The sequence below is a fragment of the Streptomyces sp. NPDC111516 genome (assembly GCF_055635345.1).
Map to the genome: position 1 here is coordinate 1 of NZ_JBVKBV010000028.1, position 56,777 is coordinate 56,777.

Genomic DNA, 56,777 nt, shown 5'->3' on the forward strand with positions numbered 1-56,777 from the left:
TCAGACTCTTTCGTGTCCGATTCCCGGTCGAAACGGGGTCGCTTTCCAGTTCTTCGCTTTCGCGTTTCCCTTTCCGGCGAGTCCGACTCTATCAGGCCTTTCCTTTTCCTTTGACCAGCCTCCTGCAGACATGCAGGTGCCGATCCAGGTTAGAATCAGGGCTTAAAAGTCGCCGCCGACCCCCGACTCGAAGTCGTGCTGGGGCCAGGCAGGAATACGACAGTACAGGTAGCCGGGAGACGAGGCAAATCGTTTCCGGTGCCCTCCTAAGGCCGCGAACCGCCAGGACTCGCCCGGAACCGGCACTTCTTATGACTTACCCTGCTGAACAGCACGCCGTCGTCTGCAAGCCGTGACGGCGCCATTCGAGCTCCACCCCTGGGAGGTTCCCCATGACCACTGTGACGTCCCCTCTTGCCGGGCGGGCCATCGGGCTCGCCGCGGTACCGGACCCGGTCTTCTCCGGCGCGATGGTGGGCCCTGGAACCGCCATTGATCCCGAGCGCGAGCCATCCGAAGCCGTAGCGCCGGTCGACGGCATCCTTGTCTCCCTGCACCCGCACGCGTTCGTCGTCGTGGACGAGCACGGGCACGGTGTGCTCGTCCATCTCGGCATCGACACCGTTCAGCTCAATGGCGAGGGCTTCGAACTGCTCGTGAACAAGGGGGACACGGTCACCCGAGGTCAGGCAATCGTGCGGTGGGACCCTGCGGGCGTCGAGGCCGCCGGCAAGTCCCCCGTGTGCCCGATCGTCGCACTGGAAGCCACCGCTGACTCCCTCTCCGATGTCCGCGAGGACGGCGACGTGAAAATGGGCGACACGTTGTTCGGTTGGCAGTGACGGACCCGACTCGATGACAGCCGACTGGATATCCACCGCGGAGGCATGGACCGCCGCACAACCGGAGACGGGTGCAATGGAGACAACGCTGCGAGGCGTCGGTGTGAGCCACGGAGTGGCGATCGGCGAGGTTCGTCATATGGGTACGGCGGTGCTCGAACCGCCGGCCAAGCAGATTCCTGCCGAGGAGGCGGAGCGCGAACAGGGGCGCGCTCGCCAGGCGGTGGAAGCGGTGGCGGCCGATCTGATCGCGCGCGGCAATCTTGCCGGTGGCGAGGCTCAGCATGTGCTCGAGGCCCAGGCCATGATGGCGCAGGACCCCGAGCTGATTGCTGATGTGGAGCGGCGTATTGCCGTCGGCAGCACCGCCGAACGCGGCGTCTACGACGCGTTCGCCGCCTATCGGGCGCTGCTCGCCAACGCCGGCGAGTACCTGGCGGGGCGGGTCGCCGACCTCGACGATGTGCGTAACCGGATCGTGGCTCGCCTGCTCGGCGTGCCGATGCCCGGTGTGCCGGACAGCGACGAGCCGTATGTCCTGATCGCCAGGGACCTGGCGCCCGCCGACACGGCTCTGCTCGACCCTGCACTGGTGCTCGGCTTCGTGACCGAGGAGGGCGGGCCGACCAGTCACAGCGCGATTCTGGCGCGTGCGCTCGGTGTGCCTGCCGTGGTGGCGCTCCCCGGGGCCGGTGAGCTGGCAGAGGGCACGGTTGTCGCGGTGGACGGCAGCACCGGTGAGATCTTCGTCGAGCCCAGCGCCGAGAAGCGTGCGGAGATGGAGCGAGCCGCTGCGACGCGCAAGGCCGCGCTGTCCGCTTCGACCGGTCCGGGTGCGACCTCCGACGGTCACAAGGTCCCGCTGCTCGCCAATGTGGGCGGGCCAGGCGATGTGCCGGCTGCCGTCGAGGCCGGTGCGGAGGGCGTGGGGCTGTTCCGTACCGAGTTCCTGTTCCTGGACGACAGCAAGCAGGCGCCGTCCGAGGAGAAGCAGGTCGCGGCGTACCGGGCGGTGCTCGATGCGTTCCCGGAGGGGCGTGTCGTGGTGCGGGTGCTGGATGCCGGTGCCGACAAGCCGCTCGACTTCCTGACGCCGGCGGACGAGCCCAACCCGGCACTGGGCGTGCGTGGGCTGCGGAGCCTGCTGGATCACCCCGAGGTGTTGCGGACCCAGCTGACCGCGCTCGCGAAGGCGGCCGAAGGTCTGCCCGTCCACCTCGAGGTAATGGCTCCGATGGTGGCGGACCGTGCGGACGCGAAGGCCTTTGCCGATGCCTGCCGTGCGGCCGGGCTGGCGGCGAAGTTCGGCGCGATGGTGGAGATTCCGTCCGCCGCCCTGCGGGCGCGCTCGATCCTGCGGGAGGTTGAGTTCCTTTCGCTGGGCACGAATGACCTCGCGCAGTACACCTTCGCCGCCGACCGTCAGGTGGGTGCGGTGTCGCGGCTGCAGGATCCTTGGCAGCCTGCGCTGCTCGACCTCGTGGCGATGTCGGCGGAGGCGGCCAGGGCCGAGGGCAAGAGCTGTGGTGTCTGTGGTGAAGCCGCCTCCGATCCGCTCCTTGCCTGTGTCCTCACGGGGCTGGGTGTGACGTCGTTGTCGATGGGTGCCGCGTCCATTCCTTATGTCCGCGCCACGCTGGCGAAGTACACGCTCGCGCAATGCGAGCGTGCCGCTTCCGCCGCGCGTGCGGCTGACTCCGCCGAAGAGGCGCGGGTAGCGGCTCAGGCGGTGCTGTCGGGCGAGTAGCCCCGGCGTCTGTGGTGAAGGGGCTCTCTGCCGATGGTGGCAGGGAGCCCCTTCGGCCTGTCAGTGGTGCGACTCCGGTTCGTCCGCGCCGAGGTCGAAGCCCGCGCAGTACTCCACGTGCGACTCCGGGGAGACGGGTTCGCCGGTGTCGGCATCGGTGCAGTAGGCGCTGAAGACCTCGCCGGCGGTGAGCGGGACCAGGCTGCCGCGGGCCAGCCGCCAGCCGTGGACCCGGTCCTGGGTGCCGGGGCTGCTCGTTCGCAGTACGACTCCCCCGGGCTTTTCGAGGGCAATGCCGACGGCGAGCACCGTGACGAACTCGGCTCCTTCCGCCGATTCGAGGCGAGCGGGCCCCGTGGTGTCGCGCTCGGTGTGCAGGACGGCGAGCAGGTGCTCGTTCTCGGTGGGGGTGCTGCAGACCAGGTGGTGGGTGCCCGGGCCGGCCGTCTCCAGCATGCGCAGCAGGAGGTGCGAGGCCCGGTCGAAGGCGGCGCGGCCGATGTCCTGACCGCAGTCCGCGCAGGCTCCGAGGTCGGCCAGGGTCATCGTGGCGTACTCCCAGGTGGCCTGGCGGACGGCTCGGCTGACCAGGAGCGGGATCAGGGTGTCGATGGGTTGGCCGGTGTACGCGACGGTGGCACCGGCCGAGGCGATTTCGGCGGTGAAGCGGCTACGGCTGGCGGGGGCATCGGGAGCGATTCCGGACTCGGTGCAGAACTCCGCGTACTCCTCGGGGTCGAAGAGGGCGACCGTGGCGTGCATGCCCTGTGCGGCGAGGGCCTTCAGCAGGCCCTCCACCTGCTGGAGATAGATGGTGTGGTCATCGAAGGTGAAGGTGCGGTAGCGCCGCATCGCCGCGAAGTCCTGCTCGTCGGCCAGGAGGCCGATGGTGCTGGGTGCTTCGCGGCGCAGCGTGCGTCGCATGGATGTGCCGGACCGGAGGTACCCCTTGGTCCTGCTGGTCTTGTCGTGCTTGGTGTTCCTGGTCTGCGCCATGACTCCCCCAGTGCGCTGTCGATCATTACTCACTCAGAGTAATCAAAGGCACTGACAACGCGGCCGGTCAGCGACGCTTGCGGGCGAGGTCCTCGTAGAAGTGGAGGAGTTCGAGGTTGTCGATCGAGCCGGGATTGACCGCCTTGGCCAGGGCTGTGCCTTGCAGGAGGCGCTTGACCGGAACCTCGATGCGCTTGCCGGTGAGCGTGTGCGGAATGCCCGGGACCTCGATGATCTCGTCCGGGACATGGCGCGGGGAAAGGTTCTCCCGGATGGTCCGCTTGATGCTGTCGCGCAGGTCGTCGTCGAGTGCGGCGCCGTCGGCGAGGTGGACGAAGAGCGGCATCCAGTAGCCGCCGTCGGGTTCTTCGATGCCGATGACGAGGGACTCGCGGATTTCGGGGAGCCTTTCGACGGCTTCGTAGATGTCGGCGGAGCCCATCCGTACACCCTGGCGGTTGAGGGTGGAGTCGGAGCGGCCGTGGATGATGACCGAGCCGTGTTCGGTGATCGTGATCCAGTCACCGTGGCGCCAGACGCCGGGGTACATGTCGAAGTAGCTGTCGTGGTAGCGGCTGCCGTCGGGGTCGTTCCAGAAGCGTATGGGCATGGAGGGCAGCGGTGCGGCGACGACGAGTTCGCCGACCTCGCCGATGAGCGGCTTGCCTGCGGAGTCCCAGGACTGGAGGTCCGTGCCGAGGCACGGCGCCTGGAGCTCGCCGATGTGTACGGGGAGGGTGGGGACCGCGCCGGCGAAGCAGCTGCAGACGTCGGTGCCGCCGCTGACCGAGGCGATCCACAGGTTGTCGTCCACCTCGTCGTGGAGCCAGCGGAATCCGTCGGGCGGGAGCGGGGAGCCGGTGGTGGCGACGCATTGGACGCGGGACAGGTCGAAGTCGCGGCCCGGGTGGACGTCGGCCTTGCGGCAGGCCATGACGTAGGCGGCAGAGGTACCGAAGAGGGTCGCTCCGGTCTGTTCGGCGACGCGCCACTGGGCGCTGACGTCGGGGTAGCCGGGGCTTCCGTCGTACAGCACGAGTGTGGTCCCGGTGAGCAGGCCGGAGACGAGGAAGTTCCACATCATCCAGCCGGTGGAGGTGTACCAGAAGAACCGGTCGTCGGGGCCGAGGTCGCAGTGCAGGCCGATCTGCTTGAAGTGTTCGAGCAGGATGCCGCCCTGGGACTGGACGATCGCCTTGGGAAGTCCGGTGGTGCCGGAGGAGTAGAGCACCCACAGCGGATGGTCGAAGGGGACCTGTTCGAAGAGGGGCTCGGTGTCGGCGGACGTGAGGGCGGACCAGTCGAGGGTGCCCTCCGGGGCCTCGGTACCCAGCAGCGGGATGTGGACGACGGCGCGCAGGGTGGGGAGTTCGCGGCGCAGCTCGGCGACCGTGTCGGCGCGGTCGTGTTCCTTGCCGCCGTAGCTGTAGCCGTCGATGGTGAAGAGGACGACGGGTTCGACCTGTTGGAAGCGGTCAAGGACGCTGCGGGCGCCGAAGTCGGGGGCGCAGGAGGTCCAGACGCCGCCGACGGCCGCGGTGGCGAGGAAAGCGATGACGGCCTGGGGGATGTTGGGGACGTAGGCGCTGACGCGGTCGCCCGGTGTGACGCCGAGCGCGCGGAGTTCGGCGGCGAGCGATCCGACCCGGCGGCGGAGTTCGGACCAGGAGATGGGGACCTGGGTGTGGGTCTCGTCGACGTGGATCAGGGCGGGGGCGTCCGCGCGCAGGGGGTCCTCGGCGGTGCGCAGGGCGTGTTCGGCGTAGTTGAGGCTGGCGCCGGGGAACCACCGGGCGCCGGGCATGGTGCGGTCGCCGATGACGGATTCGTACGGGGTGGAGAACCGTACGTCGAACCAGTCGGCGACGGCCTGCCAGAAGGTGTCGAGCTCGTCGACCGACCAGCGGTGCAGCGCCGGGTAGCCGCCTTCGGCCGGTGCTCCGTACCGCTCTGCCGCCCAGTTCTGGAAGCGGGTGACGGCGGCGGCCGCGATGCGGTCGGGGCCGGGCTGCCAGAGGGGGGCTTCGTTGGCTGCTGCGGTCATGGCGGCTCCCTGACTGTACGGGTACGCGGGGTGTGCGTGGGACGCGCGCACACGTGCTGGGGTGTGCGCGTGAGGCGGCATTTAGGGACGATGCCATGTGATCGTCTCTCGCACCAGGGTTCACCACCCATGGTCGCGCGTCCGGACATGTGGTCCGGCCACGGGTGAACGGAAGTTGAACGCCGCCCGCGCCCGCCCTGTCGGGTGGCAGGGTGAGCTGCATGAACGGTCGTGACCTGATGCGCTCGGTGAAGATGGTCGGTTCGGTGCGGGGGCTGCGCACGGTGCGCTCCTCCTGGTGGCGCCGGAATACGGATGCGCGGGCGCTGCCCCGGCGCGGTGCGGAGCGGGCGAGGGTGCCGGGCCTTGTGGTGGGGGCGGAGCCGGGGCCGGGCGGGGGTGTGGTGCGGTTCGCGCGTTCGGAGTTGCGGGTCCGGGTGGCGGTGGGCGGGGCGGTGTTCTGGGGCTGGGACGGGGCGGAGCCGTTGCCGTCGTACGCGCTGGCAGGTGCGGGGCCCGAGCCGGATCCGCGGGCCGAGCTGGAGCCGGACAAGGAGGGCGGCTGGCAGGTCGTCTCGGAGCGGCTGACCGTTGCGGTGTCTCGGCACGGGGCCGTGGAACTGCGTACTCCGGGCGGGGTGGTGCTCCGGCGCGAGTTGCCGCCGCGGTGGTGGGAGCCGGTCGCGGGTGGTGCCGCTCGGTGGGTGCAGCGGTCCGAGGTGCCGGCGGATGCCCGGTTCTTCGGGCTCGGCGGGCGGGCGTCCGGGCCGCGGCTGAGGGACGGTGTGTACCAGCTGTGGAACACCGACCCTGGTGGGAGCTTCGGGCCGGGTGACGATCCGCTGTATCTGACGATGCCGGTGCAGTTGGTGGTCTCCGATGCGGGGACGCATCTGGTGTTCCACGACAACTCCTGGTCGGGGCGGGTGACGCTGCGCGAGGGCGAGGAGGGCGCGGGATCCGGCCATGACCGTCCGGGAATGTGCGAGGTGCGGATGGACGGCGGGCCGCTGCGCTGCTGGGTGATGGCCGGCACGCCGGCGCGCGTACTGCAGAGCTGGACGGCGCTGACGGGTGCGCCCGCGCTCCCGCCGTCCTGGGCGCTGGGTCCGCAGCATGCCCGCTGGGGTTTCGGGAGCGACCGGGAGGTGCGGCGCGTGGTCGCCGGGTACCGGGAGCGGGGGCTGCCGCTGTCCGTACTGCATCTGGACATCGACCACTACGACGCGCATCGGGTGTTCACCGTCGACCGCGAGCGCTTTCCCGATCTGCCGGGACTGGCGAAGGAACTGCGGGAGGACGGGGTGCGACTGGTGTCGATCGTCGATCCCGCGGTGAAGGCGGAGCCGGGGAACGCGGTGTTCGACTCGGGCAGGACGGTCGGGGGCGACGGGGCGTTCGTCCGGGACGCAACGGGGCAGGTGGTGCGCGGGGAGGTGTGGCCGGGTGAGTGCGTGTATCCGGACTTCACCGATCCGCAGGTACGGGAGTGGTGGGGCGGGCTGTACGAGGAGCGGCTTGGACAGGGGTTCTCCGGCGTGTGGCACGACATGAACGAGCCGGTGTCGTTCGCGGCGTTCGGGGAGCCGACGTTGCCGCGGTCGGCGCGGCACTGTCTGGAGGGCCGCGGGGGTGATCACCGCGAAGCCCACAATGTGTACGGGCTCGCCATGGCGCGCGCCGGGTACGAAGGGCTGCGTCGGCTACGGCCGGAGGAACGTCCGTTTCTGTTCTCGCGTTCCGGTTGGGCGGGGATGCAGCGGTACGGGGGTACCTGGTCCGGTGATGTGGAGACCAGCTGGCCCGGGCTGCGGGCCTCCCTGGCACTGGTGCTCGGACTGGGGCTGTGCGGGGTTCCGTATTCGGGCCCGGATGTGGGCGGGTTCGGCGGGTCGCCGTCGCCTGAGCTCTATCTGCGGTGGTTCCAGCTGGGTGCGTATCTGCCGTTGTTCCGTACCCATGCGGCGATCGACGCGGGGCGGCGGGAGCCGTGGGAGTTCGGGCCGCGGGTGCTCGAGCATGCGCGGGCCGCGTTGGAGGAGCGGGAGCGGCTTCGCCCGTACTTCGTGACCCTGGCGCAGCTGGCCCGGCTGACGGGTGCGCCGTATGTGCGACCGCTCTGGTGGGGTGCGCCCGGTGAGCGGGCGTTGCGGGACTGCGAGGACGCGTTCCTGCTGGGTGACGCCTTGCTGGTCGCACCGGTGCTGGAGCGTGGTGCGGACCGCCGGGCGGTGCGGTTGCCGCGGGGGCGTTGGTACGACACGGCGACGGGTGAGGTGTACGAGGGGCCGGGTCAGGTGTTGCTCGACGCTCCGTTGTCGCGGGTCCCGGTGCTGGCGCGGGCGGGTTCGGTGCTGCCCGTGCGGGGCGCGGACGGGGGTGTGGAGCTGGAGGTGTGGGCTCCGGCGCCAGGGCGCAGTGGCGGCGGTCTGGTGGTCCCGGACGCGGGTGGCGGCTGGGAGCGGGCGGAGGTCGAGCGGTATACGTCGCGCCTGGTGGACGGGACGGTTGTGGTCGAGCGGGAGGGTGAGGAGGGGCCGGTGAACGGCCCGGTGCGCGTGCGGGGGTTGTAGGACGCGGCGCACCGGCGGGATCAGTGGTAGCCGCCCTCGAACCACGTGTGCACGGCCCGGGTGTGCAGGGGGAAGGCGAGCTCGGTGGGTGCCCGGAGCAGATGGAAGCCGGATGTCTCGTCGGTGGGCGCGGAGGGCGGGAGCTCGCCGACGGGGCGTTCGGGGAGCAGGCCGAAGAGGAGCAGATGGCCGTCCGGGGCGCTGAGGGCGTCGGCGAGGCGGACGTCCCCTTCGTCGGCTTCGATGCCGGTCTCCTCGCGCAGTTCACGTACGACGGCGTGTTTCCAGTCCTCGTCGTGGTCGATGAAGCCGCCGGGGAGAGCGCGGCAGCCGCGGTGGGGCCGGATGGTGCGGGTGATGACGACGAGTCCGGTGCCGTCCGGTTCGGTGACGGGGAGCAGGGCCACGGCGACCGGCAGCGGGTTGCGGAAGGCCTTGTCGCCGCAGACGGCACAGGTGCGGGGGCGGGCGGCGGGGGACGCCGACGCGGCGTACGGTGCTCCGCAGCTGCCGCAGTGGGAGTCCTTGGCCGGCTTCTCGGGGTTGCTCGTGGGTGCGGACACGCGCGGACTGTACCCGATCGCCTGCCGGGCTCCCCGCAGTACTGGATTATGTGCTCATGACAGGTCTCGCTTCCGCTTTCCGTGTCCTGGCCGCTGCTGCCGCCACCCTGCTCGCCGTCACCGCCACCGCCCCCGTGGCACAGGCGAGGCCCGAGCCGAAGGCTCCCGAGGAGTTCGTCGCGCTGCGCTCGGTGGATCCGACGATCATTCAGGAAATGCGCTACCCCACCGCACACAACTTCATGGGCGTTCCGGTGGAGGGATATCGCCAGCCGCTCTGCATCCTGACCCGGCCCGCGGCCCTGGCCCTGCACCGCGCGCAGACCCGATTGCTGGCGCAGGGCTACTCGCTGAAGGTGTACGACTGCTACCGGCCGCAGCGGGCGGTCGACCACTTCGTGCGGTGGGCGAAGGATCTCGACGACGAGACGATGAAGGGAGAGTTCTATCCCCGCGTCGACAAGACCCGGCTGTTCGCGGACGGTTACATCGCGGAGAAGTCCGGACACAGCCGCGGCAGCACGGTGGACCTGACGCTGGTGAGACTGCCCGCCACGCCGACCGGGCCCTATCTGCCGGGCCGGCAGCAGGTGCCCTGTTACGCGCCCCAGGCCGAGCGCTTCCCGGACAACTCCGTGGACATGGGCACGGGATTCGACTGCTTCGACACGCTCTCCCACACGGATGACCCGCGTATCCAGGGAACTCAGCGCGCCAACCGGCAGTTCCTGAAGAAGACGCTCGCCGACGCCGGCTTTGCGAATCTGGCCGAGGAATGGTGGCACTACACCTTCAAGCCCGAGCTGTTCCCGGACACCTTCTTCGACTTCCCGGTGGCCAGGAGGTCCGTCGCGGGGCACTGAGACGAGTGCGGCGAAAGAGCGGCCGGGACCACCCCCGTGGGTCCCGGCCGCCCGTTCCCCCTGTCGGACGCGGATCGGCCGTTTCCGGTTGCGGTCCGAGCCATTACGGTGCCCGTATGCCACAACAGACATTCGATTCCTACGAAGAGTTCTGGCCCTACTACGTCGCGATGCACTCCAGGGCCGCGACCCGCTGGGTCCATCTGACCGGCACCCTCACCGGGCTCGCGGTCACCGCGTACGGCCTGGCGCGGGGACGCAAGAGGTACGCGGCCGCGTTGCCACTGATCGGGTACGGGACCGCTTGGCCCGCGCACTTCCTGATCGAGAAGAACAATCCCGCCACCTTCGGACATCCTGCCTGGTCGCTTCGCGGCGACGTACAGATGATCCGGATGATGCTGGCGGGCCGCGACCGGGAGCTGGCGGAGACCGCCGCGAAGTGGCTCGCCGACAACCGCTGACCGCTGCTGTCGGCAGCCTTGACGGCCCATCATGCCGGGTGAAAAATCCTTGCTCAGTCAGGCAGAGAGGCGCGGCCCGTACCCCGGTCGGCGGGGGTGCGGGCCGCGTTGCTGCGCTGTCGTCGCCATACGGGCCGGCTACATCGTGGCGGGCTCGCGGGGGTGCTCTGCGCGGGCCAGCGCATGCTCGACGACCGTCACCAGCACGTCCCGCGCGGAGGAGCGGTCGCGTGCGTCGCACATGACAACCGGAACCTCCGGGTCGAGGTCCAGTGCCGCCTGCACCGTCTCGGTGGCAAACTTTCCCGCTCCCTCGAAGCAGTTGACGGCGACGGCGAACGGAATCGCGCGGCGCTCGAAGTAGTCGACCGCCGCGAAGCAGTCCTGCAGCCGCCGGGTGTCCGCGAGCACGACCGCGCCCAGCGCACCCTGAGCCAGTTCGTCCCACAGGAACCAGAAACGGTCCTGCCCCGGGGTGCCGAAGAGGTACAGCACCAGGTCCTCGCGGAGGGTGATCCGGCCGAAGTCCATGGCCACGGTGGTGGTGGTCTTCGCCTCCACGCCCGCCAGGTCGTCCACCGGGCGGCCCGCCTCGCTCAGTCTCTCCTCCGTACGCAGCGGCCTGATCTCACTGACCGCACCGACCAGAGTCGTCTTGCCCACTCCGAAGCCGCCCGCCACCAGGATTTTCAGGGTAACGGGCTCAACGGGCCGCCTGTTGCGGCTAGAGCGCCCGAAGGCCATTGATCACCTCGCGAAGAATGTTCACGTCCGGCAGCTCTGCCGGCGGAACGGGACGGGTTACGTGCACCAGCTCGTCCTCGACGAGATCACCGACCAGCACCCGGACCACCCCTACGGGGAGGTCCAGGCCGGCCGCGAGCTCGGCGATCGACTGGGGCATGTCACTGCAGAGTTCGACGATCTCCACATGTTCCGGGGAGAGCGTCCGGTCCCGGCCGGGGTCGTCGGCCGCGGGTTCCGGGACGACGACCGCGATCAGGTCGAGCCGATGACGGGAGGCACTGCTGGTACGGCCCCGGGTCATCGCGTACGGACGGACCACGGGCCCCGCATCGGCGTCGTACCAGCGCGATGCCTGCGGGTCCGTGGACGTGGCCGGAGATCTGGAGGAGTCAGCGCTCATGCCGTCCACTCACCCCCCGGCGGCCGATCCGGTCGTCCGGGGAGCGTTGGCCAGGTGGGCACCGACGCGCTTGACCATCAGCGTCATCTCGTACGCCACCTGTCCGACGTCGGAGTCGGCATCGGCCAGCACGGCCAGACAGCTGCCGTCACCGGCCGCCGTGACGAAGAGGAACGCCTCGTCGAGTTCGACGACGGTCTGGCGGACTCTGCCCGCGTCGAAGTGGCGTCCCACTCCCTTGGCGAGGCTGTGGAATCCGGAGGCGACGGCTGCCAGATGTTCACTGTCCTCGCGCGTCAGGCCCTCGGACGTACCGGTGGCGAGGCCGTCGCTGGAAAGCACCAGCGCCTTGTGGATGCTGGCGACGCGCTCGACGAGTTCGTCGAGCAGCCAGTTCAGCCGGCCGGAGCCCTGGCGTGCGGCGTCGGGTGCTGCGGCGTTCGGTGCGGTCATGGACCGTCCCCTCCCGGAGTGGTTCCTTGTGCTGTGTCGCCGGGGCCGGTCACGTCCTCGGCGTTCTGCCGTCGGCCGCGCTGCCAGCCACGTTGGAGCGAAGCCATACGGCTGCGTACCTCGTCCGCATCGCGTTCGAAGTCCTGGTCCGGTTCCGAACGGGACGGCTCCGCATCGCGGCCGCCGGAGACCTCGCGGAGCTGCGGGGCGAGGCTCGCCTGGCGGACGCGCCGGGGCAGGCCGCCCACTGTCTCGGGGGCCGCGCTCGGGGCTGCCGGAGGCGCGGGTTCGTCGAGCGTGGCGGGCCCTGCCGCCGGGGCGGGCGCGGTGGGTTTCCGGAAACCGGTTGGCTCCCGGGGTGCGGTGGGTTGCCGCGGCTCGGTGGGCCCCGAAGTGTCGGTTACGGAGCGCCACGGTCCGGCGGCCGACGGCCTGATCCCGGCGTCTGTGGCGAGGGTCTCGGGGTCGGGTGAGCTGTCGTGCTCGGCGGTCGTGGAGTGAGAGCGGCCCGCCTCGTCGACCCGGCGGCCGTTGTCGGTGACCAGGGTCGGCGGTTTGCGGCGAGGCAGCGGCACCGGGCCGCCCGGGCGCATCGCCCGTACCCCGGCCTCGGGCTGCCCCGCCTGGTCGGATGCCTGCTGGTGCTGTTCGCGGTCACCGTCGCGCCGGAGCTCGCGGGCCCGGAAGATGTCGCCGCGTTCGCTCTCGGTGTCGTCGATGTCGGACGCGCCGCCCAGCAGGGGTTCCAGGAGGGGATCGAGCGCGGGGTCGTTCTCGAAGCCCAGCGCTTCCACGGGTCCTTCGAGCTCCACGGGCCCGTCCAGGAGGGCCGGGTCCATGAGACCGGTGGGAACGGGGGCGAGGCCGGAGGGCCTGCCGGCGGCCCGGCGGTCCGGCACGCCGTCCCTGCGGTCCCTGTCGATGCCCGGGCCCTGGCCGGCCGCCTTTCCGCCGCTGCCGATCGTCTTCTCGGACCGGCGGTCGAGGCGGAATCCGGTGCCGTGGGTGTCCGGGGCGTCGGTGAGCAGCGCCGCCGGGATGAAGACGACCGCGGTCGTGCCACCGTACGGAGAAGTCTGCAGCGAGACCCGGACGTTCTGCCGCTGGGCGAGGCGACTGACCACGAAGAGACCGAGCCGGTCGGTGTCGGAGAGCTCGAACTCGGGGGTTTCGGCGAGCCTCAGGTTGGCATCGAGGAGGACATCGGGAGTCATGCCGAGGCCCCGGTCGTGGATTTCGAGCGTGAAGCCGTTGGCGACGCGTTCGCCGAGCACCTGCACCGCGGTGTGCGGGGGCGAGAACACGGTGGCGTTCTCCAGGAGTTCGGCGATCAGGTGGGTGAGGTCGGCGACGGCTGGGCCGCCCACACCGATGCGGGGCAGCCGGCGGACCTCGATCCGCTCGTAGTCCTCGACCTCGGCGACCGCTGCCCGAACCACGTCCATCAGCTGGATCGGCTTGCGCCACTGACGGGACGGTGCGGCGCCGGAGAGGATCACCAGGCCCTCGGCGTGGCGTCGCATGCGAGTGGTGAGGTGGTCGAGGCGGAAGAGGTCCGCGAGTTCATCGGTGTCCTCGGTGCGGCGCTCCATGGTGTCCAGGAGGGTCAGCTGCCGATGCAGCAGCACCTGGTTGCGGCGGGCGAGATTGACGAAGACCTCGGACACGCCGCGTCGCATGTCCGCCTGCTTGACCGCGGCTTCGACGGCCGCCCGTTGCAGGGTGTTGAGCGCCTGACCGACCTGGCCTATCTCGTCCCGTTCGTACTGGAGGTGCGGTGCCTCGGTCTCGACGTCGACCTGTTCACCGGCGGCGAGGCGGCGCATCACGCTCGGCAGCCGTATGCCTGAGACCTCATGGGCGTCCTTGCGGAGCCGGGACAGGTCACGGATGAGCTCGCGGCCGATGCGTACGGAGACGAACACCGAGGCAAGCAGGGCGAGGAAGCCGAGCACTCCCGCGATACCGGCCTTGATCAGGACGCCGTAGCCGGCCGGCTTGCCGCGGTCCTGGAAGCGGTTGTTCATCTCGGTGGAGTCGTTGGCCAGCCGGTCCAGGACGGACGTGGCCACCTCCTGCCAGCGCTCGGCGTCGACCGTCCGCGGGTCCTGGGTGGGACCGTCGTTGATGAGCGCGCTCTCCGCGGTCCGCAGCGCTTCGCTGTCCGGGCTCGCCCAGAACTGCTCCACGCGTTGGCGCTCCGACGAGGGAAGCATCTCGCCATTGATCTCGTAGAGCAGCTTGCGATTGGCCACGAGGTCGGAGATCTGGCGCAGTTCGGAGGCGGTGAGCCGGCCGGCGATGAGCGCCGAGGCGACCAGGGCGTCCTCGCGGGAGAGCGTTTCGCGGGCTCGTGAGATGCCGACCAGCGCGCGGACCTGCTTGTCCATCGACACGTTCTCCATCGTGCGGAGGCCGGTCAGAAAGCGGTAACAGGGGTCTATGAGACGGTTGTAGAACTCCATGGCCTTCAGCCGGTCGATGGTGCGTTTCTCGACCGAATCGCGGAGCGCGCCAAGACCCTCGACGGTACCGAGAACCGAGTTCAGCTGTGTTTTGTCCTCGGACCGCAGTGCGTCGCGAATGTCCTTCTGCCGTGCGCTGTCCTGGACATCCACCACGACGCGGTCGGTGGCCGCGCGTTGGCGCTGCAGAAGGGGGAGAGCGTTGGACGCCCTTGGGTCGGCGAGAAAGACCAGGGTCTGGCGGCGCTCGTCCTGAATGGCGCGGACCATGTCCTCCAGAGGGTGCCCGACCTTCTCCACGATGGTGCTCGCGCTCATCAGGTGGCTTGCCTCACGCCCCGTCAGAAACGTGGCGAATCCCCAGAGTCCGGTGAGGGAGACGAGCGGCACCAGCAGCAGCGCCACGATCTTCCTGCGGATGGACTTCCCGCGAAAGCGCATGGCCTCCCCCAGACCGACCCCTCGGGTCGAGGGTCGTGTTCCGTCAACAAACGGCGTGAGCCTACTACCGACAGCAAGGCAACTCGAAGGGATGTCCGGGACGTTTTTCAGCCTCGCTCCCCGGCGTCGATCACGAGTTGTCCGGGCATTCCGGGCTATGAAATTCGTGAATGCGGCAGAAGAGACCTGTCAGAGCATCGCACTGTCCGGTGGGGCAGTTGGCTGGAATTCTTCGCTCGATGACGGTTCGAGGGAATCTTCTCGGCCGGTCACTCGTCTCTCTGTACGGGGCAGGGGGAACACGGGGAGTGCTCAGGGCAGGATGGTCCGATCCGCCCGCGTGGATACGGCGCATGCCGGGCAGCAACCCTGAAGTCGGACAGCGGTGGGGAGTTGAGAGTTCTTGGATACGGAAGCGCGTCGGAGCCCGGTGTCGTCGGCACCGGCCGCGGTCTCGGCGGCGACCGGCGGGGCGCAGATCCCACGCCAGGAGCGTCGGCAGCTCTGGGTGGAAGAGCCCGCGACACGTCGGCGGATGCCGGACCCGGTCCGTACGGCTGCCGTGCGTGCCGTGCTCATCATGTCGCTGACGATCATCCAGGCCATGGTGGCGTTCCTGTGCACGCTGACGGAGTCCTGGCTGTCCTTTCCGCTGATGCTCAGCAGTGTGGGCAGCACGGTGGTCACGACCTGGTCGGTGCTGGATGTCTGGGTCACCCGACAGGTCTGGAATCAGCGCAACGGTGTGGTGTCCGTGCCGAGCAGTTCGGCGCGGCATTTGCGCCGCGAGCGGCGCAGAGCACGGCGGGCGGCGCGGTCCGCGCAGCGGGACGATGCACGGATACGCCGCCGGGGCACGGGCAGCCTCACGCGGGCCTGAACGGGGCCGGGCTGAGCGGCGCCGGGCCCGTCCGGTGCCCGGCCCGTCCGGTGGATCGGGCCGGGTTCGGGGCTCTCGTCCTTGCCGCTTGCGCCCTGATACTCGTCGTTACTCGTCGGACGAGTTCGGAGAGGACGTCCGGGCAGTGTCGGGCGGTGTCGTGGAGCGCTTGAACATGCGGGTGGCGGTGATCTCGCCGTGCACCGTCTCGCCGTTCGGATCCTGCTGCGGAAGCCCGGGGCGAAGGTGCTCCTCCACGCTGATGTACTTCAGCCCGGCCCGCAGGTCCGCGTCATTGCGCAACCGGATCACCAGCGGGAATTCGGCGAGCGCCGTCGTGTCGAACAGGCCGGTCGTGTAGAGCAGCTGCACACCGAGGGCGTCCGACACCGCACGCTGGAGTTCCAGCAGATAGGTGGCGTTGGCGCGGCCGATGGGGTTGTCCAGGAAGAGCGTGCCCGCGTGCCGGTGCTGGTGCCGGTCACGGCCCCGGTCGTTGCTGCGCAGTGCGGCCATCGTGCAGTACAGCGCGATGGCGGCGGTGAGCAACTGGCCACCGGAGAAGACGTCGCCCATCTGTCCGACCGGGACGCGTTCGGCACGGAGCACCGCGTCCGGCTTGAGGATCTCCACGGCGATGCCCTTGGGCTCCAGCGCCGCCTGCACACCGCGCAGCAGAAGGGACATGCCGTCCCTGCGCAGATCGGAGTTCTTCTTCAGGGCGGCACGGGTGGCCTCGTCGATGACCTCGCCGAGCCGCTCGGTGAGCTTCGCCTGGTCGGGTTCCTCGAAGCGGATCCGTAGGAACTCCTGGCCGGACCACTCCCCCAGTCCTTCGGGAAGCTGGGAGAGCCGCTGGGCGGAGCGCAGGGTGGTGAGCGCGGACTCCACGAGGCCGCGGAGCCGGTCGACGATGGAGTCGCGGTTGCGCTCCAGCTGGGCCAGTTCGTCGGTGAGGACCCGGAGCCGGGGCGCGAAGGCGGCGGCCCACTTCTCGGCGTGCTCGGGCAGCGCTGCGGCCGGCAGCTCGCGGATCTGCTGGCGGGCGGGGGTGCGGACCTGTTCGTAGCGGGTGGAGTTGGCGTGCCGTACGAGGACGTCGCTCGCTTCCCGTACGGCGCTTTCGGCGGCGGACAGGTCGGCGGCGCAGCCACGCAGTGAACGACGGGCCTCGGCGGCGGACTGCCGGGCCTCGTCGAGGCTGCCCGGGTAGGGCTCGGGGGCCTCGGTGTCGTCGTCCGCGCCGTGGTCCCTGAGGAGGTCGCGCAGGAGTGCGGCGGTCTCGTCGAAGCCGCCTGCCGAGTCCTCGGCGGTGCGGTGGGCGTGCAGCAGTTCGGCGTGGGCGGCGCGCGCGGTTTCCAGGGTCGCGGTGGCGGAGGCCAGTTCGGTCGTGGCGGAACGCAGGAGCGTCTGGGCCTGCTCGGCGTCGGCCGGGACCAGTTCGTCCGGGAGTTCGGTGTGGTGGGTCTCGCCGTCGACCGGGGCCAGGCGCTCGGCTTCGCCGCGCAGTCGGCCCAGCTGCTCGCTCGCGGTGGAGGCCCTGGTCTCCAGGAGCTGGACCAGGGACTCGGCGCGGGCGGCGGCCGCCTGCCGGGACGGGCCGTCGGCGCCGTCCGTGCCTTCGAGGAGCTGGGCGGCGCGGGTGCGGACCTTGTTGGTGAGCCGGTCCAGTTCGGCGAGGGCCGCGCTCTCGTCGCTCTCCGCACGGGCCTGTTCGGCGCGCAGATCGGCGCCCACTCCCACCTTCTCGTACAGCTGGGACGCGGCCCGGTAGGCCTCCCGCAGCGCCGGGAGTGCGGGGCGCGGGGTGTCCGTCCGGGGCTCCGGGAGGTGCTCGGGGGCGCCCGCGATCTCGGCTCGTTCGGCGCGCAGGGCGCGGGCCGTGCGCCGGGCGTCGTCCGCGGCGCGCTGGGCGGCCCGGCGATCCTCGTCTGCGGCGCGGGCCCGTTCCAGACAGACGGTGGCGCGGGCCTCCGACTCGGCTGCTTCGTCGATCAATTCGCGCAGCTTCGCCTGCCAGCCCGCCCGTTCGCGGAGCCGGAAGGCGAGGCCCGCGAGCGCGTCGGCGGCGCGGCGGGTGCGCTGAGCGGCCTCCTGGCGTTCATCGCGGACACGGGCGGTGTCCGCGGCGGCCTCGTCGGCCTCGGCACGCACGGTACGGGCTTCGGCGAGCGCGGCCTCCGCCGTCTCGGCGGCCGTTCGGGCGGTGCGCGCGGTCTCGGCCAGTTGGGTGAGCATGCCGGGCGGGCAGTCGGCGCGCCACGAACCGATGCGGGCGGCGAGGGAGCGGTCGGCCGTGAGACGGGCCGCGAGGGTACGGATGTCCTCGTCGCGGTCGGCGGCCCTGCTCCTGAGGGCCTGCCGCTCCTCGTCGGCGGCGTGTTCGTCGTGCATCGCCGGGTTCGGCGGGACGAGGAACACCTCTTCCGTACGTGCGGCCGAGCCGCTGGTGGGGACGGGTGCCAGGAGCGCGGCGGCGGTGCCCACGGCGACGGCGGAGCGCGGCAGCAGGGCGGCGCCGCTCAGGACCTCGCGGGCGCGGGCGTGCGAATCGGGGTCGGTGATGACCACGCCGTCGACCAGTTCGGGACGGGCGGCGAGCACGGACGCGTGGTCGGCGGGGTCGACGGCCTGGGCGAGGTAGCGCCAGCCTGGCAGGGCCGGGATGCCGTGTTCGCCGAGGTACTCGACGGTGGCGAGGACGTCGGGGCCTGGTGGCAGCAGTCCGCCGTCGCCGAGCGCGCCGAGGATGCGGGAGTCGTCGGCGGCCGCGGTGCGCAGTTCGAAGAGGCGGCGTTCGGCGGAGGCGATGGACTGGTCGAGCAGCTCCCGCAGTTCGTCGGCGCTCCGGTCGAGCTCCTCGGCGGTGAGCGGCTGTTCGGTCGTGACGGTGTGCGTGCCGTACGCGGACTGGCCCGGATGACCTGCCTGGCCTGCCTGGCCGGCGTGATCCTGGTGGTCCGCGCCGGGCGGGGCGTCGGGGTCCGTCTCCGGGCCGGCCGCACCGCGGCGGGGCCTGGGTACGCCGGTGCCCTGCGTGGACGGCAGGCCGAGCAGGTCGGCCAGACGGTGGTCGGCGGCGATCGACTCGGCGGCCCTGAGCTCGGCCTCGTACGACTGTTCCGCCGCCTGTGCGGCATCGGCGGCCCGCGCCGCCGCCAGTTCGGCGCGGCTCTCGGCGGCTGCCGCGTCCCTGGCCAGGTCGGCTGCCGAGCGGGCGGCCCCCCTCGCGGTGTCCCACGCGGCGACGGCGGACTGCTCGGCGTCGCTCGCGGCGAGGGCCGCGCGGGCGGGGTCGGCGTCCGGCGCGGTGTTCTCGAGCCAGCCGGCCCGGACCGCCTCTTCCGTCTCCTGCTCCACCTCGGCGAGGCGCTGGCGCAGGTGTCCGGCCTCGCTGCGGGCGCGCTGGGCCTCGGTCGCGGCAGTGGTGGCGTCGCGGTGGGCGGTCTCGCCCGCCGTCTGAAGCGTGTCGGAGCGCTCCTCCTCCTCGTTGGCCAGCGTCTCGCCGGCCTCCGCCGCGGTGTGCAGGGCCCTTACGAGATCGGCGGCTGCCCGGGCGCGGGCGGCGAGCGCGGGCGCGGCGTCCCGCTCGGCCTCGCGAATGGCGACGGCGACCCGTGCGGAGCGGTCGGCGGCGGCGCGGTGGCGCAGTACGGCCTCGGCGGCCTGCCAGGCGGAGTACAGGGTGCGGGCATCGACCAGTTCGCGGCGCTGGGCGGCGGCGCCCTTCTCCGCCGCGGTCAGGGCCAGCGAAGCGTGCCGGTAGGCCAGTTCGGCCGCGATCAGGGCGCTGCGGCTGCGGGCCTCCTCGGCGGTGGTGACGGTGTGCGCCGCGCCCGTCACCTGCTGGGCCAGCTCGGCGGCCCGGCCGCGCTCCTGGCCGGCGCGGGCGGAGAGCCTGCGAGCGAGTGTGCGGGTGCGACGCTCGGCCCCCGCGTGGATGTCGCGGGCGCGGGAACGGGTGCCGGTGGCCTCGACGATCCGGCCGAGCAGATCGACCGAGCCCGCGGTGAAGTCGCGCTCCGCGGTCAGTTCGGCGCGGCGGCCCAGCTTGTTGCCGAAGCCGCTCACCAGATCGGCGAGGCCGTCCGTGTCCCGGGTGTCGGTGACGGCGCGGAGCAGCAGGTCGGTGAAGTCGGAGTCCTTCTTGACCGCGAAGAGGCCCGCTGCCTCGCCCTCGTCGGCGTTCATCTCACGCTGGTAGCGGAAGAGTTCGGGGTCGAGGCCGAGGTCTCCGAGGTGCTCGTTCCAGCGGTCGTGGATCTCTTCCCAGTGGACATCGAGGTGCTGGTAGAACTTGCCCGCCTCGGTCAGGGCGTCGCGGAAGCCCTTCATCGTGCGTCGTCGGCCCTGCGCGCCGGAGGCGCCTTCGGCCGGGCGGTGCACGGAGGTGGCCTCGGCAACCGGCAGGGAGTCCAGGCTGAGTCCGGGCCCGGGGCGGAAGGAGTACCAGGCCTCGGCGAACTTCCTGGGGTCGTTGGAGACCTGGCGTCCACGCCACTCGCTGACCTTGCCGACGACCACGCACTCGCCGGTGAGGGTGTGCTGCCATTCCAGGGCGACGTGCCCGCAGTCGTCGGCGAGGAGGAACTTGCGCAGTACGCCGGAGCTGGCGCCGCCGAGGGTGTTGCGGTGGCCGGGCAGCATCACCGAGAAGATCAGCTTCAGCAGCACCGACTTGCCGCCGCCGTTCTCCAGGAAGAGCACCCCGGCCGGGGCGGGGCGGCGCGGCGGGCCGACCGGCTCCTCCTCGAAGAACTCCGCCTGCGCCGGGGCGGGATGGGGCACGGGCTCGCCCACTCCGCGCAGGTCGAGCACGGTGTCGGCGTAGCGCGCACCGGCCGGCCCGATGGAGTAGAGGCGGACCCGGGACAGCTCGTACATGGCGGCGGACTCTCGTCGTTCAGACAGCGGGGGGAGACGGCGGTGGTGGGGCGGGACGGTCAGGCGTGGAACGGCAGACCGGCGTCGGCGACCAGCTCCAGGTCGTCGGTGTCGGGCGGCGGCAGAAGAGTCGCCGTTCCGTCAGTGACGGGTACGACTCCGAGGTCCAGGAGTTCGGCCATGGCGGCGCTGCCGGCCATGTCGCGGACCTGGAGCTGGTAGCGGGCGGTGGTGCGGAAGGCGCCCCCGGCGTCGTCCCCGGTGCGCTGGAGGAAGCCGGAGTCGGTGAGGAAGGCGACGGCCTTGCCGACGATGCCGGTGGTGGAGCCGGCCAGCCTCCGGGCGTCCTTCGTGGCTCCGGTGGAGCTGCGCCTGGCGTAGATCCGCCAGGCCGCCTCCAGCCCGGGGGCGTCGGTGGCCGGGTCGGTGTTGTCGCCGTGTTCCTCGGCCCGTTCCTCCAGGCGGTGGCAGGCCTGGCGGACGAACGAGTCGATGCCGTTGACGGTGATCCGGCCGATGTACGCGTCGTCGGCGAGGTCCTCGGGGCGGGGGAAGGCCATCGCGGCGACGGCGAGGTGTGCGAGACCGTGCAGGAAGCGGTCGGCGGAGTCGGACGATGCGCGGCGGGCGTAGTCGCCCATGCGGACGGCGAAGACCGAGTCCTCACCGGCGGTCACTGCCATGCCCGCGCGGGTGGACACCTCCAGCACGACCAGGCCGAGCCCGGTCGCCACGGCGTCGGCGAGCCGGGCGAAGGCGGGTTCCTCCCGGTAACGGCGGAGCAGTTCGGCGTATTCGGCGTCGCGCGCGGGCAGCAGTTTGGGCTGCAGTCCGAAGGCGACGAGCCGGGCGGCGTCGGCTGCGTCGGCCGGGGTGACGGGTGCGGCCGCAGGGGGCCCGGCCGGGTCGGCGGGCGCCATGCTCTCGGTCGCGTATGCGGCGGTCGGCTCGCTCCACTCGTCGGCGTGCTGTGCGCGGTGGTCGCTCACGACTGTCGCTCCTTGCTGCGGAAATTCTTCGGTACGGGGTGGACGGTGCCGACGCTCGCGGCAGCTGTCCCGGGCGGCATGGTTCCGGCCGGTCCGGCGGCGGGGCGACGACGTCCCCGGCCGATGTGGCGTGGCAGTACGGCGTGGGGCGCGCTGCTCATGACGCCTCCGAGCGGTCCGCGGCCATTCCTGCCGCGTCCAGCAGGGCCGTGCCCACTATCAGGTCCGCACCGCCGAACTCCGGGTCGTCGAGCTGCGTCCCGTCGTCGACGGAGAACAACAGGCGCTGCTCGCCCTGCCGGTAGGCGGTGCCGACCGGCGGACTCGCGGCGTGCACCGCGAGCAGGGCGACCAGGTAGGGCAGTTCGGGATCGCGGCGCCGCGCCTCCGCGAGGAGTCCGGAGAGCCGGCGCGGGGCGTCGTGCTCCAGGTCGAGGAGTTCCATGGCGCTCGCGAGCTGCTCCTCGCTGAACCTGCTGTCGTCCGGGGTGGCGATCAGATCGGGTTCGGGCATTTCGGCGCCCAGATGTTCTCGCTCCAGGGGCGGGGTGAGCAGCATGTCGACGAGATCGCCGACCCGTACCGAGGTGGGGGTGCGCAGCCCGGTGCCGTGGGCGAAGAAGGCATCGGTCACTCGGATGGCCTGTTCGACGGGGAGCGGCAGCAGCGGGGCGACCAGCTGGCCGTACAGATCGAGGCCGCTGCGGGCCGTGGGGGCTGCGAACGCCTGGCGGTCCTGTTCGGCTCGGAACAGCGGTCCGGCTTCCAGCAGTCGGGACTGCAGCTGGGTGTGGCGGCGAATGCAGTCCTTGACTACGTCGACGAGCTCGGCGGCGCGCCGCTTGTGCTCGGGCTCCTCCGCCTCGTCGCGCGCTTTGCGGATGTTGGTGAGGATCGCGTTCTCGTGGCGGTAGCGGTCGGCGACGTGGTCGAGGGCCTCGGCGATCATGTCGGGGACGGCGTTGAGCCAGTCGACGGCCCGGACGTTGCGCCGGGTGGCCTCCAGCGTCTTGCGGAGCGTCTCCGCGTACTGCACGGTTCGGTAGCGGGCCTGTTCGGCGGCGAGCTGTGCGTCCGCGAGGCGGCCCCGGCTGATGAGGACCTCCAGCTTCACCTCGGCGGCGATCTGGGCGCTGGTGACGTCCGTGTCGAGGGCGCCGACCAGGACGTTGACCGCTTCGTCGGTGGCCCGGAGATAGACGGTGCCGCCGTATCCCGGGACCTCTTCGATCAGCTTGAAGTCGTAATCCCGACGGATATACACCCCGTCGGGTCCGAAAGTGCCGTACACCGCACGGAATCCGCGGTCCATACTGCCGACATTGATCAGGTTCTCCAGCACCCAGCGGGCGACCCGCTCGTGTTCGGCGGCCGGGCGGCCCGGGGCCTGGGCGGCGACGCGGGGAAGGAGCCTGGTCACTATCTGGTCGTGGTCGGCCCCCGTGTCGAAGTCCATGTTGAGCGTGACCAGGTCGATCGCGGCGAGTGCGACCTCGGCCATCGCGTAGACGGTGTACTCACCGGCCAGATTCGCCTTGCGAACATCGAGGTCGTGCAGCGGAGCCGTGCAGGCGAGCGCGCGCAGCCGTCGCGAGAGCCCCTCGTCGGCGGCCGGGCCCGGGGCGGGCCGCGGCCCCGCGCTGAGCTGGGGCGCAGCGATGTCCGTGTAGGCAGGCGAAGTCACGCTGCACAGATTAGGTCCTCACACCGACAACGGTCGAAACGACGCAGAAGCGACCCCTTGCCCGAAGCCGGCCTGCTTCGCCATCACCGCTGTCCGCCGCCGCGTTCCGTACGGTCGTCGCCGCCCGGTTCCGGGGTTCCGTAGCCCCCGCCACCCGGCGTGCGGAGCACCAGGACGTCCCCCCGCTCCAGGTGAGCGGTGTCGCAGCCGCGGAGCGGTGTGACCGTCCGGCCGTCCGCGCGCTCGACATGCTGGTCGCCCAGCGCGCCGGATTCGCCGCCCGCCATGCCGTACGGCCTCACCCGGCGGTGGCCGGAGAGCAGTGCCACGGTGACGGGTTCGAGGAATCGGATGCGCCGCTCCACTCCGCAGCCGCCGTGCCAACGCCCTCCGCCTCCGCTGCCGTCACGTACCCGGAAGCTCTCCAGCAGCACGGGGTAGCGCCATTCGAGGACTTCGGGGTCGGTGAGGCGGGAGTTGGTCATATGGGTCTGTACGGCGTCGGCGCCGTCGAAGCCGTCGCCCGCGCCCGAACCGCTCGCCACCGTCTCGTAGTACTGGACGCGTTCGTTGCCGAAGGTGAGGTTGTTCATGGTGCCCGAACCCTCGGCCTGGATGCCGAGCGCCGCGTACAGGGCGCCGGTGACGGCCTGGGACGTCTCCACGTTTCCTGCGACGGTGGCCGCCGGATGGACGGGGGCCAGCATGGAGCCTTCCGGAATTCTGACCTCCAGGGGCTTGAGGCAGCCGCTGTTGAGGGGGATGTCGTCGGCTACCAGGGTCCGGAAGACGTACAGCACGGCTGCCATGACCACGGATTTCGGCGCGTTGAAGTTCCCCGGCTGCTGCGGTGAGGTGCCCGTGAAGTCGACGACCGCGCTTCGGGCTGCCGCGTCCACGGTGAGGGCGACCTCGATGACCGCGCCGTTGTCGGTCTCGTAGCGGTAGGTGCCGTCGTGCAGTGAGGCGATGATTCTGCGGACGGACTCCTCGGCGTTGTCCTGTACGTGTCCCATGTACGCGGCGACCGCCTCGGGGCCGAACTGTTCCACCATGCGGCGGAGTTCGGCGATGCCCTTTTCGTTGGCGGCGATCTGGGCGCGGAGATCGGCGAGGTTGGTGTCCGGGTCGCGGGAGGGGTACGCGGCGGTGGTGAGCAGCTCGCGCGTCTCGCCCTCGCGGAATCTGCCGTCCCGTACCAGAAGCCAGTTGTCGAAGAGCACTCCTTCCTCGTCGATGGTGCGGCTGAAGGCGGGCATGGAGCCGGGGGTGATGCCGCCGATCTCGGCGTGGTGTCCGCGTGAGGCGACGAGGAACCGCAGCCCGGGCCCCTCGTCGGCGTTCTCGTCGACGTCGAACACGGGTGTCACCACGGTCACATCGGGCAGGTGTGTGCCCCCGTGGTACGGGTCGTTGATGGCGTACACATCGCCGGGCCGCATCGCGCCGACGTTGCGCCGCAGCACCTCCTTGATGGACTCCCCCATCGAGCCGAGGTGCACGGGAATGTGCGGGGCATTGGCGATGAGATTGCCGTCCGCGTCGAACAGGGCGCAGGAGAAGTCGAGCCGCTCCTTGATGTTGACGGAGTGGGCCGTGTTCTCCAGGCGCACACCCATCTGTTCGGCGATCGACATGAAGAGGTTGTTGAAGACCTCCAGCATGACGGGGTCGACCCGGGTGCCGACGGCCCTGCGGTCCGGGCGCGGGCGGACCCGGGTGAGCAGCAGATGGCCGGTGCCGGCGAGAGCGGCCTGCCAGCCGGGGTCGACGACGGTGGTGGCATCCGCCTCGGCGATCACGGCGGGTCCGGTCACGATGTCCGCGGGGTGCAACTCCTCGCGCCGGTGGAGCGGGGTGTCCTGCCATCGTCCCCCGGCGAACATCCTTACGTAGTCGTGCGGTTGAGGCTCGGCACTCTCACGGGGTGTGCGGTCGGCGGGGCGCGGTCGGTGCTGTCCCGCCGTCCCGGTCGCCTCGACCGACACCGCCTCGACGACCAGCGGCCGGTCCATGGTGAACGCGTAGCGGGCGCGGTGCTGGGCGGTGAACGCCTCGGCCATGGCGGCCGTGGTGTCCAGGTCGACGGGCAGGCTGGAGTCCGTGCCGGCGTAGCGCAGGAGCACGCGGGCGTGAGTAGTGATGGCGCTGTCGGGGATGGCGTCGGCACGCAGTTCGGCGCGGGTGCGGCGGGCGAGTTCGTCGCAGAGTTCGCCGACGGCGGTGCGAGTCGCCTCGTGCAGTTCCGCCTCGACGGACTGTTCGCGCATCGCGGTGGCGTCGGCGAGACCGATGCCGTATGCGGACAGCACGCCGGCCAGGGGCGGTACGAGGACGGTGTCGATGCCCAGGGCGTCGGCGACGGCGCAGACGTGCTGGCCTCCGGCGCCGCCGAAACCGGTCAGGGCGTACCGGGTGATGTCGTGTCCGCGCTGCACGGAGATCTTCTTGACCGCGTTCGCCATGTTGAGCACGGCGATCTCCAGGAAACCAGCGGCGACCTCGGCCGCGGTGCGGGGTGTTCCGGTGGCGCGCGCCACGTCCTCGGCGAGCGCGTCGAAGCGGTCGCGGACGAGGTCCGCGTCGAGCGGGAGGTCGCCGTCCGGTCCGAAGACGGCCGGGAAGTGGGCGGGCTGGACCCGGCCGAGCATCACATTGGCGTCGGTGACGGTCAGCGGCCCGCCGCGGCGGTAGCAGGCCGGGCCGGGGATCGCGCCCGCCGAGTCGGGGCCGACGCGGTAGCGGTGGCCGTCGAAGTGCAGGACGGAGCCGCCGCCGGCCGCGACGGTGTGGATGTTCATCATGGGGGCGCGCATCCGCACCCCGGCCACCTGCGTGCCGAGTTCGCGCTCGAACTCGCCCGCGTAGTGCGACACATCGGTGGATGTGCCGCCCATGTCGAAGCCGATGACCCGGTCGAATCCGGCCTGCCCGGACGTACGGGCCATACCGACCACGCCACCGGCGGGTCCGGAGAGCACCGCGTCCTTGCCGCGGAAGTGGGAGGCCTCGCGCAGCCCGCCGTTGGACTGCATGAACATCAGCCGGATGCCGTCGAGTTCGCGGGCCACCTCGTCGACGTACCGGCGCAGGATCGGTGAGAGGTAGGCGTCGACGACGGTGGTGTCACCGCGTGGCACAAGCTTGATGAGCGGGCTCACCTCGTGCGAGCAGCTGATCTGGGTGAAGCCGGCATCACCGGCCGCGGCGGCCACGGCCCGCTCGTGTGCGGGGTGGCGGTAGCCGTGCATCAGGACGACGGCCGCGCTGCGCAGGCCGTCGGCCCGAGCGGCCCGCAGTCGCTCGGCCACCACGTCCCGGTCCAGAGGGGTCACGACCCGGCCGTGGGCGTCGATTCGTTCGGGGACCTCGATCACCCGCTCGTACACCGCTTCGGGCAGCAGAATGCGACGGTCGAAGAGCCTCGGTCTGTTCTGGTACGCGATGCGCAAGGCGTCCCGGAAGCCTTCCGTGATGACCAGGACGGTCGGTTCGCCGCGCCGCTCCAGCAGTGCGTTGGTGGCGACCGTCGTACCGATCTTCACCGTGCCGACCCGGTCGGCGGGGACCGGGTCGGCCGGGCCGAGGCCCAGCAGCCCCCGGATTCCGGCCACGGCGGCATCACGGTAGCGGTCCGGGTCGTGGGAGAGCAGCTTGCGGGTGACCAGGTACCCACCGGGATCCCGGCCCACGACATCGGTGAACGTCCCGCCACGGTCGATCCAGAACTCCCAGCGTCCGGTCATCCCTCCATACTGACCCGCGGCGCCGACAACGGGCCGGACGGCACAGCCGGCGCACCGGTGCGGCGGCCGGCGCACCGGCCGGCAGTACGTGCGCACGGCGCGGCCCGGACCGTTCACGCCGCGCGCGCCGCAGAGCGCACAGCTCCACACGCCCCCCCGACGCGCGGCGCTGTGCGTGTTCCGTCAGACCGCCGGGGCGTCGGGTCCGATCCTGCTGCGTACCGCCGTCTGCACCTCGGCCTCCTCGGCCGGGTCCGCGGCGAGCCGTCGCAGTCGCTCGGCGACCCTGATGTCGCCGGTCTCGGCGTGGAGCGCGGCGACCTCGCGGGTGGTCTCTTCACAGTCCCAGAGGCATTCGACGGCGAATCCGGTGGCGAAGGAGGGATCGGTCGCGGCCAGCGCGCGGGCCGCTCGGCCCCGCAGATGCGAGGAGGACGTCTCCCGGTAGACATGGCGCAGTACGGGTGCGGCGCAGGCGATGCCCAGTCTGCCCGTGCCGTCGACGAGGGGCCACAGGCGTGGCGCGTCCGGGCCTTCGCCCCGTACGGCCTCGCGGAGTGCGCCGAGGACCAGTGGGGCGTCCTGGGCCCCGCCCCGGCAGGCGAGCACGCCGGCGGCGGAGGCGCCGAGGGCGTCGGGCCGCCGGGCCCAGCGCCTGGCGCGCTCCACCGCCGCGTCGCCGCACATCCGCTCGAAGGCGGCGACGGCCGCGTCGGCGACGGTGCGCGACGCACTGACCGCGGCGGTCTCGATCAGGTCGAGCACGGCCTGGTCCCTGGTCTCGGCCAGGTGGTGCAGGGCGGCGCAGCGTGCGCCGTCCGGGCCGCTGCGGGCGGCCTCGATGATGGTGGACCGGTCCTCGGGGCCGGCGACGGCGGTGAGGCAGCGGGCGGCCGGGACGTGGAGGACGCTGCCTCGTTCCAGCGCCTGCTGGGCCCAGTCGAAGACGGCCTGGACGCTCCATCCGGGGCGGGGGCCGCCGGGTCGCATCTGTCGCTGCCAGCGGTCGAAGGAGCCCTGCTCGGTGGCGGCCCTGACCCGGGCGCCGACCTCGTCGCGGGGGTCGTCGGCCCAGAGCCGCCAGGGGCGTGGCTCGAAGGCGTCCCGCACGGCGGCGGCCAGCTCGGCGGCACCCTCCTCGGTGGCCGGGAACCGCCCGAGCACGGGTACGGCGAGGGCGCGGAGCCCCGCGTCGTCGTCGCGCAGGGCGAGCTCGTCGAGGGCCCAGGCCCAGTTGGCCCCGGTCGCGGCGTACCGCCGCAGCAGTGCCAGGGCGTCGTCCCGTCCGTACGAGGCGAGGTGACCGAGTACGGCGAGGGCAAGCCCGGTGCGTGAGTCGTCGGTGTCGAGGTGGTCGTCGGGATCGCCCAGGTGGCGCTCGATCTCTTCGATGCCGCCGTCGAGGTCGAGATACAGGCGTGCGTAGTAGAGCGAGCGGTTCTCCACCTGCCAGTCGTGGCGCGGATCGCTCAGGACGCAGTGGTTGAGAGCCGCCAGGGCCTCGGGGCGTGGTGCGGCGAGCGCGTGGAGCGTGCCGTCGCCACGGCCCCTCTGCAGCAGGCCGAGCAGGGTACCGCTCGGCGCTATGAACGGATCAAACATGAAAAAAGCCTCACATCAAGCTGTCGACGCAACCGGGACTGTGCAGTTCCAAGTGCCGGGTGGGGCACTACGCCGCGCAGCAACATGATCGGCCGACCGCCGTCTTCTGCTTGGTGTAGACCATCTTCCTCTGCCTCTCGTCGGTGGCCCGAATCGGGCCCGCGACGTCATGATGACCCAGCCATTTCGCCACCGCGACCACATTTACGACGTACCCGGTCAGCCGGCGCCGAAGAGTTCCAGCAGGTCGGCCTTGCCGAACATGCGTGCAGTGTCCAGCGCGGAGGGCGTTCCGGCCGCCGGGTCGGCCCCCGCGGCGAGCAGCGCCTCGATCACCGCACCCTCACCCTTGAAGACCGCTCCGGCGAGAGGAGTCTGCCCGCGGTCGTTGGCCCGGTCCGGGTCGGCACCCCGGGCGACGAGGGCAGTGACCGCGGCGGCATGGCCGTGGTACGCGGCGAGCATCAGCAGCGAATCGCCCCGGTCGTTGGTGAGGTTCGCGGGGACACCCGCGTCGACGTACGCGGCGAGCGTGTCGGCCTCACCGCGGCGGGCCAGGTCGAAGACCTTGGTCGCCAGCTCGACCACCTCGGGATCGGGGGTTTCGCTCATCGGACGGACCGCCTTCCATTAATCGGTTTCACCACTGTTGACCTGCGGGGGCGTACGCCGTGGGGGCCGCACGAGTGAATCGACAGGGTACTGCTCAACCGCACGCACGACCGGCCCGCCCACCGCGGCGGACCACGCTCGAGGATGGGGGAACAGTGCGCGACACCGAATGTTCCTTCTCCCCAGTGTTCGGCCGACGCCCTTCCCGTGCCCCCTGTCGGCCAAACAAGTGAAAATACCGACTTTTCACTCGAATGCAGCTTTTGTCGTATAGATACTTCCGGTGAACCTGGAAGGACTCATGGTGACTGTCCCCCCAACCAGGAGAACCTCTCATGATCCTGTCCATGTCAGGCGTAGTCATCCTCGGCATCATCGTCTTCCTGTTCTTCAGGAAGGACGGCCTCAAGGCATCGCACGCCGTCGTCACTGCCATGTTCGGCTTCTATCTGGCAGGCACCGCCATCGCACCGAGCATCACCGCGGGCGGCGCGAGTCTCGCCGGCCTCTTGGGCGGGATCAAATTCTGACCCTCCACGACCGCTCCCACCCCTTCAGGAGACCGACGTGGCCCGGCGACCACTCCCCCGCATTCTGAGCAGCGGCACCGCATCGATCACTCGCAGCCGCGAGTTCGCGCGCACGGCCGCCGACAACGCCACGGACGTCCTCCATCCGCTGATCGTGATCACCCGTGGTCTGCGGCTGCTGGCCGGAGCCGGAAGGCAGAAGTGGGCCGCGACGCCCAAGGACAAGCGTGGTCCGGTGCTTTGCTCCGTAGCCGCCTGCATCATGGTGCTCGCGCTCCTCCCCTACGGGTCCGTGCTCGCCCTGGTCACGGTGATGGGCGCCGCCGCGTGGAGGGGGCGGGAGCGGACCCCCGTGAAGACCGGCCCCGCCGAAGCGGAGACCGGGCGGCTGCGGTCTCTGTACGAGGCGCTCGTACCGCACTTCTCCGTGGCCGACGACCCCAGTCCGCTGTTCGCCCACGGCGGCGACTGGGACAAGACCTTCAGCGACTACGAGTTCGACGGCGATGGACGCCTGACGCGTCTTCAGGTGACATACCCCGCCTACTTCACCGACAGCGAGGCCGATTCCCGCGCCCGGATCGAGCAGCTGCTGCACGCCAAGTCGGGCCGCGGCCGCGAGTACCACTTCTCCTGGGACGAGGAGGGCAACCGGCTCGTCATGAGCGTGCTCGAGGCCCTGCCCACCTCGATCGGCGCCCAGCGTTTCGTCACCGCACCGGGCGAGACCGTGCTCGGTTTCACCGACGGCGACGCGGTGCAGCGCACCGTTCCGGTGAGCGACGGCGACGCGACCCGCGACGCGCCTCCCGTCGTCTGGCGGACCGGCGCCCGCTCCACCGAGCCGCATCTGCTGGCCGTCGGGCAGCCCGGCAGCGGCACCACCACGCTGATGCGCTCCATCGCCCTGCAGGCGCTCCAGCACGGCGACATCCTGATCATCGAAGGGAGCGGCACCGGCGAGTACGCCTGCCTGACCGGGCGCGACGGCGTACTGGCCGTCGAGTGCGGCCTGGCCGGCGCGCTCGCGACCCTGGAGTGGGCGGCCCATGAAACGGAACGGCGGCTGATCGCGGCGAACCGGGCCCGGCAGTCCGGCCGCCCCTCCCCCGACGACATCAAGCGCCCGCTCTGGGTGCTGCTGGACCGGCCCGGCGTCCTCGACCACCTGGCGGCCGCCGACGGCAGGCCCGATCCTCAGGAGCTGCTCCAGGTGCCGCTGCGGCACGGCAGGGCGGCCAACGTCACCGTGGTCGTCACCGAACAGTTCGACAGCCTGGACACCCTCGGCGAGACCGTCAGGACCCACACCCGGGCCCGGGTCGTGCTCGGCCACTGCTCCCGCGACCAGGTCGAGTCGGTGCTCGGCACGGAGCCTCACACCACCCCGACGCCGAACGTCCCGCCCGGCCGGGGGTACGCGCGGCTGGGCACCGGTCCCGTGCTGCGGCTCCAGGTTCCGGCCACGCCCGATCCGTACGACGAGGCGACCAGCGAGGCACAGCGGCAGGCGGTCCTCGGCCTGCTCCCCGAACGGCAGGCGCCGGCCGAGGCACCGGTCCCGGCCATGGAGGCCGAGGAGCCCGGACCCGTCGGGGCGAGCGTCCCGGACCCGGTGATGCCGCATCCCCTGACCGCGGCCGTTGCCGTTGCCGTCGAGGGCATGCGGGTCGGCGACTGAAAGGAACGACACACGACGGTGCGGGGCCGGCCGGCCGCGCACCGTCGTGCGGTCAGGCGACGAAGGTGCGTGGCGCCTCCACCCCCGCACCAGCCCCCGAACCCACCAGCTGCGCCGCCGCCGCGAGCCGTACCGCTGCCTCGTCCGCGACCGGCCCCCCGACCGTGAAGGGCAGCCGTACGTACCCCTCGAAGGCGCCGTCGACACCGAACCGGGGACCGGAGGGAACGCGTACACCGACCCGCTCGCCCGCCACCGCCAGCCGGGAGCCCGAGAGGCCGCCGGTACGCACCCAGAGCGTCAGCCCCCCGCGCGGAACGGAGAACTCCCAGTCCGGCAGCTCCCGGCGGAGCGCGGCGACGAGCGAGTCCCGGTTCTCCCGTGCCTGTTCACGCCGGACCTGCACGGCCTGCTCCCAGCCGCCGGTGCGCATCAGCCAGTTGACGGCGAGCTGCTCCAGGACGGGCGTGCCCATGTCGGCGTAGGCGCGGGCGGCCACCAGGCTGCGGATCACATCCGGGGCGGCACGCACCCAGCCGATGCGCATACCGGCCCAGAAGGCCTTGCTCGCCGATCCGACGGTGAGCACGGTGGAGCCCGCCGGATCGAAGGCGCAGACCCGGCGCGGCATCCGCACATCGTGGTCGAGGTGCAGCTCGTTCATGGTCTCGTCGACGACGAGGACCGTACCGGCGGAGCGGGCGGCGTCCACCAGGTCGCGTCGCCGGTCCTCGTCGGCCAGTGCGCCGGTGGGGTTGTGGAAGTCGGCGACGACATAGGCGAGTCGCGGCGCCGCGTCCCGCAGCACCTGCCGCCACCGGTTCATGTCCCAGCCGCCGAGCCCCTCCTCCATCGCCACCGGCACCAGCCGGGCACCCGCCTCCCGCATCAGCTGCAGGATGTTGGCGTAGCTCGGGGACTCCACCGCGATACGTTCGCCGCGGCCCGCGAAGAGGTGGCAGATCGCATCGATCGCGCCCATCGCCCCGGTGGTGACCATGATCTGTTCGGGCATGGTCGGGATGCCGCGCTCGGTGTAGCGGTCGGCGATCATCTGCCGCAGCGCGGGCAGACCGGCCGGGTAGTCGCCATGGGTGTGGGCGTACGGTGCCAGTTCCTCCAGGGCGCCCTGGACCGCCCGGGTCAGCCACGGTTCGGGGGCGGGCAGCGAGGCGCAGCCCAGGTCGATCATCGAACCGAGCGATTCCGGCGGAAGGGGTTCCAGGCCGCGTGCGGGCAGCGGGTTGCCCGCGGGCACGGCCGTCCAGCTGCCGGCACCGCGGCGGGACTCCAGGAACCCCTCGGTCCGCAGCGCCTCGTACGCGGCGGCGACCGTGGTGCGGCTGACGGACAGGGCTAGCGCCAGTTCACGCTCCGCCGGGAGCCGGGCTGCCACCGGCACCCGGCCTTCGAGGACGAGCAGACGGACCCCGTCGGCCAGCGCACGATAGGCGGGCGGCCTGCGGGCGCCCGGTCCGGCGGGCCGGGGCTGTTGGGCCCGGAGCTGCCGGGCGAGCTGTGCCGCACCGACTGCCGAAGTCCACTGCGCCATCGAAATCAGTCCACCTTCCTCGGATTGGCCATAGTTGGCAGCCAATCCCCTGCCACAGAGTGACATGCGGCAGTCCACCACCACCACTCCAGGGGGGCACCTCTTGTCCATCACCCCCGTCCCTCGCGGGGCGCACCTCACTCGAAGGCTGATTCAGCTGTACGTCGGTCTCGCGCTGTACGGAGCGAGTTCGGCGCTCCTGGTCCGAGCCGGTCTCGGCCTCGAACCCTGGGGAGTGCTGCACCAGGGGCTCGCGGAGCGCACCGGGCTGTCCATCGGGGTCGTCTCGATCATCGTCGGCGCCGCCGTCCTGCTCCTGTGGATACCGATCAGGCAGCGTCCGGGGCTCGGCACGGTCTCCAATGTCTTCGCCATCGGCATCGCCATGGACGGCACACTGGCGCTCGTGCCCGACGTGCACGGTCTCGCCGCGGAGATCGCCGTCATGGTGGCGGGGGTGGTGGTCAACGGCGTCGCGACGGGGCTGTACATCGCGGCGCGGTTCGGCCCGGGACCGCGCGACGGACTCATGACCGGTCTGCATCTGCGTACCGGCCGCTCCATCCGGCTGGTCCGCACCCTGATCGAGGTGGCGGTCGTGGCGACCGGCTTCGTGCTCGGCGGCTCACTCGGCGCGGGAACGGTCCTCTACGCCCTGGCCATCGGCCCGCTCGCCCAGTTCTTCCTGCGCTTCTTCGCGATCGACGGCGGGCAGGCCGGGAAGACCAACGCCGAAGCCGCCGAAGAGGCGGCCGTCGTACCCGCGCGGGACAATGGCGACACCACCGTCACCACCCCGACACCGGAGCAGGCGATACTGCCGAAGTGACCTCCGTACGCCACCCCTATCTGGACCATCCCGCGACGATCCCCTTCGCCCACCGAGGCGGCGCCGCCGACGGGATCGAGAACACGACGGCCGCGTTCCGCCGGGCCGCCGACGCCGGATACCGCTACTTCGAGACCGATGTGCACACCACGGCGGACGGCCGTCTGGTGGCCTTCCACGACGCCACTCTGGACCGGGTGACGGACGCCCGGGGCCGGATAGCCGAGTTGCCGTGGAGCGAGGTGCGGCGGGCCAGGGTGGCGGGCCGGGAGCCGCTGCCGCTGTTCGAGGAGCTGCTGGAGACTTTCCCCGAGGCCCGTTGGAACGTCGACATCAAGGCCGGGTCCGCCCTGGTCCCGCTGGTCGACCTGATCCGCCGGACGGATGCCTGGGACCGGGTGTGCGTCGGCTCGTTCTCGGAGAACCGGGTCGCCCGGGCCCACCGCCTCGCGGGGCCCCGGCTCGCCACCTCCTACGGCGTCCGCGGTGTGCTGGGCCTGCGGCTGCGCTCGTACGGCATTCCGGCGGCGCTGCGGGCCGGCGCGGTGTGCGCACAGGTACCGGAGACCCAGAACGGCGTCCGGGTGGTCGACCGCCGCTTCGTGCGCGAGGCGCACGCGCGCGGACTTCAGGTGCACGTCTGGACGGTGAACGAACCCGAGCGGATGGCGGCGCTCCTCGACCTCGGTGTGGATGGCATCATGACCGATCACATCGAGACGCTGCGTACGGTGCTGAGCGAGCGGGGGGCCTGGGCCTGACGCCGGTCGTGCGAGGTCTCCACGGGGAGAGACGAGGGGGAGCGCTTTGAGCGCCGAGACCGCGGACACCGCCGAGCCGACGGAACTCGCGACGGGTTCCGCAGACGCCGCGAGCCGCAGACGGGAACAGCGCGGCTGGTATTTCTACGATTTCGCCTGCTCCGTCTACTCGACCAGTGTCCTGACGGTATTCCTCGGCCCCTATCTGACGTCGGTCGCCAAGGCGACCGCCGACGCCGAGGGTTTCGTGCACCCGCTGGGCATACCGGTGCGCGCCGGGTCGCTCTTCGCCTACGCGGTCTCCGTGTCGGTGGTGGTCGCGGTGATCGTGATGCCGATCGTGGGCGCCGCAGCGGACCGTACAGGGCGGAAGAAGCCGCTGCTCGCGGCCGCCGCCTATGTGGGGGCCGCCGCCACCACCGGCATGTTCTTCCTGGACGGTCACCGTTATCTGCTGGGCGCGTTCCTGCTGATCGTGGCGAACGCCTCGATCTCGGTCTCGATGGTGCTCTACAACGCCTATCTGCCCCAGATCGCCGAACCGGAGGAGCGGGACGCGGTCTCCTCTCGCGGCTGGGCGTTCGGATACACCTCGGGCGCGTTCGTCCTCGTCCTGAACCTGGTGCTGTACACGGGCCACGACTCCTTCGGTCTCTCCGAGTCCGACGCGGTGCGGATCTGTCTCGCGTCGGCCGGCGTCTGGTGGGGCGCCTTCACGCTCGTGCCGCTGCGACGGCTGCGCGACCGGCGGGTGACGCCGGGTGGCGAAGGGGCGGTCGGTTCGGGGTGGCGGCAGTTGATGAACACCCTGCGCGACATGCGCCGCCATCCGCTGACGCTCTCCTTCCTGCTGGCGTACCTCGTCTACAACGACGGCGTGCAGACGGTGATCTCCCAGGCCTCGTTGTACGGCTCCGAGGAACTGGGCCTGGACCAGACGACGCTGATCACGGCCGTGCTGCTGGTGCAGGTGCTCGCGGTGGCCGGAGCGCTCGCCATGGGCCGACTGGCGCGGGTGTACGGCGCCAAGCGCACGATTCTCGGCTCGCTCGTCGTCTGGACGCTGATTCTCGTCGCCGGCTATTTCCTGCCCGCCGACGCGCCGGTCTTCTTCTACATGCTGGCCTCGGCGATCGGCCTGGTGCTCGGCGGCAGCCAGGCGCTTTCGCGCTCGTTGTTCTCCCATCTGGTGCCGCGCGGCAAGGAGGCCGAGTACTTCTCCGCGTACGAGATGAGCGACCGCGGACTGAGCTGGCTGGGACCACTGGTGTTCGGGCTCGCGTATCAGCTGACCGGGAGCTACCGGGATGCGATCATCTCGTTGGTGATCTTCTTCGTGGTCGGTTCCGTACTGCTCGCGAGGGTGCCGATCCGGCGGGCCGTGGCGGCCGCGGGCAATCCCGTGCCCGAACGGATTTAGACGTTGAAGTGAAAGGCCGGTAGTGTACGCCTTTGGCCTGCCCGGAGGACCGTTACTGCGAGTGGAAGAAGTCGAACCGTTGGGTGACAACTTCCGCCAGATGTGACAAACCGGGCATTGGCGGGTACCCCAACCCTGAAGAAGCAGCGGCACGACGGGCGACGCATGACCGGCAACGGGAATCTTTACCGCCGAGCGGACGTTGACCGGATGACGACGACAGCGACACCTGTCCTGTGGGCGACAAGCCCGGGAGGCACGATTCATGAGTGAGCGAGCTCTCCGCGGCACGCGACTCGTGGTTACCAGCTACGAGACGGACCGCGGCATCGATCTGGCCCCGCGCCAGGCGGTGGAGTACGCATGCCAGAACGGACATCGATTTGAGATGCCGTTCTCGGTAGAGGCGGAAATTCCGCCGGAGTGGGAGTGCAAGGCGTGCGGCGCCATGGCACTCCTGGTGGACGGGGATGGCCCCGAGGAGAAGAAGGGCAAGCCTGCGCGTACGCACTGGGACATGCTCATGGAGCGGCGCACACGCGAGGAGCTGGAGGAGGTGCTGGCCGAAAGGCTGGCGGTTCTGCGCTCCGGAGCCATGAACATCGCCGTGCATCCGCGGGACAGCAGGAAGTCTGCCTGACCGCAGGGCACCTCAGCGCGACAGAGCCGCGGGCTGTGACACACCGAGCGTGTGTCACAGCCCGCGGCTCTTTCGCGTCGCGGACCCGGTACCGGGTCCGGCGTCAGGGGGTCAGCGGCGGCCGGGGGCCCTCGTCGGGGCGGGGGCCCGGCTGTGCGCCGTCCTGACGGATGACCTCACCCTGCACGATCTTTCCGTCCGGCCGGTGAATGCGGGCCTGCCGGACGGCGTCGGAGAGGCTGCCGGGGGCCGCGGCGCGCATCCGGCGATCCAGCGACCGCTCCGCGTACCGGCCGAGCGCCGAACGGACCGGCGGCACAAGCAGCAGAAGCCCCGCCACGTCCGAGATCATCCCCGGGATCATCAGCAGCAGCCCGCCGAGCATCAGGAAGCCGTTGCCCTCGTTGCCCGAGGGTGCGGCCTGCGGGGCGGCGGCCGCCCCGGGCTGTCCCGGCATCCGCTGGAGCGTCTCGGTGAGGTTGCGGAAGGCCCGGCGGCCGGCCCGCTTCATCACCACGGCGCCGAACACGATTCCCCCCACCAGGAGGAGCAGTACGGTGAACCCGCCCGCCGCATTCGCCACGACGGTGAGCAGCCAGATCTCCAGCACCGCCCAGGCGGCGACGGCGAGAGGAACGAGGGTACGGGCGCGTGAGCGCCTAGGGGCGGTCGGGGGCGGTGTGCCGGTCGTCATGGTCCCCAGTGTGCCCGTACGGGCATCCAAGCGGCGTAAGGGGGTGATCATGGGCGACGGGCCGGAGCCCGCCGCACACGGCGGATCAGATCGCCTTGCGGCCGAGGGCCCGGTTCGTACGGGCGGTGACGCCCCAGGAGGTGACCCGCCAGAGCGCCTCGACCAGGATGTCGCGGCTCATCTTCGAGTCGCCGATCTCGCGGTCCACGAAGGTGATCGGGACCTCGACGACGTGATATCCGGCGTCGATGGCTCGGCGGGCCAGGTCGACCTGGAAGCAGTAGCCCTGCGAGGCGACCCGTTCGAGGCCGATGCCCTCCAAGGTCTCGGCGCGGAAGGCCCGGTAGCCGCCCGTGACGTCCCTGGTCCGCAGCCCGAGGAGGAGGCGGGAGTACGTACTGCCGCCGCGGGAGATCATTTCCCGGGTCTTGGGCCAGTTGACCACGCGCCCGCCCGGCACCCAGCGGGAGCCGAGCACCAGGTCGGCGCCTTTGAGCGCGGTGAGCAGCCGGGGCAGTTCCTCGGGCTGGTGGGAGCCGTCGGCGTCCATCTCCACGAGCACGCCGTAGCCGTGCTCGATGCCCCAGCGGAAGCCCGCGAGGTAGGCGGCCCCCAGCCCTTCCTTGCCCTTGCGGTGCAACACCTGCACCTGCTCGTCGGCGGAGGCGATCTCGTCGGCGACCTTGCCGGTGCCGTCGGGGCTGTTGTCGTCAGCGATCAGGATGTCGGCTTCCGGCACAGCGGCGCGCACCCGGCTGACGATCGGCTTGATGTTCTCGGCCTCGTTGTAGGTCGGAATGATCACCAAGGTTCTGCCGAGCGGGCCGTACCGCCGCTGACCGCCGTCGTTCACTTACTGCCCCTTAAGTCCGTACGCAGATGCACACCATATCCAGCGGACGGGCGCCGGACGCCGACGCGGTCGGGCGGGAACGGACACCGCCACGGACAGAAGGAGGGAAGTACGGACAGACCCCCTGACGAGAACTTGCGGGAACTGCGAATGGGGGCCCAGCGCCCTTCGGGCCGACCTGGGACCCGCTGGCTGCGGGTCGACCTAGAGCCGTTGTCTACTGAACGTCCGGGCCCCACCCGGGTCGCACCTACCGTCCGGCTGAAACCTTCCCTCGCCCCCGAGGCGCGGGCGCTGAACCTGGCTGTCAGGGGTGGTGCGCCGGTGCGGCACACCACCCCATGACCCAGCGGCGTTCGACGACTGCGTGGAGGTTTAACCGGTCGGACGTCCTGTGGTGGACTCGGCCGAACCTACCGGCCGGTGGGCGCGTTCTGTCAATAGCTGCCTGACCTGCGATGTTCACGGAACTTGCCTGGTCAGTAGCGAAGATCCGCAGGTCGCGGCGGAGCGGGGGGCTCTTCGATCGGCGGTACGAAATGTCCGGACGTCACTCGTTCGGTCGCACGTAGACAGTTTGTCCGAAGACTACAGTGCGCAGGCAGACCGGGAGCGCGGCGCCCGGGGTGAGGTCCGGCAGGCCGGGCGTTCCCGACCTCGGGTCGGTCGACCAGCGGGCGACCCGGTCGTCCGGGGCCTGAACCACCAGGTCATCGGTACGCCAGACCGCGTAGTCGGCCGGGGCACCGGGCACCAGGGTCCCCGCGTCGTCGCGGCCGACGGCCCGCCAGCCGCCCCTGGTGTGGGCGGTGAAACCGGCTCGCACGGAGATCCGGTGTTCGGGCGTGCGGTGGAAGGCGGCGGCCCGTACCGTCCCCCACGGGTCCAGCGGGGTAACCGGGCTGTCCGAGCCGAAGGCCAGGGGCACACCGGCCCGCAGGAGCGCGGCGTACGGGTTGAGGGTCCTGGCCCGCTCGGCGCCGAGCCGCTGCGCGTACATGCCCTCCTCACCGCCCCAGGCCGCGTCGAAGGCGGGCTGGACGGAGGCGGTCAGCCCCAGCTCCGCGAAGCCGGCGACGGTCTCCGGGGTGAGCATCTCGGCGTGCTCGATACGGTGTCGGGCGGCCCGGACCCGGGCCAGGCCGAGCGCCTCGGAGGCGGCCCTGACGCCCTCCACCACGGCGGAGAGCGCGGCATCGCCGATGGCGTGGAAGCCGGCCTGCAGCCCGGCCTCGGTGCAGGCGGTGACATGGGCGGCGATCCGCGCCGCGTCCAGGTGTGCGGCGCCGCTGTGTCCGGCCACGCCGTCCGCGTACGGCTCGTGGAGACAGGCCGTGTGCGAACCGAGGGAGCCGTCGACGAAGAGGTCCCCGGCCGCGCCGACCGCGCCGAGTTCCCGGATGCGACGTGCGTCCTTCTCGTCGGCGACCTGCTCGGCCCAGTAGCCGAAGACCCGCGGTCCGCTCTCCGCCGCGGCGAGCTCGAGCAGCGCGACGAAGTCCTCCTCGTCGGAGATGTCGGGGCCGCCGCACTCGTGGACGGTGCCGATGCCGAGCGACGCGGCGTGGCGCAGTGCGGCGCGCTGCGCGTGGGCGCGCTGTCGCGCCGAGACGGCACCGTGAGCCGCGGAACGCACCGCGTGGTGGGCGGCGCCGGTCAGCGGGGCGTCGGGGTGGTATCCGGTCAGCGCCGTGACGCCCGGGACCAGATCGAGCAGGGCGGTGGTGACGACCGCGGAGTGCACATCGATGCGGGGCAGGTAGACCGGCCGGCCGCCGGCGGCCGCGTCGAGTTCGCCGCGCGCCGGAGGGCGCTGCTCCGGCCAGCGTGCGGCGTCCCAGCCGTGGCCGAGGACGACCCGGTCCGCGGGGTGCGCCGCCACGTACGCGCGCAGCAGACCGAGCGCCTCGTCGAGCGTCCGGGCACCGGAGAGGTCGAGACCGGTGAGTGCCAGGCCGGTCGAGGTGGTGTGGACGTGGGCGTCGGTGAACGCGGGGGTGACAAGCGCACCTTCGAGGTCGATCACTTCGTCGACGCCGCTCGCGAAGGCGTCGGCGGCCCCTTCCGAGCCCACCCAGGCGACATGGCCGCGTTCGACGACCATGGCGGTGGCGAAGGGGTCGGCGGGACTGTGGACGTCTCCACCGCGCAGCAGCACGGTGCGGTGTTCGCTCTGGGGGGCGGTGCTCTCGGTCATGGGACCAGTCTCGCGCCTGCCCCGACCCGCGCGGTCCGCGGCCCCGCTCAGAGCTGCGGAGGCCGGGCCTCGTAAGGCGTGGAGAGGACGACGGTGGTCCGGGTGGAGACACCGGCCAGCGAACGGATCCGGGTGAGCAGGTGCTCCAGCTCCAGCGGGGTCGCGACCCGCACCTTGAGGATGTAGTTCTCGTCACCCGCGACGCTGTGACATGCCTCCAGCTCCGGAACGTCCGCGAGTCGTTCCGCGATGTCGTCCGGCGCGCTCGGGTCGAAGGGTTTCACCGAGATGAACGCGGTGAGCGGCAGGCCGACGGCCTCCGGATCGACGACCGCGGCATAGCCCCGGATCACCCCGCGCTGCTCCAGCCTGCGGACGCGCTGATGAACCGCCGAGGTGGACAGGCCCGTGGCCTTGCCCAGGTCGGTGTAGCTCATCCGCCCGTCCTTGACGAGCAACTCCACGATCTGTCGGTCCAGCTCCTCCATGCGGATCAACCTATTGCCACTGGCACCTCCGGGCACAGCGACAAGGGCTCCGGAAGGGCACCTGCGGCAGGCATGTGACGAATGCCACAGGTTTACGGGCGGGTAGCCACCCCCTTGGCGGTTACGGCGAACGCGCGACGGGAAGTGCTTGCTGTGGTCGAGGCCGTGGCGCCTTGTCGGCCCACCCGAGGGGGGAATTTCCCATGCAGAGCCTGAAGCTCACCGGACGTACCGAACCGGATCCCGTCGATCCCGTCGAGGACACCGCTCCCGACGCGTACGACATGCTCGAGATGTACCGGGTGATCTGCCCGGACTGCGTGCAGCCGATCGCGCTGCTGGCGGACGAGGATGTGCTGCCGGAGCACGCACTGTGCCCGACTCCGTGGAACCCGTTCGTACTGACCGTCTGTGCCGGTACGGGCCGCGCGGCGGCGCAGACGCGGCCCGCCGACGATTCGCTCGACGTCCAGGAGCAGGAGACGGCGCTGCTGCTGACGCTCCCTCAGGGACTCGACTGGAGAATGCAGCCGTTCTCGCACGCCGGCGGTCCGGGCTCGCGCCCGCTGCGGGTGCCGCAGATGCGGCGCGACGCCGCCTGAGGCCCGCGCCGGCCCCGCGCGAGGCCGCCCGGACGCCGTCCGGGCTCGTCCCGCACGACTTGCGCCGCACCACGACGGTCCGGCCGACGTGGTGCCCGCTCCCCCGGGATGCTCTGCCGCCGGGGACCCGGCGAACGGGCTCTCGAATCGGCCGGGCAGTGACCAGGACCCGCCCCGCGCCGTTGGCCAGGCATGACCCTGCTGCATTCAACGGCCGGTCCCGGTCGTCGCCGTCTCGCCGCTCCGACCGCCGAAGAATCGGTTCCGCAGTCCGGTTCACAGCCGGTGCCGCAGCCCGTGCCTCCCCTGTCGACGCCGCGGCCGGTGCCGCACTCCACCGATCCGCCCATCTACCGGGCCCTGCTGCGTCATTGGGAGAGCACCGGACGGACCCTGCCGGGCCGCCACGACCAGGAGTGGAACCGGATCATGGCGACGCCCGTGTGGTCGGAGCGGCCGCTGCGGGTCAGCGCGTCTCGGGACCCGCGAGGTGGCGTGCGATGACCATCCGCTGGATCTGGTTGGTCCCCTCGACGATCTGCAGCACCTTGGCCTCGCGCATCAGCCGCTCGACGGGGAAGTCGAGGGTATAGCCGTAGCCGCCGAGGACCTGGACGGCGTCGATGGTGACCCGCATGGCCGCGTCCGTGCAGAACAGCTTGGCCATGGCCGCCTGGCGCGAGAAGGGCTTGCCCTCGTCGCGGAGCCGGGCCGCCTCCAGGTAGAGCGCCCGGCCCGCCTCGATCTGGGTGGCCATGTCGGCGAGCATGAAGCGCAGGCCCTGGAAGTCGGCGATGGGCCGGCCGAACTGCCGGCGGCCGGTGGCGTAGGCGACGGCCTCGCTCAGGGCGGCCTGGGCGACGCCGATCGCGCAGGCGGCGATGCCGAGGCGTCCGGAGTCGAGTGCGGACAGGGCGATCGCGAAGCCCTGGCCCTCCTCGCCGATCCGGCGCGCGTCGGCGACCCGCACGCCGTCGAAGTTCAGCTGGGCGGTGGGCGACCCCTTCATGCCCATCTTCTTCTCGGGGGCGGCCGCGTTCAGCCCCTCGGCGTCGCCGGGTACCAGGAAGGCCGTGATGCCGCGGGCGCCCTCGGCACCGGTGCGGGCCAGGACCGTGTAGAAGTCGGCGATGCCGCCGTGAGTGATCCACGCCTTGGTGCCGGTGATGACCCAGTCGTCGCCGTCCCGTACGGCCTTCGTACGCAGCGAGGCGGCATCGGAGCCCGAGGCGGGCTCGGAGAGGCAGTAGGCGCCCAGCAGACCCCCTCCGAGCATCGCCGGGAGGTGTTCGGCCTGCTGCTCCTTGGTGCCGAATCCGGCGAGGGCGTGGCAGGCGAGGGAGTGGACGCTGACACCGAGCCCGACGGTGAGCCGGGCGGCCGCGAGTTCTTCGAGGACCTGGAGGTAGACCTCGTACGGCTGGTCGCCGCCACCGTGGGCGGAGTCGTAGGGCAGTCCGAGCAGTCCGGACTCGGAGAGCAGCGTGAAGACTTCACGCGGGAACCGGCCCGCGTCCTCCTCCTCGGCCGCTCTCGGCGCGATCTCTCGCTGCGCGATGTCGCGGACGAGCGCGATGAGCTGCCTGGACTCCTCGGTGGGCAGACGGCGTTCCACCAATTGCGGGGCACGGTCGGACATGACGGCGCTCTCCTCCCTGTCGGGCGTTGCGACGGTCGCGCGCGCGGGGTGTGGACGGCGCCGCCGGGGGACTTCCGGGCGGGCCCGGAAGAGCACTACTGCGCAGCCGGTGCCCGCCTCTCGGATTACGAGAGTTGCTGGCCAGCGGCTGTGGCGGCTTGAGTATGCCCGATCGGACGATATCCGTCACGGGGTGACGGAGCGACTCGGCGGCGAGCGGGACGATTACCGGAATTGGTCCGAACCATTGACCCAACTGGTCTAGTCCATCTACGTTTCCACTCGAACCGGCCTTTCCGCGTTCATGCCAAGTTCACGGACGGCCGGCAGTACGCCCCCACTCGCGAGTTCCCTCCCCCCACGAGGAGACAAGATGTCTGGACCGCATCGTTCCCGCGCCCGTTTCCGGACGCTCGCCGCAGCCGCCTGTACGGCCGCCCTCGGAGCCGCCCTGTTGGGCGTCGCGGGCACCGCGTCGGCCGGCGCGGCCCCCACCACCACGCGGGCCGCGGCCCCCGCAGCCGACGCGGCCGCCCCCACAGCGGCCGGCGACAAGGTGGTCGGGTACTTCACCAACTGGGGTGTCTATCAACGCGATTACCACGTGAAGAACATCGAGACCTCGGGCTCGGCCGACAAGCTCACCCACATCAACTACGCCTTCGGCAACGTCACCGGCGGCAAGTGCGCGGTCGGCGACTCGTACGCCGACTACGAGAAGGCGTACCCGGCCGACCAGTCGGTCGACGGCGTGGCGGACACCTGGGATCAGGACCTGCGTGGCAACTTCAACCAGCTGCGCAAGCTGAAGAAGCTGCACCCGGACCTCAAGGTCATCTGGTCGTTCGGCGGCTGGACCTGGTCCGGTGGCTTCGGTGAGGCGGCGAAGAACCCGGCCTCGTTCGCCGAGTCCTGCTACAGCCTGGTGGAGGACCCCCGTTGGGCCGATGTCTTCGACGGCATCGACATCGACTGGGAGTACCCCAACGCCTGCGGCCTGACCTGCGACACCAGCGGACGTGACGCCTACGGCAACCTGTTGGCGGCGCTGCGCTCCAAGTTCGGCGCCGACAACCTGGTCACCTCGGCGATCTCCGCCGACGGCTCCGACGGCGGCAAGCTCGACGCCGTCGACTACGGCGGCGCGGCGAAGTACGTCGACTGGTACAACCCGATGACGTACGACTTCTTCGGCGCCTGGGACGCGAAGGGGCCGACCGCCCCGCACTCCCCGCTGACCTCCTACGAAGGCATCCCGAAGGAGGGCTTCAACAGCGAAGCGGCCATCAACAAGCTGAAGGGGCAGGGGGTCCCGGCCTCGAAGCTGCTGCTCGGCATCGGCTTCTACGGCCGCGGCTGGACCGGCGTCACCCAGGACGCGCCCGGCGGCACCGCCACCGGAGCGGCCCCCGGCACGTACGAGGCCGGCATCGAGGACTACAAGGTCCTCAAGACCAGCTGCCCGGCCACCGGCACCGTCGCCGGTACGGCATACGCGCACTGCGGCACCAACTGGTGGAGCTACGACACCCCGGCCACCATCGCCACCAAGATGAACTACAAGAACCAGCAGGGGCTGGGCGGCACCTTCTTCTGGGAGCTCAGTGGTGACACCACCAACGGCGAACTGATCAAGGCGATCAACTAGGGTCTTCCGTTTGGATCAGGCCGGATCAGGGAGCGGGGCGGCGGGCCGACTGGCCTTCCGCCCCGTTTCGTCCGGGCCGAGGCGATCCGCGATGGGTCCGACAGGCAGTGGTTCCCGCGGCGTTCCCGCTCCGACGATGACGCGGTGTGCCCGGGGTCGTTTCGGCCATCCGCGCCGCCACACAGCCGCAGTACCTGCGACGAGACCGCCTCTGACGCGCCTGATTCAGGACGCTCCCGGCCCCCGTATGCACTTGGCTCGCGCGATGAGGAGGGCGGTGTCGTCGTGGTCGTCATGGTGGCGCAGGGCGTGCAGGAGCAGGTCGCAGGTCGCTTCCAGGGGCCGGTCCGGTCGGCCGAGGAGGCCGAGGAGAGTGTTCAGGCGTGCGTCGATGGGCTGGTCGCGGGTTTCGACCAGCCCATCGGTGTACAGGACGAGCTTGTCACCGGGGTCCAGGTCAATGCGCGTGGTGTGGAAGGGAACCCCGCCGACGCCGAGGGGCGCGCCGGTGGGCAGGTCGAGCAGTTCGGGGGCGCGGCCGGGACGTACCAGGGCGGGGGGCAGGTGTCCGGCGAGGGCGATGCGGCAGTACGCGCGGTGCGGGTCGTAGACGACGTACACGCAGGTGGCGATGGCCTGATCGAGGCCGGTGGAACTGCGGTCCAGGTGGTGCAGGACCAGGCTGGGGTCGAGGTCGAGGTCGGCGAGCGCCCGGGTGGCGCTGCTCAGTTGTCCCATGGTGGCAGCGGCGGTGATGCCGCTGCCCATGACGTCGCCGACGACCAGGGCGGTCTTGTCGCCGGGAAGAGGGATGACGTCGAACCAGTCGCCGCCGACCTCGCGGGCGGCCTCCGCCGGCTGGTAGCGGTAGGCGATCTCCAGGCCCGGCCGGTGCGGCGGGTGCTGGGGCAACAGGCTGCGCTGGAGAGTGAGAGCGGCGTCGCGTTCCCGCTGGTACCAGCGGGCGTTGTCGATCGACACGGCGGCCCGGACGGCCAGCTCGCTGGCCAGGATGAGGTCGTCGTCGTCGAACGGAAGCGGGTTGCGGAAGCGTTTGAGGTCCAGGGCGCCGAGGACTTCGCCGCGCGCGATGAGCGGCACCGCAAGGTAGGAGTGGAGGCCGGCGCGGGCCAGGACGGTGGCGGCTTCGGGGCAGCGGGCGATCCGCCGCATATCTCCGCCGTCCACGTGGGAGACGAGGATCGGGTCGCCGGTGGCGACGCACTGGGTGACCAGACGGTCGGCGCCGTAGTCGGCGATGTCGCCGGTGGGGTCGACGGCGTGGACGGCTTCGGTGGGGCAGGCCGCCTTGACGGCGAGCGCCCGGAACCGGACGTGCCCCTGCGGCGGGGACGGTGGGGTGCTGCGGCTGTTCAGGGCGGCGTCGAGGATGTCGACCGTGGCGACGTCGGCCAGGTCGGGCACGACGATATCGGCGAGCTCGTGGGCGGTCCGGTGGAGATCGAGGGTGGTGCCGATGAGTACGGAGGCGTCCGCGAGGAGGGCGAGGCGCCGGCGCGCGTGGTGCGCCTCGGCGGCCATGCGGTGCCGGTCGGTGACGTCCACGATGGACCCGGCCACTCCCAGCACCTTGCCGCCCGGGTCCTCCAGCCGGTAGTACGAAGCCGACCAGGCACGCTCGTGATCCGGATCGGCGGGGGTGCGTCCGACGATCTCCAGGTCCAGGATCGGGACGCCGGTGTCCAGGACCTGGCGCATCGAGGAATCGATGGCTTCGATGTCCAGGAACGGCAGGACATCCTGGGTGCGCCGGCCGATGAGCTCGTCGGCGGACAGGCCGTTCATGCGTTCCAGCGCCGGGTTGACCGCGGCGTACCGCAGTTCGGTGTCCATGACCACCAAGCCGATCGGGGACTGCGACACGAGTCCCGTGGACAGGGCCAGATCCCGTTCGACCCGCCGCAACGTGGTCTGGTCGGAAGCCAGCCCCAGGGCGTACAGGCCCTTCCGGTCATCCATCAGCCGCACATTGCGGAACTCCACCAGCTTCGTGCCGCCGTCCCTGCGCCGAATGGGAAAGACCCCGGCCCAGCTGCCACTGCCCCCCATGACCTGCGCGAACAGGTCGATGACCTGCTCCAGGTGCTCTTCGTGGACCAGGAGCCGGCCCGCGAACCGGCCCAGGGCCTCGTCAGGCGTGTATCCGAAGAGCTCTTCGGCCTGTGGGCTCCACAGCACGATCCGCCCGTCCGCATCGAGGACGACGGCGGCAACGCCCAGCACATCGAGCAGCCCGCCCGGCGCGGACGAAGCAGACCCTGCCGGGCCGGGCCCCGCCCGGGATGGTTCGGAGGCGCTCATCCCGGCACTCCCTTCCGCCCACCGCGGCGGCTCGATGTCCCGACTCGGGCCCACGCTGCCGTTTCCTGCGTGCCCCCGGAGCTCTCTCCATCGTCTCTCCGCACCCGTCGCCCCCGCATCCCCCGGACCGATCGTCCACGGCACGGTAGGGGCCGACGCACGGCGGGGGCGCGCCGCGAGTTCGCCGCCGCAGTCGGGACACCTGTTCTGCACGACGTCCCAGCAGGACAGGCCGAACATGCCCTCGTACGAGCAGATGCGGGCGGGCGAATCCTGCGGCGGCACCGTGCTCTCACATCGTTCGCAGCGGTCGCGACCCGCGACACGAATGGACCACCGTGACCTCGACGAGCGGCGTGTCCATGCACGAGGTGTCCCCCGGCTCGGGCACCGCTCGGTCGAGGTCACGGTGGACCGGTACAGCCATCTCGCCCAGGACGGCCCGGAACGCTGCCGTCAGGTCATCGAGGCGGCCGTGGCGCCGCGCCTGTTCACATCAGGCCGAGTGACTCCAGGGCCCGGCGCTGACCCGGTGCCGGCGCGGCGGGCCAGTAGACGTAGCAGACACCGCCCGTACCGCTTCTGACCCTGCCGTTCGCGTCGTAGCGCTTGGTGCGGAGCCAGATCGTCTCCCACTCCTTGCGCTTGTAGACGCGGCGCACGGCCTCGTTGTTCGGCGAGGCCGGGTCGTTCGCGATCACGTCGCCGTCCGCGGTGAACCCGATCACGGTCATCAGGTGGCCCGAGGTCCCGTATCCCGCGCCGGTCAGCTCCTCCTTGAGGAAGGACTGCGATGTTATGACCGGGATGCCCGCCCGGATCAGCGTCTCCAGGTCCGTCAGCGAGCCGAGCCGGGTCACGACCGCGCTCATGTGGTCGTACGTCGCGGCGTACGCGGCGTTGAACGGCCAGTTGCCGCAGCCCTCGTACTGGTAGTCGTAGGTGAACCGGGCCGCATGGCAGACCTGCGGGTCGGCCAGGCCCGGCTTGACCCAGGCGAGCTCCTCGGCGGTGGGCCTGCGTCCCCAGTACTCGATGATCATCTGCGAGGAGGTGGGGCTGCACCAGGCCTCGCCGCCGTTGTCGTACTCCGGGTACTGCCCCGCGTGGACGTTCTGCGAGTAGCGCGGCACCGGAAGTTCCCGGGCGAGGCCGGGGGTGCTGGCGGGCACGGTGAAGCGGTCCGGGATGTCCGACGCCATCGCGCCGAGCCGCCAGACGGTGGGCGTGAGGCGGGTGCCCGGGGTGCGGTACAGCGTGAGCCGCAGCCGGTACGCCACCAGCCGCAGTCCGCTCGCCGCGTCGTCCACCGAGAAGGTGTCGGTCCAGATGGAGCTCTTGCCGTCGGTCTGGTCGTCGACGGACGTCCGGCGGATGTCGCCGTCGCCCGCGGCCCAGCGGCCCATCACGTACCAGGGTGTCGCGGTGGCGTCCGAATAGCGGCCCTGGAGCTCGATCTGGATCCAGGTGCCCGCCGGGGCGTCGGCGTTCCAGGAGGCGATCACCTCGGTGGCCGGGACGTCGGACCGGTGCACCGGCGAGGTCCAGGTGGCGTACTCCCAGGTGGCGGTCCGGCCGGTGTGCGGATCGGTGTAGTCGGTGCACCCCTCGGCGCGGCCGATCACCAGACCGGGCCGACGGCCCGCGACGGCGCGCGTCCCGGCACCGAAACCGCAGCGCCAGTCGGTGTACGTGTGCCAGGAATGGTTGTCCACGAGGGAGGCGGCCGCCGAGGGAGTGGTTGCCGGGGAGGCGGACAGCGGGGCAGCGGCGGCGGTTGCGGCGTCGGCGGACGACACCGTGCCGACGGTGGCCGCTGCCACGAGCGCGGTGGTCAGCACGGTTCTGCGCGAGGTCGGTCTGTTCATGGGCGAGACCCCCGGTCGTAAGCGGAATGGGGTTGCAAGTGCACGACAGTGGGCCAACTATCGCGGGTAGTGGCCGGATTCGGCCAGCGATTCGACTTGCGTCAAGAAACCAATATTGGTCTGGTCCACTGGCGTGACCTGCGAGTGCTTCGGATCGGCTCGTAGGCTGGGCGCATGAACGACCTCTCGCTCCTCGCCGCGCGGCTGCACACCCTGGCGCCGTCCTGCGGACCGGTGCGGCTGATCGCCGTCGACGGCCATGCGGGATCGGGGAAGAGCACCTTCGCTTCCCGCCTCGCGGCCGCACTCGACGACGCCCCCGTGCTGCACCTGGACGATCTGGCCACCCATGAGTCCTTCTTCACCTGGGTGGACCGGCTGCGGGAGCAGGTGCTCGGGCCGCTGTCGCACGGTGAGCGCGCGCGCTACGCGCCGTACGACTGGACCGCGCGGACGTTCGCGGCACCGCGCAGCCTGGAGCCCGCGCCGGTCGTCCTGGTCGAGGGAGTCGGGGCGGGCCGCCGTGCACTGCGGCCGTACCTGGCGCGGCTGTTGTGGATGGATCTCGCCGCCGCGGAATCCTGGGAGCGGGGCCGCCGCCGGGACGGGCCGGCACTTTCAGCCTTCTGGGACGGATGGACGGCGGCCGAGGCGGAACACTTCTCGGCCGATCCCTCGCGCCCCCACGCGGACGCTCTCGTACGGCAGTTGCCCATGGGGTACGAGTGGCTGGAGGGGCCTGACGCGCCAGCAGGAGCCAACCATTCCGTCACGGAACGTGAGCACGTTGCGCCGCCGAGCTGAGTGGTGAGAATTCGCCCGGGAAGTACCTCAACTCTGCTTGACCCGAGGGCGGTACAGGTCTTACGTTCTCAATGTGCGGCTTTTCGGAGCCCTCGCAGACACGAAGCCCCCGGTTGTTCCCCCGTGATCGGGGGCTTCGTTCTGCCTTCGCACTCCCTTTCCCTCGTCGGTTCGGCGGATTCCGCCTACCCTCGGTAACGGTCTCCCTTCTGCCTGCGTCGCTCTTAGTCGCGCACTCCCTGCGCAGGTACGATGCCTCTCGGTGCGGTCAATTCCCGTCCGTGGCACAGTGATTCAGCACGCCTCGGCGGGCAGGTCGTGCGGCGGGACATCCTGGGGGCACGGTTTGTGGGGGACCAGATGGACATCGGCACGCAGGGCGCACAGGCCCCGGCCGACCTCGCCTGGCTGCGCGGCGTGGACGCCTACACCATGGGCGCCTACCCGCAGGCCGAAGAGGAGTTCAGGGCCGCGGTACGGATCGATCCCGGCATGGCGGACGGCTGGCTCGGCCTCCATGCGCTGAGGGTCGACACGACGACGGCGCTGCTGCGCATGTACCGCCATCGCGAACGCTTCGGCGAGCAGCGCACCCGCCATCGACGCACGCTCAACTCCTGGTACTGGCTGGGCTGGTGGGTGCAACCGGTGCTGGAAAGCCCGCGCGATCTGCTTCTCGCGCACGCCTCGCACTGGCTGGACGGGCGCCATGTCCCCGAGCTGGACCGCGCGCTGGCCGGCCTGCCGCCGGTGGACGCGGACCCGCAGGTCCGCTTCCTGCACGCCTGCCGCTCCTATCTCGTCAAGGACTGGGAGCAGCTCGTCCGCAACACCGAGCGGTTGATCGACGATCCGCTGCTCGGCATCGAGGCGGGGCTGTTCGGCGGGATGGCGCGGGTGCGGCTGGAGATGTACGGACAGGCCGAGCCGCTGCTCTCCACCGCGCTGATGCGCTGCCGCAGCGAACAGCCGCAGCGCAAGGAGCTGCGCTACTGGCTGGCCCGCGCGCACGAGGGCACCGGACGCAGCGCGGCCGCCCTGCCGCTCTACCGGGCGGTGCACCGGATCGACCCGGCGTTCATGGACACCTCGGCCCGGCTCGCCGCGATCGCGGACTACGACGGTCTCGAGGGCACCGACGAGGCCGCCGGTCTCACGGCCGTCTCCCTGGCCGGGCTGGGTGCGGACGCCGTGGCGGAGGCGCAGCCGGACGGGGACGCGCTGCTCGGCACCGATCTGGTGGACGGCCGGGAGCTGCGACCGGGCGGCGAGGCCCCGGGGCTCGTGGGCCTCGGGGGGCCGCCGCCGTCCGACGGTGCGCGCCGGAAGACCGCGGTGCCCGGCCGGCCGCCGTCCCCCTTTCCGGCCGGTCCCAGCGATCCGGTGCTGCTCGCCGAGGCGCTGGCGCAGCTGGAGCGGATGGTCGGTCTGGAGCCCGTCAAGCGCCAGGTCAAGGCGTTGTCCGCGCAGTTGAACATGGCGCGGTTGCGGGCCGGTCAGGGGCTGCCCGTGCAGCCGCCGAAACGCCATTTCGTCTTCTCGGGCCCTTCCGGGACCGGCAAGACCACGGTGGCCCGCATCCTGGGCCGAGTCTTTTACGCCCTCGGTCTGCTCGGCGGCGACCATCTCGTCGAGGCCCAACGGGCAGATCTGGTGGGCGAGTTCCTCGGCCAGACCGCAGTCAAGGCCAATGAGCTGATCGACTCGGCGCTCGGTGGGGTGCTGTTCGTCGACGAGGCGTACAGCCTCTCCAACACCGGCTACAGCAAGGGCGACGCGTACGGCGACGAGGCGCTCCAGGTCCTCCTCAAGCGCGCGGAGGACAACCGGAACCACCTCGTCGTCATCCTCGCGGGCTATCCGGAAGGCATGGACCGGCTGCTGGCCACCAATCCGGGGCTCTCCTCCCGCTTCACCACCCGGGTGGACTTCCCGAGCTACCGCCCGCTGGAGCTCACCTCGATCGGTGAGGTGCTCGCAGCGGAGAACGGCGACGCGTGGGACGAGGAGTCCCTGGAGGAGCTGCGCTCCATCAGCGGTCATGTCGTCGACCAGGGCTGGATCGACGAGCTGGGCAACGGGCGGTTCCTGCGCACCCTGTACGAGAAGAGCTGCGCCTACCGCGATCTGCGGCTCTCCGGTTACGCGGCTCTGCCGAGCCGGGACGATCTGGCCACGCTGCGGCTGCCGGATCTGATGCAGGCGTACGGCGAGGTGCTGTCCGGCCGGGGGCCGGTGGACCGGGGGCCACAGGAACCGCCGGCGTTGTGAGAGGGGTCGGGGATGCCCGGCAGCCGTTGTCCTCGGCCGCCGGACGGGCTGGAAACCGAGAGTCGGCCCGTCCGGCGGTCGGGACTTCAGTGGACCGACGCGGTGAGTTCGCCGGTGCCGGTCGTCGTGTCCGCCGTCCGGCGCGGCACGGAGACCCGGTGGGCCGGATCGCGCACCTCTCCGACCAGCATCTCCAGAACGTCCTCCATGGCAACCAGGCCGAGGATCCGGCCCGACGCGTCGGCGACCTGCGCCAGATGCGTCGCCGCGCGGCGCATCACGGTCAGGGCGTCGTCCAGGGGGAGCTCGGCCCGCACGGTGGCCATCGGGCGCCAGACGTGCTGGGGGACGGCCCGTTCGCCGTCCTCCAGGTCCAGGACGTCCTTGACGTGCAGATAGCCCATGAACGGACCGCCGCCCTCCGCGCACACGGGAAAGCGCGAGTAGCCGGTGCGTACGGTCAGCTCCTCGATCCGGCGCGGGGTGACGGAGGGGTCCACCGTCACCAGTGAGGCCCGGCTGAGCAGCACATCGGTGACGGGCCTGCTGCCCAGCTCCAGCGCGTCCTCCAGCCGCTCCTGGGCCTCCGGCTCCAGCAGGCCCGCCTGGCCGGAGTCCTCGACGAGCCGGTTGAGCTGCTCGCTGGTGAACACGGCCTCCACCTCGTCCTTCGGTTCGACACCGAAGAGCCGGAGCACCAGCCGGGCGCAGGCGCCCAGTGCGGAGGTGACCGGGCGGCAGAGGCGGGCGAAGCCCACGAGGCCGGGGCTGAGCCAGAGCGCGGTCTTCTCCGGCGCCGCCATCGCGAGGTTCTTCGGGACCATTTCGCCGATGACGAGATGGAGGAAGACCACGAAGACCAGCGCCAGGACGTAGCCGAGCGGATGGATGAGCCCCTCGGGCAGGTGGACCGCGTGGAAGACCGGCTCCAGCAGGTGAGCGACGGTCGGTTCGGCGACGGCACCGAGGGTCAGCGAGCAGACGGTGATGCCGAACTGGGCGGCGGCCATCATCTGCGGCAGGTTCTCCAGTCCGTACAGCACCTGGCGGGCCCGGCCCGACCCGGCCGCCGCGAGGGGTTCGACCTGGCTGCGCCGTACGGAGACGAGGGCGAACTCGGCCCCGACGAAGAAGCCGTTCGCCAGCACGAGGAGTCCGGCGAAGATCAGCTGGACCAGGCTCATCGCACGGCCTCCAGGGCGTCCTGGGTCAGCGGGGCCGGGGTCAGGGGGTCGGTCGCCTCCGCCGTGCGTACGAAGCGGACCTTCTCGGCGCGGTAGTGACCGACCTGGCGCACCGAGATCCGCCAGCCGGGCAGTTCGGCCCGGTCACCGGGGGCGGGGATGCGTCCCAGCAGATCGGCGACGAGTCCGGCCACCGTCTCGTACGGACCGTCGGGGACGTCGAGCCCTATCCGGCGCAGGGTCAGGACCCGGCAGCTGCCCTCGGCGTCCCAGGCCGGGCGGCCGTCCTCCGGAGCGGCGGGGGCCAGTTCGGGCCGGTCGGCGCCTTCGGCGTCGTGCTCGTCCCTGACCTCGCCGACAAGTTCCTCGATGATGTCCTCAAGGGTGACGACCCCGGCGGTGCCGCCGTACTCGTCGACCACGACGGCGATCGGCTGCTCGTTGCGCAGCCGCTGGAGCAGTTGTTCGACGGGCAGGGTCTCCGGCACCAGCAGCGGTGGTACGGCGATCCGGCCGGCCGGGGTGCGCAGCCGGTCCTGGGCGGGCACGGCGAGCGCGTCCTTGAGGTGGATCATGCCGACGACCTCGTCGATGCGCTCCCGGTAGACCGGGAAGCGGGAGAGGCCGGTGGCGCGGGTGAGGTTGAGCACGTCCTGCGCGGTCGCCGAGGACTGCAGGGCGCTGACCTTCACCCGTGGGGTCATGACGTGCTGAGCGGTGAGCCCGGCGAGCGACAGGGTCCGTACGAAGAGATCCGCGGTGTCCTGTTCGAGGGTGCCGGCCTCGGCCGAGTGGCGGGCCAGGGAGACCAGTTCCCCGGGGGTGCGGGCGGACGCCAGCTCATCGGTGGGTTCGACGCCCAGCAGCCGTACCAGCTGGTTGGCAACGGTGTTCAGCAGGCTGATCACCGGCCGGAGAGCGGCGGAGAAACGGTACTGGGGGCCGGCCACGAACCGGGCCACCTGGAGCGGCCGGGAGACCGCCCAGTTCTTCGGCACGAGTTCGCCGATGACCATCTGGACGGCGGAGGCCACCATCATCCCGATGACCACGCTGATGCCGGGGACTGCGCCGTCGGGCAGCCCGGTCACGGTGAGGGGGCCGTCCAGCAGCTGGGCGAGTGCCGGTTCGGCGAGCATGCCGACGACCAGGGAGGTGATGGTGATGCCCAGCTGGGTGCCGGAGAGCTGGAAGGAGAGTTCACGCAGGGCTTCGACGACGGTGCGGGCCCGCCGGTCGCCCTCGGCGGCGGCGCGCTCGGCGTCCGGCCGTTCCACCGTGACGAGCCCGAACTCGGCTGCCACGAAGAATCCGTTGGCGAGGATGAGAAGGAATGCCGCGCTCAGAAGCAGCAGGGGGATGGTCATGCCGCCGCCTCCGGGGAGGGGGCGGCGCAGGTACTACCGGACGATCCGTCCATTGCTGGAAGGAGTCACTCCTTGGGTCGCAGGAAAGCCCCGCCGGTCTCGTGGACCTCTCGTGCGGGGCGGGGCACGCACAGGGCGCCGCCGCCCTCCAGAGTAATCAAGAAGAGGCCGTACGGGGCAGGGGGCTCAGCCGTTGTCCGTACCGGTGCCGTGGTTCTCGGCGAGGGCACGGAGCGCACGGGCGTCGCGGATGGCCTGCTGCTTGGCGATTCCCGGCTGGATGCCGAGGGCGGGCATGCTGGTCCCGTCGCTCAGGTCGAGGAAGACCCAGGGGTCGCCGACGCGCAGGTTGACGCGGAGAATCTCCGCCCAGGACAGTCGGCGCGTCCGGGTGAGATTGACCACGGTCACCCCGTCCTCGTTCGCGACGATCTTCGGGCGGCTGAGCAGCGCGAGCACGCCGAAGAACAGCAGCGCGGTGAAGACGAAGCTGGACCGCTCCCCCGCGCTCAGCTGCTCCAGGGTCAGGGCGATGACGGTGATGACGACGAACATCGCCGCCCCCACGGTCAGCAGGACCACCCGGGTTCGGGTCGGCCGGAACGTGACCGGGAGGGTGGGGAGTTCGGACCGGGGCGCGGGGGCGGACATGGCGATTCTTCTGTCTTCCGGGGGGTCGCCCGGCCGTCAGAGGCGGCAGGCGTGGATGGCGGTGGTGAGGATGGCGCGGGCGCCGAGGTCGTACAGATCGTCCATGATCCGCTGGGCCTCCCGGGCGGCGACCATGGAGCGGACGGCGACCCAGCCCTCGTGGTGCAGCGGGGAGATGGTCGGCGACTCCAGACCCGGGGTGAGGGCGACCGCGCGCTCCAGGTGCTCTACGCGGCAGTCGTAGTCCATCATCACGTAGGAGCGGGCGACCAGGACGCCCTGGAGGCGGCGGAGGAACTGCTGCACCTTGGGGTCGTCGTCCGGCGCGCCGGTGCGGCGGATGACGACGGCTTCCGAGGTCATGATCGGCTCGCCGATGACTTCGAGTCCGGCGTTGCGCAGGCTGGTGCCGGTCTCCACGACGTCGGCGATGATCTGGGCGACCCCGAGCTCGATGGCGGTCTCGACCGCGCCGTCGAGGTGGACGACGGAGGCGTTGACGCCGAGGTCGGCGAGGTGCTTGGCGACGATGCCCTCGTAGGAGGTGGCGATCGTCTTGCCGTCGAAGTCCTGCGGTCCCTGGGCCGTGCCGGGCTTGGTGGCGTAGCGGAAGGTGGAGCGGGCGAAGCCGAGCTGGAGGATCTCCTCGGCGTCGGCGCCGGAGTCCAGCAGCAGGTCGCGGCCGGTGATGCCGATGTCGAGGCGGCCGGAGCTGACGTAGATCGCGATGTCGCGGGGCCGCAGGTAGAAGAACTCGACCTCGTTCTCGGGGTCGACGAGAACGAGCTCCTTTGACTCCTTGCGCTGCTGGTAGCCGGCCTCATGGAGCATCGCCATCGCAGGCCCGGAGAGTGAACCCTTGTTGGGAACGGCGATGCGCAGCATGAGGTCGGGTTTCCTTTGCGAGGAGGGAGTCTGGTGTGCGGATGTGCGTGATGCGGAGGTCGTGCTCAGAGGTGGGCGTAGACGTCGTCGAGGGAGATCCCGCGGGCGACCATCATCACCTGGACGTGGTACAGCAGCTGGGAGATCTCCTCGGCGGCGGCGTCCTTGCTCTCGTGCTCGGCGGCCATCCAGACTTCGGCGGCCTCCTCGACGACCTTCTTGCCGATGGCATGGACCCCCTTGTCCACCAGCTCGGCGGTGCGGGAGGTGGAGGGATCGCCGTCGGCGGCCTTGAGCTGCAGCTCGGCGAAGAGCTCTTCGAAGGTTTTGTTCGCCATGATGGTCCTTAGAGTACGGGGTCCGGGGCCTGGGATCAGCGCCAGGGCTCGCTGACGCTGCGCAGCGTCGCGGCGGTGGCGACGGCCGCGGTGACCGCTTCGTGTCCCTTGTCCTCGTTGGATCCTTCCAGGCCTGCTCGGTCGAGGGCCTGCTCCTCGGTGTCACAGGTCAGTACGCCGAAGCCGACCGGGACTCCGGTGTCGACGGCGACCTGGGTGAGGCCGTTGGTGACGCCGTGGGACACGTACTCGAAGTGCGGGGTGCCACCGCGGATGATCACGCCGAGGGCGACGATCGCGTCGTAGCCGCGGCCGGCGAGGACCTTGGCGACGACCGGGAGCTCGAAGCTGCCGGGCACCCGGAGCAGGGTCGGCTCGTCGATGCCCAGCTCGTGCAGGGCGCGCAGGGCGCCGTCGACGAGTCCGTCCATGATCTTCTCGTGCCACTGTGCGGCGACGACCGCCACGCGCAGGTCACCGCAGTTGCGTACGGACAGTTCGGGTGCGCCCTTGCCGCTCATGTCTCTCCTACCGCTCGTTTCCGTGATCGTTCACTGG

The 56,777-nt window shown here is 71.0% G+C and carries 45 protein-coding genes and 1 pseudogene (1 of these 46 running past the window's edge); 16 read left to right on the top strand and 30 right to left on the bottom strand.

The genetic code is table 11. The annotated features are described in order from the left end of the window. The first annotated feature begins 392 nt into the window (after positions 1 to 392). Positions 393 to 842, top strand: coding sequence for a PTS sugar transporter subunit IIA (locus ACZ7L9_RS33330; RefSeq protein ID WP_471421187.1), 450 nt, complete (start codon positions 393 to 395; stop codon positions 840 to 842). Between the two features lie 76 nt (positions 843 to 918). Further along, the gene (gene ptsP / locus ACZ7L9_RS33335; protein WP_471421189.1) at positions 919 to 2,589 is read left to right on the top strand and encodes a phosphoenolpyruvate--protein phosphotransferase; all 1,671 of its coding nucleotides are present in this window, start codon (positions 919 to 921) and stop codon (positions 2,587 to 2,589) included. Between the two features lie 60 nt (positions 2,590 to 2,649). Here the strand turns inward: ptsP and ACZ7L9_RS33340 are convergent, their stop codons facing one another. Continuing rightward, entirely contained in the window at positions 2,650 to 3,585 is a 936-nt protein-coding gene (locus ACZ7L9_RS33340; protein WP_471421191.1) for a hypothetical protein, read from the bottom strand. A 67-nt stretch (positions 3,586 to 3,652) separates the two neighbouring features. Continuing rightward, positions 3,653 to 5,629: an acetoacetate--CoA ligase gene (locus tag ACZ7L9_RS33345; protein WP_471421193.1), complete on the bottom strand. Its 1,977-nt coding sequence runs from the start codon at positions 5,627 to 5,629 to the stop codon at positions 3,653 to 3,655. 221 nt (positions 5,630 to 5,850) lie between these two features. On the opposite strand from ACZ7L9_RS33345, the gene ACZ7L9_RS33350 reads away from it, so the two are divergent. Beyond that, positions 5,851 to 8,202 (top strand): glycoside hydrolase family 31 protein, encoded by a 2,352-nt coding sequence (locus ACZ7L9_RS33350; protein WP_471421195.1) that lies wholly within the window; start codon positions 5,851 to 5,853, stop codon positions 8,200 to 8,202. A gap of 20 nt (positions 8,203 to 8,222) precedes the next feature. On the opposite strand, the gene ACZ7L9_RS33355 is transcribed toward ACZ7L9_RS33350, so the two are convergent. Beyond that, the gene (locus tag ACZ7L9_RS33355) at positions 8,223 to 8,765 is read right to left on the bottom strand and encodes an NUDIX domain-containing protein (RefSeq protein ID WP_471421196.1); all 543 of its coding nucleotides are present in this window, start codon (positions 8,763 to 8,765) and stop codon (positions 8,223 to 8,225) included. A 56-nt stretch (positions 8,766 to 8,821) separates the two neighbouring features. On the opposite strand from ACZ7L9_RS33355, the gene ACZ7L9_RS33360 reads away from it, so the two are divergent. After that, a complete protein-coding gene (locus tag ACZ7L9_RS33360; protein WP_471421199.1) occupies positions 8,822 to 9,628 on the top strand; it encodes a M15 family metallopeptidase in 807 nt (268 codons plus the stop codon). 116 nt (positions 9,629 to 9,744) lie between these two features. Continuing rightward, positions 9,745 to 10,092 carry an Mpo1-like protein gene (locus ACZ7L9_RS33365; RefSeq protein WP_393702388.1) on the top strand — a complete coding sequence of 116 codons (348 nt, stop codon included), beginning with the start codon at positions 9,745 to 9,747 and terminating at the stop codon, positions 10,090 to 10,092. 138 nt (positions 10,093 to 10,230) lie between these two features. Here ACZ7L9_RS33365 and ACZ7L9_RS33370 read toward each other — a convergent pair whose 3' ends face one another. Genes ACZ7L9_RS33370 through ACZ7L9_RS33385 form a run of 4 tightly spaced genes read right to left on the bottom strand, consistent with a single transcriptional unit; the run spans position 10,231 to position 14,598 of the window. Next, positions 10,231 to 10,836 (bottom strand): GTP-binding protein, encoded by a 606-nt coding sequence (locus ACZ7L9_RS33370; RefSeq protein ID WP_471421201.1) that lies wholly within the window; start codon positions 10,834 to 10,836, stop codon positions 10,231 to 10,233. Continuing rightward, entirely contained in the window at positions 10,817 to 11,239 is a 423-nt protein-coding gene (locus ACZ7L9_RS33375; RefSeq protein ID WP_471421202.1) for a DUF742 domain-containing protein, read from the bottom strand. The genes ACZ7L9_RS33370 and ACZ7L9_RS33375 overlap by 20 nt, the downstream gene beginning before the upstream one ends. A gap of 9 nt (positions 11,240 to 11,248) precedes the next feature. Further along, positions 11,249 to 11,692, bottom strand: coding sequence for a roadblock/LC7 domain-containing protein (locus ACZ7L9_RS33380; RefSeq protein WP_384451202.1), 444 nt, complete (start codon positions 11,690 to 11,692; stop codon positions 11,249 to 11,251). Next, on the bottom strand, positions 11,689 to 14,598 hold the full coding sequence (locus tag ACZ7L9_RS33385) for a nitrate- and nitrite sensing domain-containing protein (RefSeq protein WP_471421204.1): 2,910 nt from the start codon (positions 14,596 to 14,598) through the stop codon (positions 11,689 to 11,691). The genes ACZ7L9_RS33380 and ACZ7L9_RS33385 overlap by 4 nt, the downstream gene beginning before the upstream one ends. A gap of 430 nt (positions 14,599 to 15,028) precedes the next feature. On the opposite strand from ACZ7L9_RS33385, the gene ACZ7L9_RS33390 reads away from it, so the two are divergent. After that, a complete protein-coding gene (locus tag ACZ7L9_RS33390) occupies positions 15,029 to 15,478 on the top strand; it encodes a hypothetical protein (protein WP_471421206.1) in 450 nt (149 codons plus the stop codon). A gap of 108 nt (positions 15,479 to 15,586) precedes the next feature. Here the strand turns inward: ACZ7L9_RS33390 and ACZ7L9_RS33395 are convergent, their stop codons facing one another. From ACZ7L9_RS33395 to ACZ7L9_RS33425, 7 genes are all read right to left on the bottom strand, one after another. Then, positions 15,587 to 20,362, bottom strand: a complete 4,776-nt coding sequence (locus tag ACZ7L9_RS33395) for a hypothetical protein (RefSeq protein ID WP_471421208.1) — start codon at positions 20,360 to 20,362, stop codon at positions 15,587 to 15,589. A gap of 59 nt (positions 20,363 to 20,421) precedes the next feature. Further along, on the bottom strand, positions 20,422 to 21,351 hold the full coding sequence (locus tag ACZ7L9_RS33400; RefSeq protein ID WP_471421210.1) for a hypothetical protein: 930 nt from the start codon (positions 21,349 to 21,351) through the stop codon (positions 20,422 to 20,424). Further along, positions 21,348 to 21,512, bottom strand: coding sequence for a hypothetical protein (locus ACZ7L9_RS33405; protein ID WP_471421212.1), 165 nt, complete (start codon positions 21,510 to 21,512; stop codon positions 21,348 to 21,350). The genes ACZ7L9_RS33400 and ACZ7L9_RS33405 overlap by 4 nt, the downstream gene beginning before the upstream one ends. Continuing rightward, positions 21,509 to 23,035 (bottom strand): hypothetical protein, encoded by a 1,527-nt coding sequence (locus ACZ7L9_RS33410; RefSeq protein WP_471421214.1) that lies wholly within the window; start codon positions 23,033 to 23,035, stop codon positions 21,509 to 21,511. The genes ACZ7L9_RS33405 and ACZ7L9_RS33410 overlap by 4 nt, the downstream gene beginning before the upstream one ends. Positions 23,036 to 23,118: 83 nt before the next feature. After that, complete coding sequence (locus ACZ7L9_RS33415) at positions 23,119 to 26,781, bottom strand: hydantoinase B/oxoprolinase family protein (RefSeq protein ID WP_471421216.1); 3,663 nt, start codon at positions 26,779 to 26,781, stop codon at positions 23,119 to 23,121. A gap of 183 nt (positions 26,782 to 26,964) precedes the next feature. Further along, positions 26,965 to 28,383, bottom strand: coding sequence for a HEAT repeat domain-containing protein (locus tag ACZ7L9_RS33420; protein WP_471421218.1), 1,419 nt, complete (start codon positions 28,381 to 28,383; stop codon positions 26,965 to 26,967). A 219-nt stretch (positions 28,384 to 28,602) separates the two neighbouring features. After that, entirely contained in the window at positions 28,603 to 28,995 is a 393-nt protein-coding gene (locus ACZ7L9_RS33425) for an ankyrin repeat domain-containing protein (protein WP_471421220.1), read from the bottom strand. A 335-nt stretch (positions 28,996 to 29,330) separates the two neighbouring features. Between ACZ7L9_RS33425 and ACZ7L9_RS33430 the strand changes: the two genes are divergently transcribed. Beyond that, a complete protein-coding gene (locus tag ACZ7L9_RS33430) occupies positions 29,331 to 29,525 on the top strand; it encodes a hypothetical protein (protein ID WP_037696696.1) in 195 nt (64 codons plus the stop codon). A gap of 37 nt (positions 29,526 to 29,562) precedes the next feature. Then, on the top strand, positions 29,563 to 31,206 hold the full coding sequence (locus ACZ7L9_RS33435) for a hypothetical protein (protein WP_471421222.1): 1,644 nt from the start codon (positions 29,563 to 29,565) through the stop codon (positions 31,204 to 31,206). A gap of 52 nt (positions 31,207 to 31,258) precedes the next feature. Here ACZ7L9_RS33435 and ACZ7L9_RS33440 read toward each other — a convergent pair whose 3' ends face one another. Then, on the bottom strand, positions 31,259 to 32,758 hold the full coding sequence (locus tag ACZ7L9_RS33440) for an SCO1417 family PLP biosynthesis transcription factor (protein ID WP_471421224.1): 1,500 nt from the start codon (positions 32,756 to 32,758) through the stop codon (positions 31,259 to 31,261). Positions 32,759 to 32,861: 103 nt separating this feature from the next. Between ACZ7L9_RS33440 and yczE the strand changes: the two genes are divergently transcribed. The 4 genes from yczE (at position 32,862) to ACZ7L9_RS33460 (ending at position 36,408) form a co-directional block, all read left to right on the top strand. Then, positions 32,862 to 33,587: a membrane protein YczE gene (yczE, locus tag ACZ7L9_RS33445; protein WP_471421226.1), complete on the top strand. Its 726-nt coding sequence runs from the start codon at positions 32,862 to 32,864 to the stop codon at positions 33,585 to 33,587. Further along, positions 33,584 to 34,348 carry a glycerophosphodiester phosphodiesterase gene (locus ACZ7L9_RS33450; protein WP_471421228.1) on the top strand — a complete coding sequence of 255 codons (765 nt, stop codon included), beginning with the start codon at positions 33,584 to 33,586 and terminating at the stop codon, positions 34,346 to 34,348. Before yczE ends, ACZ7L9_RS33450 begins: the two co-directional genes overlap by 4 nt. Before the next feature lie 46 nt (positions 34,349 to 34,394). Then, positions 34,395 to 35,768 (top strand): MFS transporter, encoded by a 1,374-nt coding sequence (locus ACZ7L9_RS33455; RefSeq protein WP_471421230.1) that lies wholly within the window; start codon positions 34,395 to 34,397, stop codon positions 35,766 to 35,768. Between the two features lie 265 nt (positions 35,769 to 36,033). Next, on the top strand, positions 36,034 to 36,408 hold the full coding sequence (locus ACZ7L9_RS33460) for an RNA polymerase-binding protein RbpA (RefSeq protein ID WP_007262928.1): 375 nt from the start codon (positions 36,034 to 36,036) through the stop codon (positions 36,406 to 36,408). A 103-nt stretch (positions 36,409 to 36,511) separates the two neighbouring features. Here the strand turns inward: ACZ7L9_RS33460 and fxsA are convergent, their stop codons facing one another. The 4 genes from fxsA to ACZ7L9_RS33480 form a co-directional block, all read right to left on the bottom strand. Further along, positions 36,512 to 37,102, bottom strand: a complete 591-nt coding sequence (gene fxsA, locus ACZ7L9_RS33465) for an FxsA family membrane protein (protein ID WP_471421231.1) — start codon at positions 37,100 to 37,102, stop codon at positions 36,512 to 36,514. Positions 37,103 to 37,187: 85 nt separating this feature from the next. After that, on the bottom strand, positions 37,188 to 37,955 hold the full coding sequence (locus ACZ7L9_RS33470) for a polyprenol monophosphomannose synthase (RefSeq protein ID WP_471421233.1): 768 nt from the start codon (positions 37,953 to 37,955) through the stop codon (positions 37,188 to 37,190). A gap of 550 nt (positions 37,956 to 38,505) precedes the next feature. Further along, on the bottom strand, positions 38,506 to 40,152 hold the full coding sequence (locus tag ACZ7L9_RS33475; RefSeq protein ID WP_471421235.1) for an amidohydrolase: 1,647 nt from the start codon (positions 40,150 to 40,152) through the stop codon (positions 38,506 to 38,508). A 47-nt stretch (positions 40,153 to 40,199) separates the two neighbouring features. Next, positions 40,200 to 40,640 carry an Lrp/AsnC family transcriptional regulator gene (locus tag ACZ7L9_RS33480; protein ID WP_384762697.1) on the bottom strand — a complete coding sequence of 147 codons (441 nt, stop codon included), beginning with the start codon at positions 40,638 to 40,640 and terminating at the stop codon, positions 40,200 to 40,202. Positions 40,641 to 40,843: 203 nt separating this feature from the next. On the opposite strand from ACZ7L9_RS33480, the gene ACZ7L9_RS33485 reads away from it, so the two are divergent. Next, positions 40,844 to 41,242, top strand: a complete 399-nt coding sequence (locus ACZ7L9_RS33485) for a hypothetical protein (RefSeq protein ID WP_471421237.1) — start codon at positions 40,844 to 40,846, stop codon at positions 41,240 to 41,242. Between the two features lie 466 nt (positions 41,243 to 41,708). Here the strand turns inward: ACZ7L9_RS33485 and ACZ7L9_RS33490 are convergent, their stop codons facing one another. Continuing rightward, complete coding sequence (locus ACZ7L9_RS33490) at positions 41,709 to 42,881, bottom strand: acyl-CoA dehydrogenase family protein (protein WP_471421239.1); 1,173 nt, start codon at positions 42,879 to 42,881, stop codon at positions 41,709 to 41,711. Between the two features lie 373 nt (positions 42,882 to 43,254). On the opposite strand from ACZ7L9_RS33490, the gene ACZ7L9_RS33495 reads away from it, so the two are divergent. Beyond that, entirely contained in the window at positions 43,255 to 44,529 is a 1,275-nt protein-coding gene (locus ACZ7L9_RS33495) for a glycoside hydrolase family 18 protein (protein ID WP_471421241.1), read from the top strand. 225 nt (positions 44,530 to 44,754) lie between these two features. On the opposite strand, the gene ACZ7L9_RS33500 is transcribed toward ACZ7L9_RS33495, so the two are convergent. From ACZ7L9_RS33500 to ACZ7L9_RS33510, 3 genes and pseudogenes are all read right to left on the bottom strand, one after another. Continuing rightward, positions 44,755 to 46,851 carry a SpoIIE family protein phosphatase gene (locus tag ACZ7L9_RS33500; protein ID WP_471421280.1) on the bottom strand — a complete coding sequence of 699 codons (2,097 nt, stop codon included), beginning with the start codon at positions 46,849 to 46,851 and terminating at the stop codon, positions 44,755 to 44,757. Between the two features lie 171 nt (positions 46,852 to 47,022). Then, positions 47,023 to 47,259 (bottom strand): annotated as a pseudogene (locus ACZ7L9_RS33505) (DUF1272 domain-containing protein); the annotation flags it as partial. An 83-nt stretch (positions 47,260 to 47,342) separates the two neighbouring features. Beyond that, complete coding sequence (locus ACZ7L9_RS33510; RefSeq protein ID WP_471421243.1) at positions 47,343 to 48,719, bottom strand: peptidase C39 family protein; 1,377 nt, start codon at positions 48,717 to 48,719, stop codon at positions 47,343 to 47,345. A 174-nt stretch (positions 48,720 to 48,893) separates the two neighbouring features. On the opposite strand from ACZ7L9_RS33510, the gene ACZ7L9_RS33515 reads away from it, so the two are divergent. Next, complete coding sequence (locus ACZ7L9_RS33515) at positions 48,894 to 49,523, top strand: uridine kinase family protein (protein WP_471421245.1); 630 nt, start codon at positions 48,894 to 48,896, stop codon at positions 49,521 to 49,523. 360 nt (positions 49,524 to 49,883) lie between these two features. Beyond that, complete coding sequence (locus ACZ7L9_RS33520; RefSeq protein WP_471421246.1) at positions 49,884 to 51,794, top strand: AAA family ATPase; 1,911 nt, start codon at positions 49,884 to 49,886, stop codon at positions 51,792 to 51,794. An 86-nt stretch (positions 51,795 to 51,880) separates the two neighbouring features. Here ACZ7L9_RS33520 and ACZ7L9_RS33525 read toward each other — a convergent pair whose 3' ends face one another. The 7 genes from ACZ7L9_RS33525 to ACZ7L9_RS33555 all read right to left on the bottom strand — a co-directional run. Further along, positions 51,881 to 52,978, bottom strand: a complete 1,098-nt coding sequence (locus ACZ7L9_RS33525) for a hemolysin family protein (protein ID WP_471421248.1) — start codon at positions 52,976 to 52,978, stop codon at positions 51,881 to 51,883. After that, positions 52,975 to 54,345 carry a hemolysin family protein gene (locus ACZ7L9_RS33530; protein WP_471421250.1) on the bottom strand — a complete coding sequence of 457 codons (1,371 nt, stop codon included), beginning with the start codon at positions 54,343 to 54,345 and terminating at the stop codon, positions 52,975 to 52,977. The genes ACZ7L9_RS33525 and ACZ7L9_RS33530 overlap by 4 nt, the downstream gene beginning before the upstream one ends. A 186-nt stretch (positions 54,346 to 54,531) precedes the next feature. After that, on the bottom strand, positions 54,532 to 54,996 hold the full coding sequence (locus ACZ7L9_RS33535) for a PH domain-containing protein (protein WP_471421252.1): 465 nt from the start codon (positions 54,994 to 54,996) through the stop codon (positions 54,532 to 54,534). Between the two features lie 36 nt (positions 54,997 to 55,032). Next, a complete protein-coding gene (gene hisG / locus ACZ7L9_RS33540) occupies positions 55,033 to 55,881 on the bottom strand; it encodes an ATP phosphoribosyltransferase (RefSeq protein ID WP_389998505.1) in 849 nt (282 codons plus the stop codon). A 65-nt stretch (positions 55,882 to 55,946) separates the two neighbouring features. Further along, positions 55,947 to 56,219: a phosphoribosyl-ATP diphosphatase gene (locus tag ACZ7L9_RS33545; RefSeq protein ID WP_073739434.1), complete on the bottom strand. Its 273-nt coding sequence runs from the start codon at positions 56,217 to 56,219 to the stop codon at positions 55,947 to 55,949. 35 nt (positions 56,220 to 56,254) lie between these two features. After that, positions 56,255 to 56,740 carry a 6,7-dimethyl-8-ribityllumazine synthase gene (ribH, locus tag ACZ7L9_RS33550; protein WP_471421254.1) on the bottom strand — a complete coding sequence of 162 codons (486 nt, stop codon included), beginning with the start codon at positions 56,738 to 56,740 and terminating at the stop codon, positions 56,255 to 56,257. A 30-nt stretch (positions 56,741 to 56,770) separates the two neighbouring features. After that, positions 56,771 to 56,777, bottom strand: partial view of a bifunctional 3,4-dihydroxy-2-butanone-4-phosphate synthase/GTP cyclohydrolase II gene (locus ACZ7L9_RS33555; protein WP_471421256.1) — the 3' end only. Its footprint extends 1,292 nt past the window's final position; 7 of the gene's 1,299 nt are visible here — the last part of the coding sequence; the start codon falls outside the window, past its right edge; its stop codon occupies positions 56,771 to 56,773.

Excerpts from the sequence above, each read along its gene's own strand:
- ACZ7L9_RS33460 (WP_007262928.1), top strand. The coding sequence starts at position 36,034 with ATGAGTGAGCGAGCTCTCCGCGGCACGCGACTCGTGGTTACCAGCTAC.
- ACZ7L9_RS33480 (WP_384762697.1), bottom strand. The coding sequence starts at position 40,640 with ATGGAGGAGCTGGACCGACAGATCGTGGAGTTGCTCGTCAAGGACGGG.
- ACZ7L9_RS33440 (WP_471421224.1), bottom strand. The coding sequence starts at position 32,758 with ATGGCGCAGTGGACTTCGGCAGTCGGTGCGGCACAGCTCGCCCGGCAG.
- ACZ7L9_RS33490 (WP_471421239.1), bottom strand. The coding sequence starts at position 42,881 with ATGTCCGACCGTGCCCCGCAATTGGTGGAACGCCGTCTGCCCACCGAG.
- ACZ7L9_RS33340 (WP_471421191.1), bottom strand. The coding sequence starts at position 3,585 with ATGGCGCAGACCAGGAACACCAAGCACGACAAGACCAGCAGGACCAAG.
- ACZ7L9_RS33385 (WP_471421204.1), bottom strand. The coding sequence starts at position 14,598 with ATGCGCTTTCGCGGGAAGTCCATCCGCAGGAAGATCGTGGCGCTGCTG.
- ptsP (WP_471421189.1), top strand. The coding sequence starts at position 919 with ATGGAGACAACGCTGCGAGGCGTCGGTGTGAGCCACGGAGTGGCGATC.
- ACZ7L9_RS33405 (WP_471421212.1), bottom strand. The coding sequence starts at position 21,512 with ATGAGCAGCGCGCCCCACGCCGTACTGCCACGCCACATCGGCCGGGGA.
- ACZ7L9_RS33330 (WP_471421187.1), top strand. The coding sequence starts at position 393 with ATGACCACTGTGACGTCCCCTCTTGCCGGGCGGGCCATCGGGCTCGCC.
- ACZ7L9_RS33475 (WP_471421235.1), bottom strand. The coding sequence starts at position 40,152 with ATGACCGAGAGCACCGCCCCCCAGAGCGAACACCGCACCGTGCTGCTG.
- ACZ7L9_RS33430 (WP_037696696.1), top strand. The coding sequence starts at position 29,331 with ATGATCCTGTCCATGTCAGGCGTAGTCATCCTCGGCATCATCGTCTTC.
- ACZ7L9_RS33365 (WP_393702388.1), top strand. The coding sequence starts at position 9,745 with ATGCCACAACAGACATTCGATTCCTACGAAGAGTTCTGGCCCTACTAC.
- ACZ7L9_RS33515 (WP_471421245.1), top strand. The coding sequence starts at position 48,894 with ATGAACGACCTCTCGCTCCTCGCCGCGCGGCTGCACACCCTGGCGCCG.
- fxsA (WP_471421231.1), bottom strand. The coding sequence starts at position 37,102 with ATGACGACCGGCACACCGCCCCCGACCGCCCCTAGGCGCTCACGCGCC.
- ACZ7L9_RS33425 (WP_471421220.1), bottom strand. The coding sequence starts at position 28,995 with ATGAGCGAAACCCCCGATCCCGAGGTGGTCGAGCTGGCGACCAAGGTC.
- hisG (WP_389998505.1), bottom strand. The coding sequence starts at position 55,881 with ATGCTGCGCATCGCCGTTCCCAACAAGGGTTCACTCTCCGGGCCTGCG.
- ACZ7L9_RS33530 (WP_471421250.1), bottom strand. The coding sequence starts at position 54,345 with ATGACCATCCCCCTGCTGCTTCTGAGCGCGGCATTCCTTCTCATCCTC.
- ACZ7L9_RS33485 (WP_471421237.1), top strand. The coding sequence starts at position 40,844 with ATGCAGAGCCTGAAGCTCACCGGACGTACCGAACCGGATCCCGTCGAT.
- ACZ7L9_RS33415 (WP_471421216.1), bottom strand. The coding sequence starts at position 26,781 with ATGACCGGACGCTGGGAGTTCTGGATCGACCGTGGCGGGACGTTCACC.
- ACZ7L9_RS33395 (WP_471421208.1), bottom strand. The coding sequence starts at position 20,362 with ATGTACGAGCTGTCCCGGGTCCGCCTCTACTCCATCGGGCCGGCCGGT.
- ACZ7L9_RS33375 (WP_471421202.1), bottom strand. The coding sequence starts at position 11,239 with ATGAGCGCTGACTCCTCCAGATCTCCGGCCACGTCCACGGACCCGCAG.
- ribH (WP_471421254.1), bottom strand. The coding sequence starts at position 56,740 with ATGAGCGGCAAGGGCGCACCCGAACTGTCCGTACGCAACTGCGGTGAC.
- ACZ7L9_RS33345 (WP_471421193.1), bottom strand. The coding sequence starts at position 5,629 with ATGACCGCAGCAGCCAACGAAGCCCCCCTCTGGCAGCCCGGCCCCGAC.
- ACZ7L9_RS33370 (WP_471421201.1), bottom strand. The coding sequence starts at position 10,836 with ATGGCCTTCGGGCGCTCTAGCCGCAACAGGCGGCCCGTTGAGCCCGTT.
- ACZ7L9_RS33380 (WP_384451202.1), bottom strand. The coding sequence starts at position 11,692 with ATGACCGCACCGAACGCCGCAGCACCCGACGCCGCACGCCAGGGCTCC.
- ACZ7L9_RS33350 (WP_471421195.1), top strand. The coding sequence starts at position 5,851 with ATGAACGGTCGTGACCTGATGCGCTCGGTGAAGATGGTCGGTTCGGTG.
- ACZ7L9_RS33420 (WP_471421218.1), bottom strand. The coding sequence starts at position 28,383 with ATGTTTGATCCGTTCATAGCGCCGAGCGGTACCCTGCTCGGCCTGCTG.
- ACZ7L9_RS33510 (WP_471421243.1), bottom strand. The coding sequence starts at position 48,719 with ATGAACAGACCGACCTCGCGCAGAACCGTGCTGACCACCGCGCTCGTG.
- ACZ7L9_RS33500 (WP_471421280.1), bottom strand. The coding sequence starts at position 46,851 with ATGAGCGCCTCCGAACCATCCCGGGCGGGGCCCGGCCCGGCAGGGTCT.
- ACZ7L9_RS33520 (WP_471421246.1), top strand. The coding sequence starts at position 49,884 with ATGGACATCGGCACGCAGGGCGCACAGGCCCCGGCCGACCTCGCCTGG.
- ACZ7L9_RS33495 (WP_471421241.1), top strand. The coding sequence starts at position 43,255 with ATGTCTGGACCGCATCGTTCCCGCGCCCGTTTCCGGACGCTCGCCGCA.
- ACZ7L9_RS33545 (WP_073739434.1), bottom strand. The coding sequence starts at position 56,219 with ATGGCGAACAAAACCTTCGAAGAGCTCTTCGCCGAGCTGCAGCTCAAG.
- ACZ7L9_RS33525 (WP_471421248.1), bottom strand. The coding sequence starts at position 52,978 with ATGAGCCTGGTCCAGCTGATCTTCGCCGGACTCCTCGTGCTGGCGAAC.
- ACZ7L9_RS33535 (WP_471421252.1), bottom strand. The coding sequence starts at position 54,996 with ATGTCCGCCCCCGCGCCCCGGTCCGAACTCCCCACCCTCCCGGTCACG.
- ACZ7L9_RS33360 (WP_471421199.1), top strand. The coding sequence starts at position 8,822 with ATGACAGGTCTCGCTTCCGCTTTCCGTGTCCTGGCCGCTGCTGCCGCC.